General features: G+C 35.1%; 53 protein-coding genes and 1 tRNA gene (1 of these 54 running past the window's edge). 13 read left to right on the forward strand and 41 right to left on the reverse strand.

All coding sequences use genetic code 11. The annotated features are described in order from the left end of the window. Positions 1-212: uracil phosphoribosyltransferase (locus Q0992_RS05965; RefSeq protein WP_367277949.1), on the forward strand; the 212-nt coding region annotated here is incomplete at its 5' end. Between the two features lie 3 nt (positions 213-215). On the opposite strand, the gene purD is transcribed toward Q0992_RS05965, so the two are convergent. Next, positions 216-1,487, reverse strand: a complete 1,272-nt coding sequence (purD, locus tag Q0992_RS05970) for a phosphoribosylamine--glycine ligase (protein ID WP_299521430.1) — start codon at positions 1,485-1,487, stop codon at positions 216-218. Between the two features lie 85 nt (positions 1,488-1,572). Here purD and Q0992_RS05975 point away from each other — a divergent pair, with 85 nt between their 5' ends. Then, complete coding sequence (locus Q0992_RS05975) at positions 1,573-2,883, forward strand: phenylacetate--CoA ligase family protein (protein WP_299521431.1); 1,311 nt, start codon at positions 1,573-1,575, stop codon at positions 2,881-2,883. A 4-nt stretch (positions 2,884-2,887) separates the two neighbouring features. After that, entirely contained in the window at positions 2,888-4,048 is a 1,161-nt protein-coding gene (locus tag Q0992_RS05980; RefSeq protein ID WP_299521432.1) for a glycosyltransferase family 4 protein, read from the forward strand. Here the strand turns inward: Q0992_RS05980 and Q0992_RS05985 are convergent. The 3 genes from Q0992_RS05985 to Q0992_RS05995 form a co-directional block, all read right to left on the reverse strand. Further along, the gene (locus Q0992_RS05985) at positions 4,045-5,319 is read right to left on the reverse strand and encodes an undecaprenyl-phosphate glucose phosphotransferase (RefSeq protein ID WP_299521433.1); all 1,275 of its coding nucleotides are present in this window, start codon (positions 5,317-5,319) and stop codon (positions 4,045-4,047) included. The genes Q0992_RS05980 and Q0992_RS05985 overlap by 4 nt on opposite strands. A gap of 198 nt (positions 5,320-5,517) precedes the next feature. Beyond that, entirely contained in the window at positions 5,518-6,816 is a 1,299-nt protein-coding gene (locus tag Q0992_RS05990; RefSeq protein WP_299521434.1) for a UDP-glucose/GDP-mannose dehydrogenase family protein, read from the reverse strand. Between the two features lie 15 nt (positions 6,817-6,831). After that, the gene (locus Q0992_RS05995; protein WP_299521435.1) at positions 6,832-7,833 is read right to left on the reverse strand and encodes an NAD(P)-dependent oxidoreductase; all 1,002 of its coding nucleotides are present in this window, start codon (positions 7,831-7,833) and stop codon (positions 6,832-6,834) included. Positions 7,834-7,879: 46 nt separating this feature from the next. On the opposite strand from Q0992_RS05995, the gene Q0992_RS06000 reads away from it, so the two are divergent. Beyond that, complete coding sequence (locus tag Q0992_RS06000; protein WP_299521436.1) at positions 7,880-8,971, forward strand: glycosyltransferase; 1,092 nt, start codon at positions 7,880-7,882, stop codon at positions 8,969-8,971. Here Q0992_RS06000 and Q0992_RS06005 read toward each other — a convergent pair. The 19 genes from Q0992_RS06005 to Q0992_RS06095 all read right to left on the reverse strand — a co-directional run bounded on the left by Q0992_RS06005 (position 8,966) and on the right by Q0992_RS06095 (position 27,704). Next, the gene (locus Q0992_RS06005; RefSeq protein ID WP_299521437.1) at positions 8,966-10,021 is read right to left on the reverse strand and encodes an O-antigen ligase; all 1,056 of its coding nucleotides are present in this window, start codon (positions 10,019-10,021) and stop codon (positions 8,966-8,968) included. The genes Q0992_RS06000 and Q0992_RS06005 overlap by 6 nt on opposite strands. 149 nt (positions 10,022-10,170) lie before the next feature. Further along, entirely contained in the window at positions 10,171-10,977 is an 807-nt protein-coding gene (locus Q0992_RS06010) for a glycosyltransferase (protein ID WP_299521438.1), read from the reverse strand. After that, positions 10,964-12,346: an O-antigen ligase family protein gene (locus Q0992_RS06015; RefSeq protein WP_299521439.1), complete on the reverse strand. Its 1,383-nt coding sequence runs from the start codon at positions 12,344-12,346 to the stop codon at positions 10,964-10,966. The genes Q0992_RS06010 and Q0992_RS06015 overlap by 14 nt, the downstream gene beginning before the upstream one ends. Positions 12,347-12,351: 5 nt before the next feature. Then, positions 12,352-13,266, reverse strand: coding sequence for a sulfotransferase (locus Q0992_RS06020; RefSeq protein WP_299521440.1), 915 nt, complete (start codon positions 13,264-13,266; stop codon positions 12,352-12,354). A 6-nt stretch (positions 13,267-13,272) separates the two neighbouring features. Continuing rightward, complete coding sequence (locus tag Q0992_RS06025) at positions 13,273-14,568, reverse strand: polysaccharide biosynthesis C-terminal domain-containing protein (protein WP_299521441.1); 1,296 nt, start codon at positions 14,566-14,568, stop codon at positions 13,273-13,275. Positions 14,569-14,581: 13 nt separating this feature from the next. Then, positions 14,582-15,103 carry a hypothetical protein gene (locus Q0992_RS06030; protein ID WP_299521442.1) on the reverse strand — a complete coding sequence of 174 codons (522 nt, stop codon included), beginning with the start codon at positions 15,101-15,103 and terminating at the stop codon, positions 14,582-14,584. Positions 15,104-15,118: 15 nt separating this feature from the next. Continuing rightward, entirely contained in the window at positions 15,119-16,375 is a 1,257-nt protein-coding gene (locus tag Q0992_RS06035) for a GTP-binding protein (protein ID WP_299521443.1), read from the reverse strand. 15 nt (positions 16,376-16,390) lie between these two features. After that, positions 16,391-17,296: a sulfate adenylyltransferase subunit CysD gene (gene cysD, locus Q0992_RS06040; protein ID WP_299521444.1), complete on the reverse strand. Its 906-nt coding sequence runs from the start codon at positions 17,294-17,296 to the stop codon at positions 16,391-16,393. Next, entirely contained in the window at positions 17,289-17,891 is a 603-nt protein-coding gene (gene cysC, locus Q0992_RS06045) for an adenylyl-sulfate kinase (protein ID WP_299521445.1), read from the reverse strand. The genes cysD and cysC overlap by 8 nt, the downstream gene beginning before the upstream one ends. A gap of 1 nt (position 17,892) precedes the next feature. Continuing rightward, positions 17,893-18,381, reverse strand: a complete 489-nt coding sequence (locus Q0992_RS06050; RefSeq protein ID WP_299521446.1) for a DUF2061 domain-containing protein — start codon at positions 18,379-18,381, stop codon at positions 17,893-17,895. After that, a complete protein-coding gene (gene cysQ / locus Q0992_RS06055) occupies positions 18,363-19,166 on the reverse strand; it encodes a 3'(2'),5'-bisphosphate nucleotidase CysQ (protein WP_299521447.1) in 804 nt (267 codons plus the stop codon). Before cysQ ends, Q0992_RS06050 begins: the two co-directional genes overlap by 19 nt. 97 nt (positions 19,167-19,263) lie before the next feature. Further along, the gene (rfbD, locus tag Q0992_RS06060; RefSeq protein ID WP_299521448.1) at positions 19,264-20,133 is read right to left on the reverse strand and encodes a dTDP-4-dehydrorhamnose reductase; all 870 of its coding nucleotides are present in this window, start codon (positions 20,131-20,133) and stop codon (positions 19,264-19,266) included. Next, a complete protein-coding gene (rfbC, locus tag Q0992_RS06065; protein ID WP_299521449.1) occupies positions 20,133-20,678 on the reverse strand; it encodes a dTDP-4-dehydrorhamnose 3,5-epimerase in 546 nt (181 codons plus the stop codon). The genes rfbD and rfbC overlap by 1 nt, the downstream gene beginning before the upstream one ends. A 1-nt stretch (position 20,679) precedes the next feature. Beyond that, positions 20,680-21,543 (reverse strand): glucose-1-phosphate thymidylyltransferase RfbA, encoded by an 864-nt coding sequence (rfbA, locus tag Q0992_RS06070; RefSeq protein WP_299521450.1) that lies wholly within the window; start codon positions 21,541-21,543, stop codon positions 20,680-20,682. After that, a complete protein-coding gene (gene rfbB, locus Q0992_RS06075) occupies positions 21,540-22,562 on the reverse strand; it encodes a dTDP-glucose 4,6-dehydratase (RefSeq protein ID WP_299521451.1) in 1,023 nt (340 codons plus the stop codon). Before rfbB ends, rfbA begins: the two co-directional genes overlap by 4 nt. Then, positions 22,555-23,610, reverse strand: a complete 1,056-nt coding sequence (locus Q0992_RS06080) for a hypothetical protein (RefSeq protein ID WP_299521452.1) — start codon at positions 23,608-23,610, stop codon at positions 22,555-22,557. Before Q0992_RS06080 ends, rfbB begins: the two co-directional genes overlap by 8 nt. A 3-nt stretch (positions 23,611-23,613) precedes the next feature. Then, on the reverse strand, positions 23,614-25,305 hold the full coding sequence (locus tag Q0992_RS06085; protein WP_299521453.1) for a hypothetical protein: 1,692 nt from the start codon (positions 25,303-25,305) through the stop codon (positions 23,614-23,616). Positions 25,306-25,332: 27 nt separating this feature from the next. Next, positions 25,333-26,835 carry a GH3 auxin-responsive promoter family protein gene (locus tag Q0992_RS06090; RefSeq protein ID WP_299521454.1) on the reverse strand — a complete coding sequence of 501 codons (1,503 nt, stop codon included), beginning with the start codon at positions 26,833-26,835 and terminating at the stop codon, positions 25,333-25,335. Next, positions 26,835-27,704: a M23 family metallopeptidase gene (locus Q0992_RS06095; RefSeq protein WP_299521455.1), complete on the reverse strand. Its 870-nt coding sequence runs from the start codon at positions 27,702-27,704 to the stop codon at positions 26,835-26,837. The genes Q0992_RS06090 and Q0992_RS06095 overlap by 1 nt, the downstream gene beginning before the upstream one ends. A 114-nt stretch (positions 27,705-27,818) precedes the next feature. Between Q0992_RS06095 and Q0992_RS06100 the strand changes: the two genes are divergently transcribed. Continuing rightward, complete coding sequence (locus Q0992_RS06100) at positions 27,819-28,001, forward strand: twin-arginine translocase TatA/TatE family subunit (RefSeq protein ID WP_299521482.1); 183 nt, start codon at positions 27,819-27,821, stop codon at positions 27,999-28,001. 50 nt (positions 28,002-28,051) lie between these two features. On the opposite strand, the gene Q0992_RS06105 is transcribed toward Q0992_RS06100, so the two are convergent. The 3 genes from Q0992_RS06105 to pgk all read right to left on the reverse strand — a co-directional run bounded on the left by Q0992_RS06105 (position 28,052) and on the right by pgk (position 31,857). After that, a complete protein-coding gene (locus Q0992_RS06105) occupies positions 28,052-29,032 on the reverse strand; it encodes a DUF4837 family protein (RefSeq protein WP_299521456.1) in 981 nt (326 codons plus the stop codon). Between the two features lie 22 nt (positions 29,033-29,054). Next, entirely contained in the window at positions 29,055-30,602 is a 1,548-nt protein-coding gene (locus Q0992_RS06110) for a LysM peptidoglycan-binding domain-containing protein (protein WP_299521457.1), read from the reverse strand. A gap of 67 nt (positions 30,603-30,669) precedes the next feature. Further along, positions 30,670-31,857: a phosphoglycerate kinase gene (gene pgk, locus Q0992_RS06115; RefSeq protein ID WP_299521458.1), complete on the reverse strand. Its 1,188-nt coding sequence runs from the start codon at positions 31,855-31,857 to the stop codon at positions 30,670-30,672. 141 nt (positions 31,858-31,998) lie between these two features. Between pgk and Q0992_RS06120 the strand changes: the two genes are divergently transcribed. Next, positions 31,999-33,156, forward strand: a complete 1,158-nt coding sequence (locus Q0992_RS06120; RefSeq protein ID WP_299521459.1) for a DNA polymerase III subunit delta' — start codon at positions 31,999-32,001, stop codon at positions 33,154-33,156. Between the two features lie 31 nt (positions 33,157-33,187). Here the strand turns inward: Q0992_RS06120 and Q0992_RS06125 are convergent, their stop codons facing one another. The 5 genes from Q0992_RS06125 to Q0992_RS06145 form a co-directional block, all read right to left on the reverse strand. Then, a complete protein-coding gene (locus Q0992_RS06125; protein ID WP_299521460.1) occupies positions 33,188-33,763 on the reverse strand; it encodes an OmpH family outer membrane protein in 576 nt (191 codons plus the stop codon). 215 nt (positions 33,764-33,978) lie between these two features. Beyond that, on the reverse strand, positions 33,979-34,836 hold the full coding sequence (locus Q0992_RS06130) for a class I SAM-dependent methyltransferase (protein WP_299521461.1): 858 nt from the start codon (positions 34,834-34,836) through the stop codon (positions 33,979-33,981). Between the two features lie 89 nt (positions 34,837-34,925). Continuing rightward, positions 34,926-36,797, reverse strand: a complete 1,872-nt coding sequence (gene mnmG, locus Q0992_RS06135; protein ID WP_299521462.1) for a tRNA uridine-5-carboxymethylaminomethyl(34) synthesis enzyme MnmG — start codon at positions 36,795-36,797, stop codon at positions 34,926-34,928. A 151-nt stretch (positions 36,798-36,948) separates the two neighbouring features. Continuing rightward, complete coding sequence (ybeY, locus tag Q0992_RS06140; protein ID WP_299521463.1) at positions 36,949-37,356, reverse strand: rRNA maturation RNase YbeY; 408 nt, start codon at positions 37,354-37,356, stop codon at positions 36,949-36,951. After that, positions 37,349-40,927, reverse strand: a complete 3,579-nt coding sequence (locus Q0992_RS06145) for a DUF4175 family protein (RefSeq protein WP_299521464.1) — start codon at positions 40,925-40,927, stop codon at positions 37,349-37,351. Before Q0992_RS06145 ends, ybeY begins: the two co-directional genes overlap by 8 nt. 244 nt (positions 40,928-41,171) lie before the next feature. Between Q0992_RS06145 and Q0992_RS06150 the strand changes: the two genes are divergently transcribed. Together Q0992_RS06150 and gltX are read left to right on the forward strand one after the other, a co-directional pair. Continuing rightward, complete coding sequence (locus tag Q0992_RS06150) at positions 41,172-42,215, forward strand: alkane 1-monooxygenase (protein WP_299521465.1); 1,044 nt, start codon at positions 41,172-41,174, stop codon at positions 42,213-42,215. 163 nt (positions 42,216-42,378) lie between these two features. Further along, positions 42,379-43,956, forward strand: coding sequence for a glutamate--tRNA ligase (gene gltX / locus Q0992_RS06155; protein WP_299521466.1), 1,578 nt, complete (start codon positions 42,379-42,381; stop codon positions 43,954-43,956). A 47-nt stretch (positions 43,957-44,003) separates the two neighbouring features. Here gltX and Q0992_RS06160 read toward each other — a convergent pair whose 3' ends face one another. Continuing rightward, complete coding sequence (locus Q0992_RS06160; protein ID WP_299521467.1) at positions 44,004-44,681, reverse strand: hypothetical protein; 678 nt, start codon at positions 44,679-44,681, stop codon at positions 44,004-44,006. A gap of 96 nt (positions 44,682-44,777) precedes the next feature. Between Q0992_RS06160 and Q0992_RS06165 the strand changes: the two genes are divergently transcribed. Both Q0992_RS06165 and Q0992_RS06170 read left to right on the forward strand, forming a co-directional pair. Beyond that, positions 44,778-45,704, forward strand: coding sequence for an SPFH domain-containing protein (locus Q0992_RS06165; RefSeq protein ID WP_299521468.1), 927 nt, complete (start codon positions 44,778-44,780; stop codon positions 45,702-45,704). A 27-nt stretch (positions 45,705-45,731) separates the two neighbouring features. Then, entirely contained in the window at positions 45,732-46,244 is a 513-nt protein-coding gene (locus Q0992_RS06170; RefSeq protein WP_299521469.1) for a hypothetical protein, read from the forward strand. A 55-nt stretch (positions 46,245-46,299) separates the two neighbouring features. On the opposite strand, the gene Q0992_RS06175 is transcribed toward Q0992_RS06170, so the two are convergent. The 3 genes from Q0992_RS06175 to Q0992_RS06185 all read right to left on the reverse strand — a co-directional run bounded on the left by Q0992_RS06175 (position 46,300) and on the right by Q0992_RS06185 (position 49,458). Next, positions 46,300-46,776 (reverse strand): DUF1761 domain-containing protein, encoded by a 477-nt coding sequence (locus tag Q0992_RS06175; protein WP_299521470.1) that lies wholly within the window; start codon positions 46,774-46,776, stop codon positions 46,300-46,302. Between the two features lie 100 nt (positions 46,777-46,876). Beyond that, positions 46,877-47,383: a hypothetical protein gene (locus Q0992_RS06180; RefSeq protein WP_299521471.1), complete on the reverse strand. Its 507-nt coding sequence runs from the start codon at positions 47,381-47,383 to the stop codon at positions 46,877-46,879. Between the two features lie 62 nt (positions 47,384-47,445). Next, positions 47,446-49,458: a glutamine--tRNA ligase/YqeY domain fusion protein gene (locus tag Q0992_RS06185; RefSeq protein WP_299521472.1), complete on the reverse strand. Its 2,013-nt coding sequence runs from the start codon at positions 49,456-49,458 to the stop codon at positions 47,446-47,448. A gap of 91 nt (positions 49,459-49,549) precedes the next feature. On the opposite strand from Q0992_RS06185, the gene Q0992_RS06190 reads away from it, so the two are divergent. The 3 genes from Q0992_RS06190 to Q0992_RS06200 all read left to right on the forward strand — a co-directional run bounded on the left by Q0992_RS06190 (position 49,550) and on the right by Q0992_RS06200 (position 50,312). Beyond that, positions 49,550-49,750: a zinc ribbon domain-containing protein gene (locus Q0992_RS06190; protein WP_299521473.1), complete on the forward strand. Its 201-nt coding sequence runs from the start codon at positions 49,550-49,552 to the stop codon at positions 49,748-49,750. A gap of 75 nt (positions 49,751-49,825) precedes the next feature. Beyond that, the gene (gene folB, locus Q0992_RS06195) at positions 49,826-50,188 is read left to right on the forward strand and encodes a dihydroneopterin aldolase (protein ID WP_299521474.1); all 363 of its coding nucleotides are present in this window, start codon (positions 49,826-49,828) and stop codon (positions 50,186-50,188) included. Positions 50,189-50,238: 50 nt separating this feature from the next. Next, positions 50,239-50,312 (forward strand) — tRNA-Cys (locus tag Q0992_RS06200). A 35-nt stretch (positions 50,313-50,347) separates the two neighbouring features. On the opposite strand, the gene Q0992_RS06205 is transcribed toward Q0992_RS06200, so the two are convergent. From Q0992_RS06205 to Q0992_RS06230, 6 genes are all read right to left on the reverse strand, one after another. Then, positions 50,348-51,040, reverse strand: coding sequence for a LysE family transporter (locus tag Q0992_RS06205; protein ID WP_299521475.1), 693 nt, complete (start codon positions 51,038-51,040; stop codon positions 50,348-50,350). Between the two features lie 42 nt (positions 51,041-51,082). Then, positions 51,083-51,754, reverse strand: a complete 672-nt coding sequence (locus Q0992_RS06210; protein WP_299521476.1) for a head GIN domain-containing protein — start codon at positions 51,752-51,754, stop codon at positions 51,083-51,085. A 244-nt stretch (positions 51,755-51,998) separates the two neighbouring features. After that, positions 51,999-52,298, reverse strand: a complete 300-nt coding sequence (locus Q0992_RS06215) for a YbjQ family protein (RefSeq protein WP_299521477.1) — start codon at positions 52,296-52,298, stop codon at positions 51,999-52,001. 23 nt (positions 52,299-52,321) lie between these two features. Next, positions 52,322-54,586: an RNB domain-containing ribonuclease gene (locus Q0992_RS06220; RefSeq protein ID WP_299521478.1), complete on the reverse strand. Its 2,265-nt coding sequence runs from the start codon at positions 54,584-54,586 to the stop codon at positions 52,322-52,324. 257 nt (positions 54,587-54,843) lie between these two features. Beyond that, complete coding sequence (locus Q0992_RS06225; RefSeq protein WP_299521479.1) at positions 54,844-56,361, reverse strand: T9SS type A sorting domain-containing protein; 1,518 nt, start codon at positions 56,359-56,361, stop codon at positions 54,844-54,846. A gap of 127 nt (positions 56,362-56,488) precedes the next feature. After that, the coding region annotated (locus Q0992_RS06230; protein WP_299521480.1) for a T9SS type A sorting domain-containing protein crosses the window boundary (this coding region is incomplete at its 5' end): on the reverse strand, positions 56,489-57,671 show 1,183 of its 1,263 nt. 80 nt of the annotated region lie beyond the right edge of the window.

Here is a 57,671-nt window from a genome sequence, read left to right on the forward strand (position 1 = left end):
ACGGAATACAAGATTTATTTGTCGACTACCTATTTGCTCCGTTTGATGCTTTAAGGGCATTTGAATTGGAAAATTGGTTTGGCGCCAACATTATGTCATGGATTTTTATGCTTATTGGTTTTGTTGCTTTTATTTATTGGATGATGCAATTGGCCAAGTATAATGCTAACAATGAAGAGGATAAAAGTGTAACTGCACACTCTTATCTTTAGGATTTAAAGATCAAAACCGATATCCTTGCGATAATACATCTTATCGAAACATAGTAAATCTATGCTTTGATAAGATTTTTTTATGGCTTCTTCATAGTCTGTTCCATAAGATGTAACTGCCATTACACGTCCACCTGAGGTTACTACTTTTCCATCTCGGGATTTAGCACCAGCATGAAAAACAATAGATTCTTTAACGTCATCCAAACCAAAAATTTCCTTGTCCTTTTCATAAGCTTCAGGATAACCACCTGACACTAACATAATGGTTGTTGCTGCACGTTCTTCAATATCGAGCTCTATTTCGGATAATGTACCATTAGACATAGCATTAAAGATTTCAACCAAATCGTTTTTTAATCTAGGCAAAACGACTTCAGTCTCAGGATCTCCCATTCTTACGTTATACTCAATCACTTTTGGGTCATCCCCAACTTTTATTAAGCCAATAAAGATGAACCCAACATAGGGCAAATTATCTTTTTGTAAACCTTCAACTGTTGGTTTAACGATTTGGTTTTCTATCTTATCTAAAAATTCTTTTGAAGCAAAAGGAACAGGAGATACAGCTCCCATACCTCCTGTATTTAAACCAGTATCTCCTTCACCAATACGCTTGTAATCTTTGGCGGTTGGTAGTATCTTATAGTCTTTACCATCAGTTAAAACAAAACAGCTTAATTCTATACCATCTAAAAATTCCTCAATAACCACTTTGGTGCTCGCCTTACCAAATTTAGCATCAACCAACATGTCTTTTAATTCCACTTTTGCCTCTTCAATGTCCTTAATGATAAGTACCCCTTTGCCCGCAGCTAGTCCATCGGCTTTTAATACATATGGTGGTTCCAAGGTTTCTAAAAATTGATAACCTTCTTCAATATTAGCCTTGGTAAAACTCTGATAGGCTGCTGTTGGTATATGATGACGTTTCATGAATTCTTTTGCAAATTCTTTACTCCCTTCTAATTCTGCAGCTGCCTTTTGTGGTCCGATTACGGAAACACCCTTTAAGTGTTCGTCCTGTAGAAAATAATCATGTATGCCTTGTACCAAAGGATCTTCAGGACCAACAACAACAATTTCAATATTATTAGTAATGACTGTTTTTTTAATCCCTTCAAAATCTGTCACTGAGATGTTGAGATTAGTCGCAATTGATGCTGTTCCAGAATTTCCTGGGGCCACAAAAAGGGAATTACAAAGCTCGCTTTGTGCTATTTTCCATGCAAATGTGTGCTCCCTTCCTCCTGAGCCAAGTACTAAAATATTCATGATTTCATTTTGTTTGGGCAAAAATAATTGGTTTTGATTTGAAAAAACAATTAATTTACAGAAACCTTTTTAGGGCTTAAAAATCTTGCGACTCTTCGATTTATCTCTCAAAATAAATGGCTTTGCTATTGACAAGGCAAAAGAGGTCTTATCTGATATTCAAGCGCAAACTGATCTTGAATTCAACAACTACATTACTGCTAAAAAAAAGGATATTATTTCTTTCCATTTGAAGCATAATACATTTTATAAATCTTTTGCTAAAACTTCTAATGTAGAAGATTGGAATTCTATTCCTGTTATGACCAAACGCCATTTACAACAGCCCTTAGAAAAACGCCTAAGTGATGGATACCAACAAAAAAAGGTCTACATTAATAAGACATCTGGCAGTTCTGGAGATCCTTTTATCTTTGCTAAGGATAAGTGGTGTCATGCCTTAACTTGGGCGGAAATTATTAATCGGTTTTCGTGGTATGATATCGACTTTAACACCTCGAGCCAAGCCAGGTTTTACGGTATCCCTTTAGATAAAAAAGGCTATTATAAAGAACGCTTCAAAGATTGGTTAAGTAATCGTTATCGGTTCTCGGTTTTTGATCTAAGTGATGCAGCGTTTTCAAGAGCATTAAAGATATTTCGCTCTAGAAAATTTGAATATATAAATGGTTACACGAGTCCTATTGTTCAGTTTGCAAAATACCTTAAAAGGAATAATATTGTTTTGAATACGGTTTGCCCAAGCCTTAAAGTTGCCATTGTTACCTCTGAAATGTTATTTGATGATGACAAAACCTTATTGAAAAAACAATTTGGCCTCCCAATTGTAAATGAGTATGGGGCTTCTGAATTAGATTTGATAGCCTTTCAGAATACTGAGGGTGAATGGCAAATTAATAGTGAAACCCTATATGTTGAAATTTTAGATAATGAAGACCGCATTTTATCCCATGGTGAAGAAGGTAGAGTCGTTATAACATCACTTTACAATAAGGCACATCCATTTATAAGATATGATATTGGTGATATTGGTGTCTTGGATAAAAAAAGTTCCATGCGGAAGCCTATCTTAAAAAAATTGGTTGGTCGTACCAACGATATCGCAATTTTACCTAGCGGAAAGAAAGCTTCGGGATTAACGTTTTATTACATCACAAAAAGTGTTATTGAAAATGACGGTAACGTATCCGAATTTATTATCGAACAAGTTGCTATAGATACTTTTGTTATAAAATTTGTTAGTCAGCAACCTCTATCATTGGATAAAAAAAGTGTTATTGCCAAGGCGATAGAGCAGTATTTAGAGGCCGGGATTTCTATAACTTTTAAACGCGTTGACGTACTAGACCGTTCCACATCGGGTAAACTAAAACAATTTACATCTTACATTAATTAAGCCAATGGAAGATCTAATGATTATTACCAGTTATTTTCCGCCTGAGATTGGTGCGGCATCCAATCGCATATACCATTTGGCAGATGGTTTAAAGTCTAGCTATAATATTCATGTAGTAACTCCTCTACCCAATTACCCAACTGGAAAAATCTTTAAACCTTATAAAGGTAAGTTTAAATTAAAATCTGTGGAGAACGGTATCGCCGTTAGTCGGCTTTGGCTGTATGCTAGTAAATCTAAAAATAAGTTTCTACGGTTTTTTGCCATGCTATCATATAGTATTAGTTTGATTTTGTTCTTTATTTGGAACAAAATACCAAGTAAGGTAATTATTCAATCCCCACCGCTATTGGTTGCTTTCACGTGTATCTTCTTTTTGAAATCAAAAAAACGAAAAGTGATACTTAACGTTAGTGATTTATGGCCCAGTGCCGGCTTTGAACTTGGCGCTCTTAAAAAGAATTTTAGTTATAAACTTTTGAAAAGACTTGAGGCCTACAATTACAGAAATGCAAATCTCATTTTAGGGCAGAGTAATGAAATACTAGCACATATCGAAAATATCACAGGGAAACCAAAACTCTTCCTCTATCGTAATTATCCAAATATTGATTTTAAAGATTTAAAAGACAATTCTTCAGATTCTAAAATTCTTAAGGTTGTTTACGCAGGCCTATTGGGTGTGGCTCAAGGTATTTTGAGACTTTGTGAAAATCTAAATTACGATAACATTGAGTTACATATTTATGGCTCAGGTTCTGAAGAAATGGATTTAAAATTATTTATCGACGCTAATAAACAACTCCCTGTTTTTTTTTATGGAAAAGTTGATAGGGAGACATTACATAAAGAATTACTAAAGTATGACTTAGCTATTATTCCTCTACTCAATAGGATATATGGTTCTGTTCCCTCTAAAATTTTTGAATATGCCAAATTAGGGTTGCCCATGTTATATTTTGGTGGTGGTGAAGGCGAAACCATCATTAGTGAAAACGAACTAGGGTGGATAGCAAAAGTAGGAAATTATGACCATCTAAACGCTGTCATTACATCAATAGACAAAACGGATATAACTCTAGACATAAAGAAAGAGGTTCAAGAAATGGCTCATAAAAGTTTTGACTTTGATTTACAACTAAGTAAGCTAAAAAAAGAGCTTTAATAGGCTTTATCTTCGCCTTTCACAGCATTAATGAAGGTCTGAGATATAATTCTAAGGTCTAAGAGCAAAGACCAGTTTTCGATATAAAATATATCATATTTAACCCTCCCAATAATATCTTTGTCCGTTTCTACTTCACCTCTAAACCCGCTGATTTGCGCTAATCCCGTTATTCCTGGTTTCACAAAATGTCTTACCATAAATTTATCTATTTTCTTTGCATACATATCAGTATGGCTAACCATGTGAGGTCTAGGGCCTACAACAGACATATCGCCAAATAGCACATTAAAAAATTGTGGCAGTTCGTCGATACTTGTTTTTCTTATAAACTTACCCACTTTAGTAACTCGTTGGTCTCCTCTTGTGGCTTGGTAAAGATGCGCATCCTTGTTAGGCGTCATAGATCTAAATTTATAGCAATCGAACTCCCTATAATTAAATCCGTTTCTTGACTGTTTAAAAAAGACTGGACCTTTTGATTCTAATTTAATCAGTATCGCAATTAAGGGGGTTAACCATGACAATATAAACACTATTACAACACTGGAGAACAAAATATCAAAACTGCGTTTTATAATCATATTCGCAGAATCTTCTAGAGGAATATTTCTTAATGTTAATATAGGTATATAGTCATAATATTCGTATCGAAGTTTTTTAGAATAAATCTCTTTACTGTCTGGAATGAATTTTAAAATTTTCAGGTTATTATCAGCAAAATCGACTATATCGGCAATCTGTGAGTTTGTAAGTTCTGAAATGGAGCAATAAATCTCATCAACTCCTTCGTTTAGAATAAACTCAAAACAATCATTTAACGATTGTTCTTTATTTCTGAAGCTATATGTTTTCTTATGTAAATAACCATACTCTGGATTTTTATTGAAGAATTTCTCCAAAGCTGAAGTCTTTTTATTGAGGCCGAAAATCACTGTTGATCTGTAATTGCCGCCAAAAGAAACTCTATATTTCTGTAGTAGATAATAAATCGCAAATTTGAAAATTGCAATCAGTAAAAAACAAAGTAATGTATATTTTACAATCGCCCTTGGATATATATGCATCTCATGGTATAAACCAGAAAATGCAAATACGAAAAGTAGAAATAAAACTAGCTGCCTGACTATTAGAGATAGAATATTTACAGGTCTTGTATATCTGTAGACCTCGTAAAATCTTGAGTAAATAGATAAAAGAACCCAGCCAACCGATATAAATGCAGAGAAAATTAGAGGGTCTTTACCTTGTAGAAGGTATAAAAATCCCATACCATTTATTATACTTAAATCAATTAAGTATGATATTGGCCTTAAGTATCCTGAATATCTTCCGTGTTTAAATAAGCTCAAATCTTGAAACTAATTTGAATAGTGTTTATTATTAACCCAAAATAGTTACTAATAATTTAAAAACACATATGAAACATATTTTGTCAATTCTTCATAACTTTGATGAATAAATCAAGTTTATCTTCCGATGGAACTATATATAAAACCTTCTTTTTCCATATCTTCAAGATCATATAAATTTCTACCGTCAAAGATAACATGATTGCTCATTAGCTCCTTCGCCTTATTGAAGTTAGGAGTTCTAAAAATACCCCACTCCGTACAAATCACTAAGGCTTCTGCATTTTCTAGTGTTTCATACATGTTTTTAGAAAAACCTATTTTATCACCAAATTTGCGTTTTACGTTAGGCATAGCTTCAGGATCGAATGCTTTTACTTCTGCACCCTCTTTTAGCAACTCGTCAATGACATAGAGCGATGGTGCTTCTCTAATATCATCAGTTTCGGGCTTAAACGCTAACCCCCAAACTGCTATCTTTTTTTCTTTTAGGTTATGATTAAAATGGGCTTTAATTCTTGGTATTAAAATAGTCTTCTGTTTTTGATTGACTTTTATAACGGAGTCTAGGATTTTAAAATCATATCCAAAACCCTTCCCGGATTTATGAAGGGCTTTTACGTCTTTAGGAAAACATGAGCCGCCGTAACCAATTCCTGGAAATAAAAATCGTTTGCCTATTCTCGAGTCTGTACCCATACCTATCCTTACTTTGTCTACATCAGCACCTACTTTCTCACAAAAATTAGCGATTTCATTCATAAAAGTAATTTTGGTCGCTAGAAAAGAATTAGCTGCATACTTGGTGAGTTCTGCAGACCTTTCGTCCATTATTATTATTGGATTACCCGATCTAACAAAAGGTTTATAAAGCTTTTTCATTATTTCAGTGGCTTTTTCAGAGCTAGAACCAATTACAATACGTTCTGGCTTTAAGAAATCGTCTACTGCAAAACCTTCTCTTAAAAATTCTGGGTTCGAAACCACATCAAATTCAACATCTGTATTTTTAGCAATCGTCTCTTTTACTTTATCCGAAGTCCCTACAGGCACAGTACTTTTATCAATAATTACCTTGTAGCTTTTTATCATCTTGCCCATATCATCTGCAACGCCCAAAATATATTTTAAATCTGCAGAACCGTCTTCATCTTCTGGGGTTGGTAGCGCCAAAAAAATGACATCGGCAAATTCCAGACCCTCAGCTAAGGATGTAGAAAATGTTAATCTTTGTGCTTTTATATTTCTTTCAAATAATACGTCTAAATGTGGTTCGTAAATGGGAACAACACCCGATTTCATTTTCTTTACTTTTTGTTCATCAATGTCTACACACAGTACTTCATTGCCTGTTTCCGCTAAGCATGTGCCTGTTACCAAGCCTACATATCCAGTTCCTATAACTGCTATCTTCATTTTTTTAATTTTTTATTATTTAAAATCTGATGGGGAAACCTTTTGCCAATGGTCGAGTGATTTTTCAAAATCATATTTAAAATTGAAACTGCTATTTATTAAGTACTCGGGTCTAATATTTGTTGGAAATCCAGCTTTTTTTACCCTAACAGGATGAATATCAGATTTTTTTCCTAATAATTTGAAAATAAATTGTGCTAAAAACGCAATAATTATTAAAATTTTCAATGGAATAGAATAAGTTGGTTTCTTATAATTAAATTTCTTTTTAATAATTTTTGTCATTTCTTTTAAGTTGACAATAGGGTTTTCAGCGTAGTTGTACAAAATAAATTTATCCTCTTTATCCATAGTAAATAAAGCACTGTCAATTAAGCCGTAAATATAACCATATGCCTTCATAACATTGCCATTATTTGGTAAAATAAACATGCCTTTTTTTAATGCTCTAACCATTCTATAAATATTCCCTGGATCATTTGGCCCATAGATAACACTTGGTCTGACAATTATCAATCTTTTTCTATTATTAATGTCGTTAGATAGCCAATTTTTGTGTATCAGCTCTGCCATACTTTTTGATATTCCATAAGGAGTTTCAGGATATAATGGGGATATCTCCGATCTTTGTTCTAAAGATTTACCATATGGTGCTATGCTACTGGTAAAATATATATTATTAATACCAAGTCTTTGGGCAAAGTCATTTATATTATTTGCTCCATTTATATTTGTGTCAAAATATTCTTGAGGCTGGTGCCCAGGCTCTCTGTGTATAGCTGCTAAGTTGAATATCCAAGAGTTGTCACTATCTATATTTTCATTAGGTAAATCTATTGGCTTCCTAACATCCAATTCAATATAGACAATTTTTTCTTTGTTAATTTCACTATCAAAACCTAAAGGTTTTTTTATGTCGAGTATGTAATATTTATCATATCTGTTGAGTTCTAATAGTCTCTTAATTAAAAACCTAGCAATATATCCCGATCCCCCAAATAAATAAGCTACTTTCATTTACTATTTCATAATTTAATGCAAAAATAGTTTTAATTTTGTTCCTATGAAAAAATTAAAAGTGCTTCACATTTCTGAGACTTTTGCCGCAGGGGTTTATACATATATTAAGGACATTTGTGAGTTTTTTGATGAAATAGAAACGGTTGAATCTTACGTTATTTATAGTGGTATACGAAAAGGTACAAACAGAGATAAGTTTTCTAAAGATTTCTCGAAAAATGTTACTCTGATTGAAGTTAGAATGGAACGAGAAATATCCCCATTAAAGGACTTTAAAAGCACTTACAAACTTATTAAAACTATCAGAAAGATTAGCCCTGATGTTATACATTTACATTCTTCAAAAGCTGGTGTAATTGGGAGGGTTGCTTCGAAGTTTTACCCCATGGCAAAAGTGTATTATACTCCTAACGGTTATTCTTTCCTCAGGGAGGATGTTTCACCATCAAAGAAAAAATTTTTTAAAATTATTGAAGGTATTACAAACAAATTATTTGGAGGGGTTACAGTTGCGTGTGGGGATACAGAATATGAATACGCAAAAACAATAGGCCCTGCCTTATTGGTTAGAAATGGTGTTAATATAGACGAGGTTTATGCTCATAAACTAGAAAAGCAAATTAATAAAGGTGTCTTTGTTGTAGGAACAATGGGGCGCCTTAGCCCTCAAAAGAATCCTAGGCTATTCAATGAAATAGCCCTGCTAAATCCAAACATCAGATTTATTTGGATTGGTGATGGCGAATTAAGAAATGAGGTTTCCTCAAAAAATATAGAAGTTACAGGCTGGAGGCCAAGAGAAGAGGCTCTTAAAAGTGTAAATGAATTTGATATTTACTTACAAACTTCCTTGTGGGAAGGCCTACCTTTTACCATTATCGAAGCAATGGTCTTAGGTAAACCAATCATCGCCAACAATGTCATCGGTAATAAAGATGCCGTGGAGAACAATTATAACGGTTTTTTATGTAATTCCATTGAGGAATTTGTAACTGCAATAAATAAAATTCAAAGCAATTTCGATTTAAAACAAGAAATGTCTATTAATTCTAAGACTAGAGCAAACAAATTGTTTGACAGAGATGAGAATTTCAAAATTTTGCAGCAAATATATTTTGATAGTTCAAAATCATGAACTAGTTTTCATTTTAGGTTTACTGAATTCGTTATTTACTGTACCTACTATAATTAAGGAGAATAGATACACACCAACTTGTCGATGAAAAAAGTTTTCTACACATCCAAAGAGAACTATTATTAAAAGAATATTTAGAAGGTCTGTGTTCTTTTTAGTCAACCTGAACAGTTCGTACTGTAAAGCTAAAAAAATCAAGAGGCCAATAATACCTGTGCATAGCAAAAAATCCAAATATTGATTGTGGGTATTGAATCTTCTCTTCACAAACCATTGTTCTCTTTTCTCCTTTTGAATAAAGTCTATATAACAATTATTTAACTTCTCTTGTGTGTCGCTATAACCGGTTCCTGTAAGCAAATTGTCACTTTCGGTAAATATACTATATACGCAGTTCCAAATGACGTAACGAGGTTCCCATTCTCTTACTTTGTGAAAAAAGTCTTTCTTTTTGTCTGAATGAAAAAATCGTTTTGAAAGGTTATCATTTAAAAAAAACAGACTTAATACTCCTACAAAGGCTACACCCATCAATAATATAGTCTTTTTGATGGCCGCTTTTTTAAACAAATTTATTACAAATACGATTAGAATTGCCAGTATTGCAATTCTAGAAACCACAAGAAATACAACAAAAACGCTAAGGACAACTCCAAGAACTAGCCATCTCTTAATTTTGGGGCTTAACTTGTTGTTTATTAAGACTATAGAAAATCCTACACTTAATGAGTTTATCAATCCAAAGTATAGGCGTTCTACAACCAAAATTTCGTTAATCTTTTCACCACTTGCAATCTCAAAATTATTTTGAGTGTATATATGCTGGCCTATTTCATAAATAGATATGAGATTAACTATTCCTGTAGATAAAATAAAAGAGATTAAAACGCCCTTTTTATTTTCTATCGGAAGTGCTAAAAGTAATATGATCAGATAAATTGGAAGCTTTTTTAATATGTATAAATCGCTATCGAATGTAGAAAAGAATAACGATTTTAGAACAACAAATAAAACCATTAAAAAGGAGAGTACATAAAGTTTATTCTTCAACCTTTCTAGTTCGGATTTTTTGATCGTAAAAAAAAACAAAATAGACAGAACGGCAAGAAGAATATTAGGTATTGCCCTAACATTTTGCTCAAACGGAATTGTAAATATCAAAGCGTAAAACAGGTAGTGATATAAAGTCCTTAATGGTTTCAACTTTTTTTGGTTTTCTTCTTTAATTGTGTTGTAAATGTTCTAGACAGGAATAAAAGTAAAATGTTCCTAAATAAACCATAGATTGGATATATCCCAAAATAAAAATTATCTAAAATTACCCTTAACCTATTCAAAACCTGTAAACGCCGTTTCGTCGTTGAAATAGAGTTTGGATCTACAATGTAATACATAAGTCTTTCGGTTAGGTTTTCGGCTTTATAGTTATTAACAACCTTAAAAAAAAAAGCATAATCTTGGGATGCCCTCTTATATTTAAGCGGATAGTCACCTACTACTTCTAGGATTTCAGACCTAAAGATTACTGATGGATTTAAAAACATACTATTTATAAACATCCTTTTCTTTATAATCTCGTATTCAGATGGTAATTGAAGTTCGTGTAAAAAAACACCGTTATTATCCAAAACATCTGCGCATGTGCCTAATAGCTTTACGTCACTATGTGCATCTAAATAATCAATCTGTTTTGCGCATTTATTTTCTTTAAAAATGTCCCCACAATCCAAACGGCCTATTAATTCATAATTCATCTCTAGTGCTCTCTTTAAGCCGAGGTTTGCAGCAACCCCAACACCACTATTCTTTTCTAAATATTCAAAGAAAACTCTCCCAGAAATGTATATCTCTCTTACTCTATTCTCATTTGGCTTTTGTACACTGCCATCATCTATTACTAAAATATCTATGTCGAATGGTTCGTTAATTGATGCTAGGGAATCTTCCAAACCTTTTGGGTTGTTATAGTGAGCCATAACAATGACTAGGCGACTATTTGTATTCATTCTTTAATTGATTATCCATTACTATTAATAGTGCTAAACACAACCAAAACCCATATACTCTAAATGTATCCATTTTTAGCCAGTTTAAGAGAAAACCAGCCATTGATATCGTTATTATTAAACTCATTATTGTCTGATTTCCTTGCCTTATAAACGTCTTGTTATAACACCAAAAAATAATATTCATCAAAAGAAACAAAAAAATAATAAATCCTATTATTCCTGTTTCTGCTAATATTCGCAAATATAAATTGAATACAGGAGGAAAGTTTGGATGATCCTCGTTTAAGTATTTAAATTTAAACTCCCAATTATTTTTCGTTGCCCAATCAGGAAATTTATCTTTTGCCTCAAACGCCTGCATTCCATGTCCAACTCCAATAATTGGATTTTCTAAAAATACTTGGAATACTGCATATTGTATTCCAAACCTTGTCTTATTTGAATTAGAATGCTTGTCATCTTCTAAGTCAAACGAGGCTACTTCATTATAAATAATTTCAGAAGTTGTTCTTCCAAAAAAGACCAATAATACCGAGCCTGAAAAAAATAAAATCAAAAAAATATTCACAAATAGTTTTTTGAACTTTCTGTCTTTCATCAAGTACAGAATAAATATAATAATCTGGACAATTATGATAAAAAAACCTGCTCTTGATCCAGATAAAAATGCAAACAATATCACTAGTGCCGCCGGAATAAATCTTTTTAATCCTTTCTCTGTCAATATATAGCTAAACATCCAACCCGCAATACTTATTAGGTAAGTAGCTAACGCAGGAGATTCAAAAGTAACCGAGGATATTCTGTATGTCCATCTATCAAACTTTACTTTAGTAAAAGGAAAGTAATCAAAAAGCAGTAGTGTTTCTCTTAGTGAATCAACCTTGAGCTGAACTATTAAATATTCTATTGTGCCATATATCACTACTATGATTAATGAAAATAAAAACACCCTTCTAATTAAATAGACTATGGTCTTTAATTCCTGATTTTTTATAATATTAAAAAATAGTATAAATAAAACAACACACGAAATAATCAATGCCACATACTGTCTCAAAAAACGAGACAAGCCAGATGTCTTTTTAAAATAATAAAAACTAATATCGTAAACATTAAAAAAAGCCGTAAGCGCTATCCAAATAAGGAGTAAAACTACTAACTGAAATATCGAACTTTTGATAGGAATGCTTACTCTGCCCGAAAATAGTAGCAAAACAAATGAAATTAAAAAAAAAAGAACACAGGAATCCCTATCAAACTCTCCAAGGATTCCAAATCCAGAAAAAGAGTTAAATGGAATAAAAAAAACCCCTATTAAAAAAATAAAAGCCGCTAACTTCTTAATTGATAATGCTCTTCTCATAAAATTTAGTGTGTATATCTGCTATCCCATAGCGAAATATCTACACCCTGCTTTTCTAATTTTTTTACATCTTCCTTAAAAAAATTAATTAAGTACTCTTCGCTTTTCTCATCAATTTCTGGTGAAGGTACTTTATACTTTTTTAAAATTTTATGTTTTACGTGCTTTAATTTTACTCCGACGGGAATAATTTTTTTTATGGCACTTTTTAACGGTGTCTGTTTAAAAATCAATTTGGTTACAGGGTTAATATCATATACACCACCTGGGTTGTATCTTCTACTTAAATTATTGGGAATATAAGTGCTATCAACTCCTAGAAAATCAAATACTTTTCTTATAGTTTGTTCGGTGTTAGAATTGAGCTCTTCTTGTGTAAGAATCAATACGTCTTTAAATACTCTTTTAGCTTCTAGGACTTTGTGTGAATAACTTGAGTTAAATGTATAATACCAAAAATCGGAGTAGTTCTCAGATTTCCTTTGGTCTTCGCTCATCAAGGCCTCATAAAAACCCAATGTTTCCCTATGCTCCCTTAACAAATGTAAATAGTTTGAGAATGCTCTTTTAACTGGATCTCTTAATAAAATAATTACTTTGGGGCCGTTTAGTTGCTCCTTAATTCTCAGGAATAATTCAGGATAATTTATATAAGAAGGAGATGCATCACCTATGGCCTTTTCATCGCTTGCGTTCTTAAAGCAGTTCTTGTATGCCTTTAACGACTTAATCTGTGGTTTTTTTATCTCCTTATCTCCCGGGCCTTGATTTTGTTTGGCTAAAATATGACTAGTAAAAAAATGCAGTTCTTTTTGTTTAGGCATAAATATTTCGGGATGCTCTTTTAAATAGTAATGCAATGCAGTGGAACCACATTTTGGAAATCCCGAAATTATAAAATTTGGTAGTTTATTAGACATAAATAGTTACGATAAAAATGTTTTAATTCTGTCTTTTTTATAGGCATATAGTGAGGCTGTTATTCTCCATATTATCATACTTATTGCTGTTGCAAGCGCAGCCCCATTCATTCCATATTTTGGGATAAATATAATATTAAGAGTGATATTAATTGCTAGTCCCGTTAAAAGAATTTTATGTAGGATGTTTTGCTTTCCTGTCATATTCATGTATATTCCTGAAGACCCAAAAATAGAACCAACTAACTGACCGATTAAAAGTAAAAAAAGAGCTTCTTTGGCTTGAATATACATAGGCCCAAATAACTTTAGTACAAAATCGGATAATAACACCAGTGAACCCGTAGCAACTAGAGTTAGAACAAATATTAATCGAATACTATTCTTTATAAGAGACTTTAGTTTTTTTTTGTTTTGATCTGTGTAGATTTCAGCAATCTTCGGGGCAATAACGACGTTCACGGACAATAGTGCCAAGGTAGATGCGGTGGCTAGTTTCACTGCAACAGCGTAATATGCCACGTTTTCATAGCTGTCATATTTACTCAGTAAAATGATATCTATACTCTGCATCATAAAATATGATATGGCACTAATAGCCATAGGGTATGATTTTAGAAGAATGTTTTTATAAGATACTCGGTGCGAAATAGTGCAGGCTGTTAGCGATAATAGCTTTATACCAATATAAACCGTTGTGCACAGCCAAAGTATGGCAAAGCTTATTAAATATGATTCTATTAAGTACGCTTCGAGATTATTAAAAGCGAGAAATATAATTATCAAGAAAAAAGGGAGGTATCTAAAAACATTTCTAAAAACTTCTGATAATACCGTTTTTCCTAATGCGCGTACCATATCGATGTTCAACATTGACCATGTATAAACAAAAAGAACCAATATTACTTTATTTATAAGCTGGTAAGCATCTGGCTTTTCGAAAAAAGAATTTATAAAGTCTTCGCTCAAAAGTCTCGTTATAATAAAAAAGAGCAGGGAAATCGTAAAAATGATACTAATCATCTTAAAATAAACTCTTCTTAATTCAAAGATGGAGTTTTTAGCCTTCAAAAAGCCCGAATAATATATGATGGATTGATTTGTACCCAATAAAGAGATACCCCCTATTATTAGTAGAAATGACCTCACAAAGTCATACCTACCAATCAATTCTGCATCAAAATTATTGGTTAGAAATAGGGAAAGTCCAAAAAATATAAGGACTCCACACACTCTTAAGGAAAGAACTTTTAAACTACTTCCTAACAGTTTACCTTTTTGATTTACAAGGCCTTTGAGCATATAAGAATTTAAGTTATTCTTTTGTGAGTCTGTTAATAAGGCCTCGTTTTAGTTTTATAACAGGATATAACTGTCCGTCTATTGTTGAGATAACGAAATTGTTATTGATGGAATCATATTTTACGTATTTATTGATAGAGACATTTTTTCTAATTTCAGAAGAATTTATTTTCAAATCTTTATTCCCAAAATTGAGATTTAGTGCTTGTATCTCAATGACTTTATTCTTTTTATTCCCTGGAATAAAAAGAATGTCTTTTGATGGGTTATTAGTATCAAATACAACGGTTATATTATCGAAACTAGATGTCGGATATACATTTTCAGAAAACTGAATACTTTTTTTCTGAAACTCATCGACGACAATATTGTTCATGGCAATTTTAAAAAAATCAGGTTCAGTGGTCTTAAAGTCGATACTTAAGGTGAGCTCTTTCTTCGTTGTTGCCGCCTCTAGGTTTAAATTATTGGTTTTGTCTGAGTTTCCGCAAGAACAACAGAGCAAAACAAGAACGAAGAATTTTAAACTTTTCATAACTTAAGACATAATTTACACAATCATTCCGGCTGCAACAGTTTCATTTGTTGCATCATCTATAAGGATTATGCTACCAGTAGTTCTATTTTCCCTGTACTCATCAATCATTAATGGCCTAGTAGTTCTTATTTTTACTTTAGATATATCATTCATATGAAGTGTCTTATCCTCCTTATTTCTTGCTAAAGTTTCTATATCGATCTTGTAGACAATCTCCTTTATCATAGCCTTTTGGTCGTTGCTCGTGTGTCTTATACTATACTTGGTTCTTGGGCGCGATGGATCATTGTTTAACCAGCACAGCATCACTTCAATATCTTGTGTTGCTCTTGGTTTATTGTTAGATCTTACAATCATATCACCTCTACCAATATCTATGTCATCTTCAAGTGTAATTGACACGGACATAGGAGCAAAAGCTTCCTTTAGTTCTCCTGTATAATTATCGATAGTTTTTATTTTACTGGTAAAACCAGATGGCATTACTGTAATTTCGTCGCCCGGTCTAAATATTCCACCTTCAACACGACCTGCATAACCTCTATAATCTCTATTGTCATCATCGCTTTGAGGTCTAATTACAGTTTGCACAGGGAATCTTGCGTCTACTTTGTTAATATCGCTACTTATATGCATTGTCTCTAACGTATGTAGTAATGGCGCTCCCTGATACCAGTCCATCTTTTCTGACCTGTTAACTACATTATCTCCTAATAATGCACTTATAGGAATAAAACGAACATCCTTTACTAACATTTTAGACGAAAACTCTTCAAACTCATTAATAACTTTATTATAGGCTTCCTCCGAAAAATCGACCAAGTCCATTTTATTAATACAAACAATAACATGCGGTATTTGTAGTAAAGAAGCTATAAAAGAATGGCGTTTTGTTTGCTCAATAACGCCGTGTCTCGCATCGACAAGGATAATAGCTGCATTAGCTGTTGAAGCACCTGTTACCATATTTCTCGTATACTGAATATGGCCTGGTGTGTCTGCAATGATAAACTTACGTTTTGGAGTTGTAAAATATCTGTAAGCCACATCGATAGTAATTCCCTGCTCCCTTTCGTCTCTTAGCCCATCGGTAAAAAGTGCTAAATCAACACCTTCGTGTCCCTTTTTTTTACTCGTATTTTCTATGGCCTGAAGCTGATCTTCAAAAATGGATTTGGAGTCGTAAAGTAAACGCCCTATTAAGGTGCTTTTTCCGTCGTCTACGCTTCCTGCTGTTGTAAATCGTAATAATTGATTATTATCTATCATTATCTGTCAATTTCTTTAAAAATATCCTTGTCTTTTTCTGTCTTCCATCGCGGATTCTGATCGTTTATCATCACTTCTATTACCGCGCTCTGTCTGGCGCATACCAGAAACTTCATTGGCAATTTTCTCTAAAGTGTCTGCATCTGATTCTATCCCGCCTGTAATTGTAATATCTCCTAAAGTTCTAAAGCGCACTTTTTTAGTCACAATCTCTTCATGCTCTTCTAAAATCAAAAATTCGGAATTTGGTATCCAGCTATTTTGTCTCCAAACTACTTCTCTTTCGTGAGCAAAATACAATGATGGGATGGCAATATTTTCGCGCTGAATATAATTCCAAACGTCCATTTCTGTCCAGTTACTTATTGGAAAGGCTCTAAAATGTTCACCTTCAAAATGTTTGCCATTAAAGATATTCCAAAGTTCTGGTCTTTGGTTTTTTGGGTCCCATTGCCCAAAATCATCTCTATGCGAAAAGAAGCGCTCTTTAGCTCTGGCTTTTTCTTCATCGCGTCTTCCGCCTCCAATGGCACAGTCAATTTTATTGGCTTCAATAGCGTCGAGAAGCGTTGTAATTTGAAGCGCATTTCGGGTGGCATTCTTACCTTTTTCTTCTGCAACACGGCCTTGGTCTATAGACTCTTGAACTGATCCAACAATAAGCTGAACACCAAGTTCTTTAATAATATCATCTCTAAACTTGATCGTCTCTGGGAAATTATGCCCAGTATCTACATGCATTAAGGGAAATGGAATCTTAGCTGGAGCAAAAGCTTTTTTCGCTAGGTGTGTAACTAAAATTGAGTCTTTTCCCCCAGAAAACAATATTACTGGATTATCGAACTGCGCCCATACTTCGCGCAAAACAAAGATGGCCTCGCTTTCTAACTCATCTAAATAGTTTAAATAGTATTTACTCATCGTTGAGTTTAAGTTTTGGTGTTATGTAGTCAATTACTTTTACCACAGCATCTTCAATAGACTCTGTTTCTGTTTTTATTTCTATGTGAGGGGTCTTGGGTGCTTCATAAGGCGCAGATATCCCCGTCATGTTCTTTATTTCTCCGGCCCTCGCCTTTTTATATAAGCCTTTAACATCCCTGCGCTCGCATTCTTCTAAGCTCGTATTCACATAGATCTCGACAAAGTTAATATCTTTAACGATAGTTCTAATATTATCCCTGTCTTTTTTATAGGGTGACACAAACGCTGCTAATACTACTAAACCAGCATCGATCATAAGGTTAGAGACTTCCGCAATGCGTCTAATGTTCTCTGTTCTATCTTCTGGAGAAAAGGATAGGTCATTGTTAATTCCTTTTCTAATATTGTCACCGTCTAAAGTATAGGTTTTTATGCCCCGTTTATGCAGCTCTTGTTCTACCGCATTTGCTATTGTAGACTTCCCCGAACCTGATAAACCCGTAAACCACAAAAGAAATGAATTATGGTTATTGGCGGTTATTCTATCTTTTTTTGAAACTTGATAACTATGGGGTATAACATGCTTTGCCATATTAGTTTTTTTTACCTAGAAAGAATTGCCTCACTTTTCCGAGAGGAAGTTTCAGCCACAATCTCTCATGTAAATAATAGAGCACAAATTTCGTAAATAATTCTGTTAGAGCAATAAACATCGCTATCTCGTCAAAAGTTTCGAGGATCGTACCAGAAATGACGAAAGTCATGGTTGTTGCAATAATCCTCCAAGATATAGTTTTGTGGAGCGTCTGCTTTTTATCTACTGTTTTATTCTGCAGAATATTTTGCCATACACGTTCGTGTAAATAATAAACGAGAAACTTAATGACGAATTCTAGAGCTCCAATTTTTATGGCGTTTTCTAAACTGCAGCTTCCATTAAGACAAGTGACCAATAAAACTACCGCTATAGTATCTGTCGTGGCGACGATACGCCAAGAAACACCTTTAAGAATACTCCTTATATGTGATTCTTTTCTATAAGTAGGCATATTTTTAGTTCTTTCTAAGAGACTATGAACCAAGGATTCAGTAGATTCTCTTTGTTATACGCTAGCGGTTGTTCTGTTTCTTTTGAGATAACTTCAACTCCCACTGCATTGCAAATCGCTTGGCCTGCAGCAGTATCCCACTCCATTGTTGGAGCAAATCTTGGGTAAATATCGGCATTTCCTTCGGCTACCAGGCAAAATTTTAAGGAACTACCCTTAGAAACTATGGCAACCTGATTACCTTCTTTTTCTAATTGATGTACAAAAGCTAGGGTCTCGTCGTTCATGTGAGATCTACTTCCGACTACTTCTAAAACACTAGTCCTTGCCTTGGGCTGAAGAGGTTCTAGTTGGTTTAATATATCTTCGAAAGCCGTGTTGTGTTCTGATAATCTGACTTTAAAGGCCTTATTATTAGGGACATCACCAAAATATAGCACCTTAATTGCTGGTACATATATGACACCCAACCTTGGTTTTCCATTGTCAACTAGGGCTATGTTTACCGTAAACTCACCGTTTTGTTTTATAAATTCTTTAGTACCATCTACAGGATCTACAATCCAACAGGCACTCCATGATTTGCGTTTGCTGTAGTTGGTCTGTTTATTTTCTTCACTAATAATAGGAATATCCGTTGGTTTTAAGAATGAATTGATAATATCATTTGCGTTTTTATCGGCAATGGTTAATGGTGATTTATCATCTTTTAGTTCTACATCGAACTCTGTATTGTAAACTTGCATTATCGCATCACCAGCTTTTAATGAAGCCTCAATTGCAATTCTTAGTTCTTTATTTTGTTCTATACCAGTCATATACTTCTTTTATTCCGTTTTAAGGCTCATTTTCTAAAATTAGTACCCCTATCTATAATCATAATGTAGCTTTTTTTCATTTCTAGATTAGAAAAAATTAAACTATAGACTCTTGTGATTTAAATAGTTCTAAGGTTTCACTTAAACTCTTTTGCCATGTGTTTAAGGTTTTGTTATAAATATTTTCCGTATGACTTACGTCTAACACACTGTACTTTGGCCTTTTTGCTTTTGTTTTATATGTGTCAACAGAAGTGATATTATCTAATTTATCTACATCGTAAATCCTAGCTATCTCTCGAGCAAATCCATACCAGGTTGTCTTTCCTCTTGCTGAAAAGTTATAAACACCATAAGGTATATTTTCAGCCGTTAGTATGTGTAAAATAAACCTTCCAAGATCTAAACAGCTTGTTGGAGTTCCTGTTTCTTCGGTGGTAATATTTAAAACCTTGTCTTTTGCTATCCAATTGATAATAGTTATCATGAAGTTTTTACCATAGATAGAATACAGCCATGATGCTCTAATAATGTAGTATTCGGCCATTATATCCTTTATGTACCGCTCACCTCCTAACTTTGATCTACCATATTGGTTAATAGGATTGGTGGCGTCATTGGTGGTATAAGGTGAATTCTTTGTGCCATCAAAAACATAATCTGTTGACACATGAATTAATTTTACATGGTAAGCCTTACAAATTTCAGCAATGTTTTTTGTGCCTATAGCATTGACTAAAAATGCATTTTTAAAATCAGTTTCTGCCGCTTCTACGTTAGTATAGGCTGCACAGTTAATACAAAAATCAAAGCTGTTATTTTTGAAGGTATTATCAATAGCGTCCTTATTAGTGATATCTATCTCGCTTTTAGTATAAAACTTATAAGAGCTATTAGCATTTCCCGCCGAATGCTTTAGTGTTTTTCCTAATTGTCCGTCTGATCCTAAAACCGCTATTCTCTTCATTATAACTTAGCATTTTTTAAGGTGGGAAGTAATAAGTCCTTATCTGAGATTATGAGTTCATCAGTTGAAAAATTCCAGTCTATACCTAAATCTCTGTCGTTATAAATAATTCCTGCTTCGGCTTCTTTATTGTATGGGTTATCACATTTATAACTGAAAATTGTATTATCCTCCAATACCAGAAACCCGTGGGCAAAACCTCTTGGTACAAAAAATTGGATTTTGTTTTCACCAGATAAAACTAACGAGACGTGTTCTCCAAATGTTAAAGAATCTGATCTGAGGTCAACAACTACATCTAATACTTTTCCTCTCACTACCCTTATTAATTTGGCTTGGGCATTAGAACCTCTTTGGTAGTGGAGTCCCCTTAAAACCCCTTTAGATGACTTAGACTCATTATCTTGAACAAAATTTATCTTTAATCCTGTAGCCTTTTGAAAAGCTTCTTCATTATAACTCTCAATAAAATACCCTCTTTTATCCTCAAAAACCTGGGGTCGTATAATATAGCAATCTTTTAATTTTGTCTCTTTTACTATCATATTATTGGGAAATTAAACTTAGAAGGTGCTTACTATATCCGCTTTTAGTTAAAGCTTTGGCTATTTTTTTCAATTGTTCATCGTTTATATATCCCATTCTATACGCTACTTCTTCGATAGCACCAATTTTAAGACCTTGACGTTCCTCTATTACCTGTACAAATTGCGACGCTTGCATTAAAGATTTAAACGTCCCAGTATCTAGCCAAGCAGTTCCTTTGTCTAATACACTAACTTTTAATTTGCCATGTTCTAGATATATTTTATTGACATCGGTAATCTCTAATTCTCCTCGTTTGCTTGGTTTAATGCTTTTCGCTATCTCTACAACTGAATTGTCATAAAAGTAGATGCCTGGTACAGCGTAATTAGATTTAGGGCTTGAGGGTTTTTCTTCGATCGAAACTGCAACTCCATTTTTGTCAAACTCAACAACTCCATAGCGCTCAGGATCGTGAACGTGGTAAGCGTAAATTATTCCTCCTTCTGGATTATTATTTTGCTGTAGTAAATCTGCCAAGCCTGTTCCATAAAATATGTTGTCGCCAAGTATTAGGGCTACTTTATCCTTACCAATAAAATCCTCAGCTATTATAAATGCTTCTGCCAATCCATTTGGGAGCTCCTGCACTGCATACTGAAAATTACAACCGTACTTCTTTCCGTCTCCTAGTAGCTTTTTGAATAAAGGTAGGTCTTGAGAAGTAGATATAATGAGTATATCTTTTATACCCGACCACATCAGTGTGGTTATGGGATAATAAATCATCGGTTTGTCATAAATAGGCATTAATTGCTTGCTAACCGCCAATGTAATTGGGTGCAAACGTGTTCCAGAGCCTCCTGCTAAAACAATTCCCTTCATTGTTTTTTGTATTTATTTAAATACCATTTTATTGTTTTTAGAATACCTGTTTCAAAATTCTCCTTTGCTTTCCAACCAATTTCATTTTCAATTTTTGTTGCATCAATGGCATATCTAAAGTCGTGACCGGGTCTATCTCTTACAAAAGCTATTTGTTTAGCGTATTTATCTTTTTTAGGTCTTAGTTCGTCTAAAATATCGCAAATTTTATGGGCTATGTACAAATTGTCTCTTTCGTTCTTGCCCCCTATGTTATATGTCTCGCCTGATTTTCCCTTTCTATAGGCTAAATCAATACCCCTACAATGATCTTCCACATAAAGCCAATCCCTTATATTTTTACCATCACCATAGATAGGAATATTTTCATTATTTATTGCCTTTCTTATAATAGTAGGGATTAATTTTTCATCATGTTGCTTTGGTCCATAATTATTGCTGCAATTCGTGGTAACCACATTCATACCATATGTATGGTAATAACTCCTAACAATAAAATCCGATGATGCTTTAGAAGCACTGTATGGACTATTTGGAGCATATGGTGTCTCTTCAGAAAACAACCCTATTTTGCCAAGTGTGCCATAGACTTCATCGGTAGATATATGATGAAATCTATTACTTTCACGACCTTCCTTAAACGAAAAAGGGGCATTCATCCAATGATTCTTAGCGGTATTTAGTAAGTTAAATGTTCCATAAACGTTTGTGGTAATAAAGGAGTCTGGGCGTTCTATAGAGTTGTCTACATGAGATTCTGCAGCAAAGTGGATAACACCAGAAAAATTATGCTTTTGAAAAAGATTGTTTACGAGTTCAACATCACAAATATCACCCTTAACAAAACAATAATTTTCGTGTTTCTTTAACGATTCCAAATTAGAAAGCTTACCGGCATAGGTAAGCTTATCCAAATTTACAATTTTTACGTCTTGATAATTTTCTAAAAAATAAAAAATAAAGTTTGAACCTATAAAACCTGCACCACCAGTAATTAGTATGGATTGGTTATTATTCATATTCCTTGATGAATTTAAATGCTTTTAACAAGCAATAAACTAATGTCATAATCAACATAGACAATGCAGGAAAAACTAATGAATATCTCTCAAACACATTTTTTTCTATCGTTCCTACTTCTTCGAAACTAGATAGTATATCATAATATTCACTTTCTTCTAGTGCCTCTTCCTCAAGTATTCTCAACGAGTTTCTAATTTTTAACTCCTCTTGGAAGAGCTCAAACTCTTTGGTTTCAGTCTTTGCCTGTACTAATGGTATAATACCTCCCACACCTAATGTTGCTTCTTCTCTTTTTGATTCGCTTGTTTTAATATCCAAATACATCTTCTGTAGATTCTCTACTCTTTCTAATTCTTGAAGATAAATTCGCTTTTTAACATTCCTAATCGAATCTGTTCTATCTTTTAACTTTATAGAATATTCGTTCTGAAAGGTTTTTATAAACCCCTGTTCTAAACTTGGAAAAATATCGTTACTGATTGCCCTAGCCTTAACCGAGAAAATACTCCCAGCAAGTATATCTCTATTTTCAATAAAGTCTTCGTAGGTAACATCTACTGCCAACGTACTATCTAAAGATTTTATGTAATCGTCATACTCTTTAATTAAATCGTTCTGTGTTTCAGGTCCAATCTCAATTTCAAACCCAATCAATTGCTTTGCTGTAGTAGAACTGTCAATTTCAAAAATATTTGATAGCTCCCCATAATTTTCAGAACTAATTAGGGCGTTAAAGTAATCTACATTATTGGCTAGTTGGTATTTGGAATCGTAATAAGGTCTTACCAACATCTCAGATATGAAGGTGGGTTCATTTAATTTTTCTATTGAAAACCCAATTAAAGCTGAAATCATTAGCAAAATAGCGATAAGCTTAAAGTTGTTTACAAGAGGTTTTAAGGCAAAAATTAAAGCTGAAAAAAGACTTTTGAAAAGTCGCCTAATAAAAGCAAACAACTTTTCAAAAAGTCGCCCAATAGCGTTAAACAACTGTCCTAAATCGACTTCTTCATTTTGTGATTCTTGAGGTACTTTATCACTCATGTTTTAAGAATTAAATATTTGTTCTAGTATTTTTTTTGTAATTACGTATGTTGGCCTAACACCAGATGTTCCTAAACCTCCAGATGCTAGAGTACTGCCTGTTTCTAAAGGGTTATCACTAGCATAATATGCATATCTTACTTTTACATCTTCGTTTATACTTCCTCTAACTTTAGACGCAGCTTGTATTGCTTTTTGATAGTGCGCGCCCTCCATTTCCAAGCCAATGACATTCCAAGTAGACTTTTTAAAGAACTTTAAAATTTCCTTATTCTGTAAAGAGGTGCCTAAAACCGTTATCATAGTGCCCTCGTATACGTCTACGCCGCAATCTACTAAATCGTTTTTACTTAGCTCATTTTTAAACGGATAATTATCTGCTGTACCCTCAAAAATATGAGCAGACGGTATCATAACATCCCCTTTGCCTCCTTCAAGAATGCCAGCTTTGCCCATAATTGAAATCGATTTTACATCTAAATGTACTTTTTTACCACTGGCCTTTATGGGTTTTAAAAATTCGTCTAAAGTTTCATAGGCTTGTTCACCAAAGGCATAATCCATAACAAAGATAACCGCCTTCTCATTCCTATTGGATTGGGTATATTCAAAATCTGTATTAGAAAAATCTATCTTATCAGTATCAAAAATTTGTACGTCAATGTTGGTTCCTGAGGTATCTTTTACATAGATCATTCCGTTTTGCAACGCTGATTTTTCAACTTTGTTGCGAATTGTGCTATTATTTGGGTTACTTAATGTTTCGTAAATCTCAAAAATATCTTTCTTAGCATTAATACCTTTTAATATTCCTTTGGCAAAAATAGAATTCATAACACTATGCATGTTGGCACTGATAATATGAATAGGGCGTTCTAATAATCCATGCCTATGCATTACAGCCTTGATATTGTCTGCCCAAATTTCCCCATGAATATGATGTCCAATCCGTTCTCTTAAAACAGGGCTAAACGTAATGGTTCTTTTTGCATTGTTAACAACCTCTTCAATCGCCAATTTACCTAACCAGTATACAATATGTAATAAACGTTCGGGCTGATTAGAAATTGCAAATTTTGGATAAGCCTCTGTAAGTTCATTAAATGTTCTTCCTAAAATATTTGCTGTATGCGTAATGGCAATTTCACGTTCCTTTTGTGTTAATTTTTTGGTTGAATTAACAGCACTCTCTAACTTCTTCCAATCTCTTGTGGTAGAACCATCTTCGTCAATGAGAACACGCTTACTGATTTTATGGGACTCAACAAATAAAAAAGTAAGATGTGTAAGAATATCATAAATCTCAGAGCGGCCTCTAGTGATTTCAATATTCATTTGCTCACCATCAATACGATAGCAATTTCGTCTCCGTTTTGGTGGAATTATGGGTTTAAAATGTGAATTGGCATAGCCTTCATCACTGGTGAGATTTATAAAAGTGCACTCCTCTATACCTTGTGGTAATCGGTCGATGACATATAACAAGCCTTCTAATTCGGCTTTCTCTTCGGCAATAGAACCATATATTTCAGGGCGTAAAAGTAAAAGTGCTTCACGCAAGGTTTCACCCGAAACTCCCATTGGTTTGTAAAATCCACGATTAAATAGATGTCGCATGGTTATATACATCCGCTCTATTGCGCTAGAGCTTTCTTGAGCTCTTGTTCTTTCATGTCTTTTATTAGTTTTACCCATACGCTATTTTAACCTGCAAATATAGCCTTATTTCGTTAATTTAAGCTCATGCATCTTGTCAGCAATTTTTCGGTCATTAGCTAATCTTGGGATTTTATTTTGCCCTCCAAGTTTTCCGATGGACTTCATGTAAGCTTGAAAACCTTCTTTTTTAATCTTGGTGATTATTAAGGGTCTCAATACTTTTCCTTCAATTAAATCAAAATAATAAGTGTTTTGTTGCTGAAGGGATTGTTCCAAATCTTTAATAAACTTTAATTCATCCTTAGGCTCATTTTCAAACTCTATAAGCCATTCATGATAAGGTAAGCCTTCGTTTGGATTAATTTGAGGAGCAACCGTAAACTCATTGATAGATATTTCTGTGTTTTCAGTAGCTTCTTTCATGGCCTGCTCTACTTCTTTTCCTATAACATGTTCACCAAATGCAGAAATAAAATGCTTTATGCGTCCACTAACAATCACCCTATACGGTTTAAGTGATGTAAACTCTACGGTATCGCCGATATTATAGGCCCAGAGACCAGCCGAGGTAGAAATAATCATAACATAATTGACCCCAAGTTTTACATCCTTTATGGTAATGCGCTCTTGGTTTTCTTCAAAAAAATGCGCTGCTTCTACAAATTCATAAAAAATACCCAAATTTAGTTGAAGTAACATTCCTTTATGATTCTGTTTATCCTGAAAAGCAAAAAACCCTTCACTTGCTGGATACAATTCTATGCTATCTACTCGTCTCCCAATCAAATTTTCAAATTTTGCACGATAAGGCTCATAATTGACTCCGCCAAAAATGAAGAGGTTGAAGTTTTTAAAAATCTCACCTACTTTTTTTTGTTTCTTTTCAATAAGCTTTTCAAAGTACATCTGTACCCAAGAAGGAATCCCAGAGATAATCGTCATATTTTCCTCAATGGTTTCATCAACGATGGCATTTACTTTGGTCTCCCAATCGTCTATGCAATTGGTCTCTAGACTAGGCATTCTATTTTTCTGAAGATATTTCGGCACGTAGTGCGCTACTATCCCTGATAATCGTCCTAGCTTAATTCCATTTTTTTCCTCTAGAATTGGGCTGCCTTGAAGAAAAATCATCTTACCATCAACAAACTTTGAGTTTCCTGTTTCATTGATATAAAGTAAAATTGCATTTCTGGCTGCTTCAACATGTGTTGGCATACTCTCCTTGGTAATAGGAATATACTTTGCCCCAGAAGTAGTTCCAGAAGTTTTAGCAAAATAAATGGGTTTACCTTTCCAGAGTATATTTTCCTCGCCAGCTACAACACGCTCTACATAAGGTCTTAAGGCTTCATAATCTCTTATGGGAACCTGTAATCTAAAGTCTGAATAGCTTTTAATTTGGTTAAAATTATGGTCATGGCCAAAAACGGTATTTTTAGCTTCCTTTATAAGGTTCTTAAATACGCGTTCTTGTGTTTCAATAGGTCGCGACGACCATCTTTTTATGCGCTTAGCTATATAGCTAGAAAAAGGTTTTGAAAGTGCTGCTTTAATCGATGGCATTACTGAAAATCGATAAAATTAGTTGGATTTACAGGATAACCATTATTCCACAATTCAAAGTGAAGGTGTGGCCCTGTACTGAATTCACCTGTATTTCCGGACATAGCAATAACTTCTCCGGCTTTAACTAAATCTCCTTGAGACTTAGTAATCGCTGAGTTATGCTTATATACCGAAATTAATTCTTGGTTATGCTCAATAATAACTACATAACCTGTTTCTATAGTCCATTCTGCAAAGATTACAGTGCCATCTGCAGTGGCCTTAACCGGAGTATTTGTTGCCACAACTACATCTACGGCAAAGTGTTTGTCTTCAATATTATAACCCTCTGAAATAGAACCATTAACAGGGGGAAAAAGAACAAAATTATTCTTATCAATTGATTCTTCAAATAAATTGTATTTGTCTTCTTTTTCTACTTTTTCCCTCAACAAAGAATCCTCTTTGTTAGTGGTTACTTTTAAAATCTCCAAGTCGTTTTTAGCAGCCTCAATAACCGAATCCCGATTAAAATTTACAGTAGCAACATCACCTGTTAATACCTTTCGGATTGAAGCATAGTAACGCTTATTAAGTTCTAGCTCCTGAACGAGCGAATCTGTTTTATAGTTAAGCAGAGTGGCCTTTTTCTTCAGCTTAGCAGAAGAATACCCTGGGATATACTCTCGCAGTGGGGTGAATGCAATTAATAAAGTCGTTAAAAACACTAAAAGTATTGCTGAAAACGATGTTAATACAAAGACGTTAAGACGTGTCAACTTAATGGCAAAACGCTCTTCGAACGTATCTTCATTGAGTATGACCAGACGGTACTTATGAAGCAATCTTTTTGTGAATTTTTTTTCTTTTTTTTCCTTTTTTGCCATTGAAACAAAATTAGTTAAAATAGTGTAATACCGCTATTAATAGCTACTAAAGTTAAACTTACAACGCTAATAATTAAACTTAAATTATTAACTTTGTACTCTAAATTTGAACGTATGATTTCGAGTAGTATATTTTTAGCATTGGGGCCATGGCAAATCGTTTTAATAGTTGTTGCCATTTTGCTACTGTTTGGCGGTAAAAAAATCCCTGAATTAATGAGAGGCTTAGGTAGTGGTATCAAAGAGTTTAAAGACGCAAGCAAAGAAGATACCACTGATAATAAGGATAAAGAATAAGAAATTACTGTAAGCATAAAAAAGCCAACTTAAAGTAGTTGGCTTTTTTATTATTTAATGGTTATTGATTTAATAATTGATTCAAGCTCAAAAACATATTCGCTTTTTCTAAGCGACGGCGCATACACATAACCGTCTGCTATAAGATAGCGTTTGTTGACTTTATCCTCAATGGCATACATAACAAAAGGACCTCCCATTTTAAACCCAACAGTTTCCCAAAGCCCTCTCACTTCATAAGTTGGTTTGTTATCAATAATCGTATTGAACATTGAAGGCGCATAAGCATCTTCAATCATCATATATATACCATCTTCACCAGGAACTTTTGTTTTAGTAATCCTATTTCTCATTCTAATAACATCTACAATTGTACTATCGCCTTTAGAGATTGTTTCCATAGGAACTTCGTAAAACATTACATCTATCGTCTTAGAGCGGTCTAAAGCCTTCCTTAACCAATAAAACCCATCTTCTGCTTTTCCAAATTCGTAGGCTGAAGGAATATTGACAGTAAAACCTAACTGGTTTTCCATTTGTTCGTCTTTAAGTAAGGAAAGTTTAATACGTCTCTGTTTTTCTTTTACCTCTTCCTTATTGAAGGCTGCAACAATCTTGTCCTTACCCTCTTTTAATTGATTAATAATGTCTTTGTTTGTTTTTCCACCAACTACGGCTACTGTTTGTGGTTTAGCAAAAGCATTATTGGCAATTTTCACCGTTGGCTCTAAATTTCCCTTTTCGATTTTTAGAATTATTCTACTTCTTGTAGCAAAACCGTCAAAAACTTGTGGAGGGATTTGACGTAACTTAAACATAGGTTCATCGACAGGAAGTCCGTTAAGTGGTGCCGCAAAAATATTTCTAATACTTTCACCTACACTACCTTCCCATAGTTCGTTATCAATCACTACCGAAATACTATTTAAATTACCATTTGAAGCTGGAAGGTAAGTCGTTTTATCTCCATCTTTTTTATTATCACATGCCATCACAAGCAGACAGAACAATAGTGTATATAACGTTCTCATAAGTTTAAATTTTGTTGGTTTATTACTCAGACACAACAAGTGTCATTCCTATTTTGAGTTTGTTACCACTAATATCGTTCCAATCTTTAAGATTTTGAACAGAAACTCCAGAAAATTTTTCCGCAATACTCCAAAGTGAGTCACCAGATTTTACTTTGTAGGTCTTTTTGCCCTTTGTGCTTACTGGTTTTTTTGCGCTTTTGGGTTTATTGACTGATGAAGGATTTCTTGGGTAAATGGTTAAGCGCTGCCCAATCCTTAGATTGTTACTTCTTAAACCGTTCCAACGCTTTATCTGACTTACCCTAACACCATAGCGTCGCGCAATTTTCCCTAGGTAATCTCCACTTTTAACACGATACCTAATTTTTGAGTCAATCTTCACCAGCTCAGGTAGTGGTTTTTCACGCTTATCAAATTCTGCTTGGGCAAAGGCATAGATTTTATCCTCATTGGCAGTAAATATTCCAACAGCATGCTTTGGGAGCCTTAAGGCATAAGTTTTACCCTCAATTTTCGGGATGATATCTAGCTTGTAAGATGGGTTTAAAAATTGTAGTTCTTCTATATTAACACCTGTAGTTTCAGAAATCTGGTCTAAGGTAATCATTTGCTTTACATGTATTGTGTCTGTTTGAACATGCTGAAAAGGCGGTCGTTCTGGTTTAAAGCCGTGTGCTTCAGCATATTCAAAAATATACATCGTCGCTAAAAATGCAGGGACATATCCTGCGGTTTCCCTTGGGAGGAAAGGCCTAATATTCCAGTAATTCTGATAGCCTCCAGATCGCCTAATGGCTTTATTAACATTTCCTGGTCCCGAATTATACGCCGCTAAAGCAAGGTCCCAATCACCAAAGATCTCATAAAGCTTAGATAGGTATTGTGCTGCAGCTGTAGTTGATCTTATTGGATCACTACGCTCATCAACATAACTGCTAACATCTAAATCGTATATCCTGCCCGTGGTAAACATGAACTGCCAAAGTCCTGTGGCACCCACCCTTGACCTCGCCCTGGGTTTCAACGCAGACTCTACAATGGCCAGATATTTCATTTCCAAAGGAATGTTATAATTATCAAATTCCTGTTCAAACATCGGAAAGTAAAAATGGCTCAGTCCCATTAAACGCTCTAAAGATTTGCGTCTGTGTTTTAAGTAACGTTTTATTACACTTTCTAGCGAAGGATTATACTCAACATTAAAAGGCGTTTTTGCATTTAGACGTTCTAACCTTGCCTTTAACGTATCTGTTGACAGCTCAGGATAATCAACCGGTTCATACGTCAATTCGGTAACAGACTTGTAAATAGTGTCAAATAATGAATTGCTATATAATTCCTCTAACCATTTTCGGTCTAATTCGGCAGCCTTTGGGAAATCTTCCAGGTTTTTAATGCCAAGTGAATCCATTTCTGCAGGGATGGTTTTGCCATTACTTATCGATTTGCCATCAATTAAGGAATCTGCAACCTTTTTTGACGCAATGACAGAGTCTGTTTTAATTTGCGAAAAACTATTGCTAGTCATCACAATAAAGCAAATCGATATAATAACTTTAATACGCATGAATGCTTGATTAGGTCCGCTTATGCCTAACGCTTCAAATTTAAAAAATAGTATGTATTATCAAAGCCTACTCCAAAATAGCGGCAATACCAGGTAAGGTTTTACCCTCTAAACTTTCGAGCATGGCACCACCTCCCGTGCTTACGTAGCTTACTTTATCCTGGAAACCAAACTGCTTCACAGCGGCAACAGAATCCCCACCGCCAACTAGCGAAAATGCGCCATTTTTTGTTGAATTAGCTATGGAATGACCTAAGGCTATGGTTCCTTCTGCAAAACTTTCCATTTCAAAAACACCGAGGGGTCCATTCCAAAGTATAGTTTTTGATTCATTGACAACAGCGTCAAAGTGTTCTAATGATTTTGGTCCGGCATCCAAACCTTGCCACCCATCAGGAATATGCTTAACATCTATAACTTGTTTGTTCGCATCATTACTAAAAGCGTCTGCGGCAACGACATCAACTGGTAAGTGAATTTTTACACCTTTAGCCTCGGCTTGTTTCAAAATATCTAAAGCTAAATCCATTTTATCATCTTCACAGATAGAATCTCCAATACTTCCGCCTTGCGCTTTAATAAAGGTAAACGTCATTCCGCCACCAATGATGAGATGGTCAACTTTGTCTAAAATGTTTTCGATGACTGTAATTTTTGAGGACACCTTTGCCCCGCCAAGCACTGCCAAAACTGGTTTTTTGCTATTATTCAATACCTTATCAATGCTATCAATTTCTTTAGCTAACAAGTTACCAAAACATTTTGCTTCAGGAAAAAACTGTGCCACTATCGTTGTAGAGGCATGTGCTCTATGTGCTGTGCCAAAGGCATCATTGACATAGATATCTCCTAACTTTGATAACTGCTCAGCAAAATCTTTGTCTCCCTTTTTTTCTTCTTCATGAAAGCGTAAATTCTCTAACAATAAGATTTCTCCTGGTTGTAATGCATTGGCTTTCTCTTCAGCTTCTTCACCAACACAGTCAGTGGCAAATTTCACTTCAACACCCAATACATCCTCAATTTTTGAAATAATATGTCTTAATGAAAATTCATCCTGAACTCCTTTTGGTCGTCCTAAATGCGACATTAAGACACAACTACCTCCATCTTCCAGTACTTTAATAATCGTTGGCTTTGCTGATATGATTCTTGTGGCATCCGTAACTTCGAAATTGTCATTTAATGGTACGTTGAAATCTACGCGGATTAATGCTTTTTTATCTTTAAAATTAAAATCGTTGAGTGTTTTCATTTTATAAAATTTGAATCACAAATATAAGTTCATAATAGTCATTTGGCAAGTAGAAACATTATGTCATCATTAAATCTTGACTTTATTTTAATCTGAGATGATAAAATTTTGTAACGGTAAAATATTGCATAGTTTTGCGATATGCTTTTTTCAGAGATTTTAGGTCAAAAACATATTAAAAACCACCTTACTAGGAGTGTTGATTCTGGACGTATTGCTCATGCACAACTGTTTGTTGGCCCTGAAGGATCTGGAACCTTGCCTATGGCTTTGGCCTATGCGCAATATATTCTTTGTAGTAATAGTAACGGTGAAAATACTGGTGGTAATGAGTCTTGTAACATAAAATTTAAGAACTTCTCTCATCCAGACCTACACTTTGCGTTTCCCGTAACAACAAGCGACAAGGTAAAAAGCAAACCGGTTTCCAATTTCTATTTAGACGAGTGGCGTCAACTTTTAGAACAGCAGCCTTATGGCAATCTATTTGATTGGTATAAACTTCTTGGAGTTGATAACAAGCAAGGCCAGATTGGTGTGGATGAAGCATTAGAAATTGTAAAATCCTTATCACTTAAATCCTACGAAGGTGGTTATAAGGTGATGTTAATTTGGATGGTCGAAAAAATGAATACTGCTGCTGCCAATAAGCTCTTAAAACTGATTGAAGAACCACCCGAAAAGACAATTTTCATTTTAATTGCTGAGGACGAAGAGCAGATTATTAACACCATTCTGTCGCGTTGCCAGATTTTGCATTTTCCTCCATTGGCCGAAGAGGTCATTACTGAAGCGCTAGTGGCTAAATACCATATTGAAACTGCTGTTGCGATGAAGATTGCGCATCAAGCCAATGGTAATTTTAACAAGGCCTGTGATTTAATTTATCAGGATAGTGAAGATATTCAATTTGAAAAATGGTTTGTGCTTTGGGTTCGATCCGCATTTAAAGCTAAAGGCAATAAAAGTGCTATACACGATTTAATTTCGTGGTCAGAGGAAATTGCAAAAACAGGTCGTGAAACCCAAAAAAAGTTTTTAGCGTTTTGCTTAAATTGCTTTAGACAAGCTTTATTGCTCAATTACAAAGCTAATGACTTGGTCTATATAGAACCAAAGTCAGAGAACTTTAAACTAAAAAAGTTTGCGCCTTTTGTACACGATTCTAATATTATAGAAATTTCTGATGAGCTACAAGACGCCATTTATCATATAGAACGTAACGGAAATTCTAAGATTATTCTTACAGATTTATCTATTAAATTAACACGCTTACTGCATAAAAAAAGCCAAGCGTAAGCTCGGCTTTAGTTGGTATTTTAATTGACGCTTACTCTGAGGATTCTTCTTTTTCAGTACTTTTCTCTTCTTCTTTTGAGCTTTCTTCATCTCCTTTTTTACTATAGGCTTCATTAATAGCCTCAGTTACAGCTTCGGTTATATCGGTTTTTTCTTCACCATATATAACACTGCCTGCCTGATTCTTACCTAAAATAAAGGTATAACCGTTCTTTTTCCCATAATCCTCAACAAAAGCATTCACTTTTGAAATTACAGAATCCATTTCTTTATTAAATTCCTGCTGCATTATTTGCTGCTCATACTGAAACTGCTGTTGCAACACTTGCTGCTTTTGTCCTAACTCTTGGTATTTTTCCTGTTGCTTCTTTTGGGATAAATTTTGAGCTGCCAATTGAAAGGCTTGAGCTTCTATTTGAAAGGCTTTACCAATACTATCTATTCTTTTCTTAAAAATATCATCCTTGATTTTAAACTGTTCTTCAATATCAATTTTCATTTGATAGGCATTGATTACTTTTCCGTTATCGATGAACGCAATTTTTTGCTGTTCTTTACAGGATGCTAATGAGATTAAAACTATTGATACTATGATTAATTTCTTCATGATTGTTTTCAAATTAAATTTTTGCAAATGTATAAAAGTTCGAGTGCGAAATACCTAAATTTCTAACTATTTAAAAAATCTATGGTTTGTGTTAATTTCTATAGTGAAATATTATACAAAATAGATTCAAATAAAGCCTTTTAAGCGCTTTTCTTTTTTTAGGCTTGCAATCGTATATCTTAAAGTCAAATCATCAGGCTAATGATTTTATACTGCTAATCCTTCTGTTTTAGGATGTAAATATGGGATGAATACTCTTTAGATTGATTTGCTTTGAGGTTTGAGCACATTCCAATCCAAAATGCTTTGAAAGGATTCATAAAACCAGACTTATATTTTTCTGAAAGTAAACTCACATAATAGGCATCGAAATGCATTGGTAAGATTTTAGTTAGTTCAAAGCCTTCCTTAGCAAAAAGTTTCTTTATAGACGACTTTGAAAAATGCCAAAGGTGTCTGGGCACATCATATGCTGCCCAAAATTTTTTATAATGCTCAGCATCGTAGCTTTTGAAATTTGGCACTGCAACTACCAATCTTCCTTTGGGTTTTAATAAGTGTTTAAATAATGCAATATGCATGTCTAGTTTTGGCAAATGCTCCAGAACATGCCAAAGTGTAATAACGTCGAAACTACTTTCTTTTAAACTATTTAAATGCTCTATTTCAAAAACTGTATTATTGGTTTTGGAATTTGCAATTTGCCTAGCCTTTTCGTCAGGTTCAATTCCTGCAATTTGCCAATTGTCCTTTTGGGCAGTTTCTAAAAAATCCCCTGTGCCACATCCAACATCCAATAATTTTTTCTCCTCAGTGTAAAAAGAATTTATAAGCTTCAATTTTCGTTTTAAAGAAATCTTTCTAACGATATGATAAATCTTTTCTAAAAGATTCCTTCTATTGTCAGTGTGAGAAATGTAATCATCACTCTTGTAATAGTCTGGTAGATTTTCTGCATTTGGTTGCGGAAATGTTTCCAACATATCCAATTCATTATTGTACAATAACTGGAAGTCTTCACCTGAAACCGAATGGTCCTTTACAGTTAGATATGTTGGTTTTTTGTCTTTCATTAAATGGTCATTTCGAGAGCCTCGATGACCAATTCTTGGTGGCTGAGGCTCTCGAAGCCACCCAATGTTCCACGTGGAACATGTTTTTATCATCTTCCTAAATACACCAATAAAACAGAAATGTCATTAGGGGATACTCCACTGATTCTAGAAGCTTGTGATATGGTTACAGGTTGAATTTCGGCTAATTTTTGCCTAGCTTCCATACTCATGGATTTCAATCTTGAGTAATCAAAATTAGAAGGAATCTTTACGTTTTCGAGGCGGTTTAATTTATCGGCATTGTTCTTTTCCTTTTCAATATAACCTGCATATTTCACCTGTATCTCGGTTTGCTCTATAACCTCAACATCTAAATTGTTCTCTAAAACATAGTTCTCTACAGACGCCACTTTACGCATATCTTCTATAGTGATATTTGGTCTTGCATAAAGCTTAAACATTTTGTCCTGTTGCCTCACCTTTGCAGAATTCTTAGATTCTAGAATCGGATTTATTTCATCTGGCTTTACACTGGTGTCTTTAAAAAATTGAACAAAGGCATCCGACTTTGATTGTTTTTCCTCCATGCGTCTTAAGCGTTTCTCAGAAGCCAAGCCTAGTTCGTAACCCTTTGGTGTTAATCTAAAATCTGCATTGTCTTGGCGCAATAATGTTCTGTATTCAGCTCTCGAGGTGAACATACGATAAGGTTCTTCGGTTCCCTTGGTAATAAGATCGTCAATTAAAACGCCTATGTAAGCTTCGTCTCTTTTTAAAGTAAAAGGGCCTCGTTCTTGTACCTTAAGACTCGCATTAATTCCCGCCATTAGTCCCTGTGATGCCGCTTCCTCGTATCCTGTTGTGCCATTGATTTGTCCTGCAAAGAATAAACCATCTACCAATTTTGTTTCTAGTGTATGCTTTAATTGGGTTGGTGGAAAATAATCATATTCTATAGCGTAACCGGGTCTAAAGAATTTTACATTCTCAAACCCTTTAACAGATCGCAGCGCTTTGTATTGAACATCCTCTGGAAGTGATGTGGAAAATCCATTAACATAAACCTCAACAGTATTCCAACCTTCTGGCTCTACAAATAATTGATGCCTATGCTTATCTGCAAAACGGTTAATCTTGTCTTCAATAGATGGACAGTATCTTGGCCCAACACTTTTAATCCTTCCATTAAACATTGGGGAACGATCAAAGCCTTCACGAAGTAAATCGTGAACCTCTGGACTTGTATAGGTCATATGGCAAGATCGTTGTTCTTTTAACGGCTGTGTTATATCTAGGTATGAAAACTTCTCAGGATTCTCGTCACCTGGCTGTTCAATCATTACAGAATAGTCTAACGATCTCCCATCAACCCTTGGCGGTGTTCCCGTTTTCATTCTGCCAGAATCAAATCCTATCGCTATAAGTTCTTCTGTTATTCCAGTAGCGGCTCGTTCTCCTGCTCTTCCGCCACCAAAATTTTTATCACCAATATGAATAAGGCCATTCAAAAAAGTACCATTGGTCAGCACTACAGTTTTTGCCTTTACCTCAATGCCGAGTGATGTCTTTACCCCAACGACTTTATCATTTTCAATCAATAAGCCTGAAACCATTTCTTGATAAAAATCTAAATTGGGAGTGTTCTCCAAAAGCAATCTCCAATCTTCTGCAAACCGCATTCTGTCAGATTGCACTCTTGGGCTCCACATTGCTGGTCCTTTAGACTTGTTGAGCATTTTGAATTGAATCGAAGATGTGTCAGAAACAACCCCACTATAACCTCCCAGCGCATCAATTTCTCTAACGATTTGTCCCTTCGCAATTCCGCCCATAGCAGGATTGCATGACATTTGGGCTATATTCTGAAGGTTCATTGTAATCAACAATGTCTTACTACCCATATTGGCAGCGGCAGCTGCAGCCTCGCTTCCTGCATGGCCAGCTCCAACAACTATAACATCATAAACATCGTTAAACATATCTTTCTTTAAGTCATTTCTAGAACCTCAATAACCAATTTAAATTCTGGAGGCAGAGGCTCTCGAAGCCACCATACAATGTTCCACGTGGAACGTTTTGGTCTTTTTAATTTTTTCAGTCTGCAAATATACGTCGAAATAGCATCATTAACTAACGCCTACTCAAGTAGTAATCTTCTTTGCTGCGCATCTGCCTAGCTTCGTCAAGGGACTTATCTTTATAGCCGCAGTAGTGTAAAATGCCATGAATAATAACTCTGGCTATTTCTTCTTGAAAGGGCCTCTTAAACTCTGAAGCATTTTCCCTGACTCTATCAATAGAAATATATATATCTCCATGTAGCTCTTTTCCTACCGAATAATCAAAACTAATAATGTCAGTTAAGGTGTCGTGATTTAAAAATTCAAGATTAATTTTGTGAAGGTATTCATCTGAACAAAAGATATAATTAATCTCACCTTCTTTACAATTTTCTTCGACTATGGTGTCAGAAATCCACGATGATATTTCCTTAGCCCCTTCTAATTCAAAATTGGTTTCGTAATTAAAACTAATCATTAGTCTTTTTAAAATACTCTTGTATCTTCTTCTTAAAATGATTCTGTAAAGGTAAGGCCTGTCGATTTAATATTTCGGTAGTATTAAAGTATTGTTTTGCTGTAGGAATTTGATTGGGGTTAGTTGTGTCAAATTCCTTTTCATTAGTTTCTGACTCACGTTTAGTATCTTGGCCTTGCATAAATGTCGCGTTCTCAAGCTTCAATAATTGGTGTTGCAAATCCATCATTTTTTGTAAGGTTTGATTGGTGAAACCATAGTTCAACAAATCAAGCTCTACGTCTTCCATTTGTTTAATCAGTTCACCAGCAGATTCAATCTTGCCCTCTTTTGCTAAACGGTCTTCAAGAGCTTGGCGTAACTGTTGTTGTTTTTGATAAATCTTAAACAGCTCGGCATTTTGTTCCTCATTTCCTCCTTCACCATAACCATCGTTCTCTTCTCCATCTCTTCCGTCGCTGCCATTATTACCATTCTTGCCCTGCTTTCCGTCTTTACCCTCTCCGTTTTGGTTACCCTCAGCATTCTGATTACCATCATTTCCGTTTTGACCACCCTCGCCTTCTTGTTCTCCAGAGTTTCCTCTTTCGCCATTTTGACCACTTTCGCCTTCTTTACCTTGTTCTCCAGGTTCTTTGCCTTCACCTTCTTTGCTTTGCTCTCCTGGTTTTTCCCCTTCACCTTCTTTGCCTTCTTTGCCTTCTTCCCCTTTTTTTCCTTCCTCATTCTTCTTAACACCCTCTTCCATTTGGTTATTCAACTCCTCTTGGCTCATAATAATATCAGGTAATTGAGGTCCACCCTCCCCACTTCCTGACGCTGAAGCTGCACTCATAGACATTTCCATATTGTCTAATACATCACTTAAAAAGCTTGCAAGTTCATTACTAGCGGTAATGGCATATTGCTGAGAAGACACACCTTGATATAAACGATTTTCTGTCAGTTGACCTAGTGCCTTATCAATACTAAAATACACTTCAGTTATTTGAGAGTTAACCTTCTCAGATATTTTTGGTTGACGTAAAGACAATGCAAATAGACTGTCGTCAATATGCTCAAAATGCTCTCTGAGATTACTTTGTTCAATAATATATTTACCATATTTATTATTGTTAATATCAATAGCATCAAATGTATTCATGAGTTCTTCTTGGTCAAATGAAAAGAGCAATAAATTCTCTAAAATCTGTCGTAACATGTCTATATCTTCTGCCATTTGATTACCACCACCGCTACCACCGGACATCATTTGCATGAGCTTTTCGCTCATCTGCTTCATCTTTTTTGCGGCCTTATTTTGTCTTTCTTGGGCCTTTTGTAATTGTTCTTGGGCTTCTTGTTGCGATTTTTGTTCCTGTTCGCTTTGCTCTTTCTTTTCTAAAGCTTCTGTAGCCTCTTTTTGGTCATACTTTACCCCATCCTCTAAAAACTCATCAACTGGAACATTCATAGGTTTTTGAAGACGTCTATCTTCTTGCTTTAAGTCCTCAATATCTTTTTGAATCTTTTCGAACTCCTTATTAAATTCTTCCTGTTTTGCTTTGGTATTCTCTTTTTCTTTATTTGAAAGCGTTTCTTGTTTCTTAGAAAGATCGTCTAACTGATTGGCTATCTTCTCTGCTTTTTTCATTACATAGAAACGCTTGGTCAACTCCAAAAGTTGCTTCATACTGCGTTTCTTATTTTTATTTTGCTTCGCCAACTCTTCGAGCTTTTGGGTGAACTCTTCCTTGTTAATCTTGTCTTTTAATTCTTCTAACTCCTCCAAAAGTTTTTCATCTTGCTTCAACTGCTCTTCATTTTCCTTGAGGCGCTCTTTCAAATCTTCCTTAAACTGATCCTCTTTTTTTTCTTCTTGAAATTCTTCCAAGTTGTCTTGAAGTTTCTTGTTGAAATTCTTCATCAACTGCTCCTGTTGCTTCTGGCGTTTTAAAAAGTCTTCAAACTTCTTCTTATCATTAAAATTGAGCTGCTGCTTTTCTTTTTGGGTTTTAGAGAATTCTTCTAGCTTTTTATCTTGCTCCTGAAGCTTCTCAAAGGTCTTCCCGATATCCTTTATGGTTTCATTTTGCTCTTGCAGTTGCTTTTGCTCCTCTTCTTCTTTCGTTAACTTTCTGTAACTAAAAACACTACTCTTGGTACGTTTGTAATTATGTATAGCATCATTATCAAATACCTCAAAATACAACTGATAACTTACGCCTTCCTCAAGCTCAAATTGATTCGGGAATGCACTCACAAACTCACTAAAATTAGATTTTGAAATGGTTATTGGTGACACAATCTTGTTGACTTCATCATCCACGGGATAATAGACCAGATTAAGTTTTGTCAATCCAAAATCATCACTCGCTTGGCCATAGAAATACAAACTCTGTAGGTCAATAGAATCTTTTTGAACCTTAATATCCAATTCAGGATTTAAATCCTTAACGACGCTGATGCTGTACGCAAGGTTTTCATAATCCTTAAGGTTGTCATTACTGGTAGAGATGCTATAATTATAATTTCTAAACAGTTGCTTGGCAGCTTCAAATTCACCTTCTTCTTTTTGCGCTAAGCTTAATGTGTCATCAGCATATATATTGACTTCACTTGTAGATTTTGTTAATGCTCTCCATGTTACTTTAGTCCCCTCAGGAATTACAGCAGAACCTGTGCTCTTTAATACCTCGTCTTGCTTTTTAGTGTAAGATGGATAATCTAAAAGCATCTCAAAATTTACCAAGTTAGGTGTATTAACTACTTGCAATTCATAGGGTTTGGAGTTGATATCATTGGCTGAAAGTGAAAACTCTATATTTTCCTTCGGCAGGTTGAAAGTGTACTGAAACTCACCAGACCCTATTTGTTGTAGATAATACGATTGTCCATTAAATTGAATTTGGGCATTCTCAGGAATTACATCGCCAACTGTGGAAACTTTCAGCTTAAAATCCTTGCCTTCAATCGCTTCAAGGGACTCGTTAAGCACATAAAATTGAAAAGGAGCTGGTGGCTCATAAGCGGTTTGGTAATTCACGACGCGCTCATAACTATCACTAAACCAGTTGATCTTTCCTGTAAGATAAGATAATAGCACAATTAAAATCGGAATTGCGGCGTACTTTAAATACTTGGTGTTAGATTTAAAATTAATGGCAGATTTAAACGGTATAGGCTGGAGTGCTTTTGATTTCTGTTCAATACTTGCAATCAATAAGTCCGATTGTGACGGACTTTGATTAAGTTGCAATATATTTAATAGCTTGTCATTGACTTCTGGAAAATGCGATCCGATTAATTTTGAAGCTGTTTCATAGTTGATGCCCTTTCTTAGATTGAATAGCTGTGCTAATGGAATGGCAATAAATTTAATGAATAGCCCTAACTCAACAGCTATGAAGGTCCAAAATAAAATGGTTCTTGCCGTGGGGTTAAGCCAGAGCATGTATTCCACAAACAAGGTTACCATAAAATACAACAAGCCAATAGCGAAAAATAAAATCGCGCCTTTTAGTAGCTCATTAGTGTAGTACTTCTTAATGAACTCCTGTAACTTGTTTTTTATGGCTTCAAAATTGCTCATGTCCTATTCTAACTGACTAATCTACAATTTTATTTTAATTGTCATTTCCTTAAATTTGGTAAGATTCTGTTAATTTAGATGTTTTAACAGTTAAAACCTGTCATTTCAAGAAAGTGAAGTATGAACGATGAGAAATATTATTAAAAATAATAGAGATTCATAAATCACTCTTCGTTCGGAATGATATATTAGCTCAATGTTTAACTTGTAATAGATTCTTGCGCAGGCAGGAATGACAAATTTTATGAAAGACCTTAAGTATTTGGCGGCTTTTTCAATTCCAGTAGTGGCATTTTTTGGATTATACTTTAAAAGCTATTGGGTTTGGGCAACACCAATATTTGCTTTTGTGTGTATTCCCCTTTTAGAGCTTATTTTTCCTGTAGATACTAAAAATCTTGAAGCTGAAGAAGTAGGCAGCAAACTAAAACGAAAACTTTTTGATTGGCTATTATATCTTAATCTGCCTATTGTTTTTGGTTTGGTTTTTTATGCTTTAGTTTTAGTTGCAAATCATCCATTGGAAACCTATGAATTCATTGGCTTGATTTTCTCAGTTGGTATTGTACTAGGTGTTAATGGTATTAATGTCGGACACGAATTGGGTCATCGCCAAACCACAAATGAGCGTTTTATTGGTAAAGCCTTGCTTTTGCCCTCATTCTACATGCATTTCTATATAGAGCATAATTACGGTCACCATTTACATGCTGCAACGCCTGAAGACCCTGCTACAGCAAGATACAACCAATCGGTTTATTCGTTTTGGTTCACCTCAACGATTCGCCAATACTTTAGTGCTTGGCGCATCCAAAAGAAATTGCTGAAAAACAACAGGCTGTCCTTTTTCTCAATTAAAAATGACATGCTATGGTATACCGTTTTTCAAACTGTGTATTTAGTGTCGATTGGGCTTTTGTTCGGAACAACTGCGCTAGTATTTGCTTTTTTTGCTGGTGTGGTAGGCTTTATTCTTTTAGAAACTGTCAATTATATTGAGCATTACGGATTGTTGCGGCTAAAAACTAAATCTGGTCGTTATGAGCGTGTTAAAGAAATGCATTCCTGGAATTCTAATCATGTCATAGGGCGAATTGTTTTATATGAACTCACAAGGCATAGTGACCACCACTATAAATCCTCTAAAAAATATCAGATTTTGGATTGCCATGACGAAAGTCCACAAATGCCTTTTGGGTATCCGACGTCCATGGTATTATCTATGATTCCTCCGCTGTGGTTTAAGATTATGAATAAGCGAGTACCTAAGGCAATGATTATTTCTTAGTCCTCAGTCTCAGTTTTTAGTCCAGCAAAATCTTCTTGCTTGGCACTTCGTACTTCTATGCTATAATTCTATCTTTGCACTAGATTCTGAAACAATACTTCGACCACTTCGAGAGCTTCAGTGACCGAATATCAGTGTGACAGTTCAGTTATAAAATTTTATTATGTCTAAAAACGTACGTGTGCGCTTTGCACCAAGCCCTACAGGGCCTTTACATATTGGTGGTGTAAGAACTGCCTTGTTCAACTATTTATTTGCTAAAAAACATGGTGGTGATTTTGTGTTACGCATTGAAGACACCGACCAAAATCGTTATGTTGAAGGTGCTGAAGACTATATTGTTGAGGCCTTGAATTGGTGCGGTATTCCTTTTGATGAAGGGCCACATTTGGTTACTGAGGCTCACAAGGTGAACAATGAAAATGTGGCTTCGAGTAACCTCAGCCACCAAAATAATTATGGTCCCTACAGACAAAGTGAGCGCAAACACTTATACAAACAGTATGCCGACCAATTAATAGTCGAAGGTAAAGCCTATTTTGCTTTTGATACACCTGAGCAACTCGATGCACATAGAAAAGATCATGAAGCTAAAGGCAAAACCTTTATCTACAATTGGCATAATCGTGAAAAAGGCCGCTTGGTAAATTCACTGGTGCTTTCCGAAGAAGACACCAAAGCTAAAATTGAGGCTGGAGAACACTATGTGGTTCGTTTTAAATCACCGCAAGATGAAACCCTGCGCCTAAAAGATATTATTCGTGGCGACATATCAATAGACACTAGTGTACTAGATGATAAAATCCTATTCAAAAGCGATGGGATGCCCACCTATCACTTGGCTAATATTGTAGATGACCATTTGATGCAGATTTCACACGTAATCCGTGGTGAAGAGTGGTTGCCATCCTTAGCTCTGCATCAGTTATTATACGATGCTTTCGGTTGGAAAGCACCACAATTTGCACATTTACCTTTAATTCTTAAGCCTGTCGGTAAAGGAAAACTAAGCAAACGAGATGGGGATAAACTAGGCTTTCCCGTATTTCCATTAGAGTGGGCTGATCCAAAAACCAATGAAACTTCAAGAGGCTATAAAGAAGACGGTTATTTCCCAGAAGCCGTAGTTAATTTCTTGGCTTTTTTAGGCTGGAATCCTGGGACTGAACAAGAAATATTTAGTCTAGAACAACTGGTTAATGATTTTGAATTAGAACGTGTTAACAAAGCTGGTGCTCGTTTTGATCCTGATAAAACCAAATGGTTTAACCACCATTACATGCAACAGCAACTGGATTTTGAATTAGCTGAACAATTTAAATCTACCCAATTAGAGTTGTCAGATATTGATGTTAACTACGTAGCACTGGTCGTCGGCTTAATAAAAGAACGCGCCACCTTTGTTAATGAGTTTTGGGACTTAAGTCATTTCTTCTTTGTTGCACCAAAAACTTATGATGAAAAAGCGTTGAAAAAAGCTATAAAAGAAGGTACTGTTGACTTGATGCAAAAAGTAATAGAAATTGTCTCCGTAACCAGAGAATTCACGGTTCAAAACCTTCAATCAAAAATTAAAGGTTGGATTACCGGTAATGAAATAGGGTTTGGAAAAGTGATGATGCCTTTGCGCTTGGCATTGGTTGGTGCTTTACAAGGACCCGATGTTTTTGAAATTATGTTTCTCATCGGTAAAAATGAAACCGTAAAACGTATTGATACCTTGGTAAGCAGTATAGAATAATGTGGAAGGAATCCTGAAACAAGTTCAGGAAGACAGTTTTGGTGTCATCAAAAAGTGATTAAAGCCGCGAAAGTTAACATGCTCTGATTGCCTTTAAACTTTTCACTAGTAAGGTTTTTGTCGTTAAGCTTGTTCAACATATTGGTAAATCCATAAATATATTGCGCGCGCAATTTTATAAATTGAAAGCCCAATGTGGCTCCAACGGCCCCATTTACATTAAATTGAGAAATATCTTCTAGTTCAATGGCCTCAAAAGTGTCATCATTCACCCTTACAAAAAGATTATCTGGATTATCATTCTGTAATTCCATTTTACCATTATACTGTAGCATTGGTCCAACATCAATAGTTAAGAGATTTTTAATCAACTTGGCATGTAATAGCATCGCCAGTTGCGCTGCAAACAGTTTGTACTCGAGCTGTTGGTCTATAAATACATCTTCATCAAATAGTAAACCTGCAATTTCAATATTGTTTTCAGAGAGTTGCATTCCAAAACTAATATTGTACCATTTATGAGGTATGTCCGCTGTCGTAGATGCGTTAATTAACCAGCCGCTGCCAGAAGTGGTGTTGAGATTGTCAGTTAAAATATCGTATTGGGTTAATCCACCACCAAGCGCAAATCCATTTTTTATGGTATAGCGCTTATGCTGTGCGTAGCTAAATGTAACAAAGACCATACAGAGCGCTACTAATAATTGGCAGTTGGTTTTTTTCATAAGATTTAAGAGCTAATTGCAACAAACCTAAATAAAATAATTTAATATTACTTAAATTTAATATCACATATACATTAACCATTTAAAAAACTTGTCATGGGTCAATTTGTTTTAATTCCGATTATATTTTTTAGTTTAATCGTGTTCATTTCTTTATTTTTTATAGTAAAACAGCAGACCGCAGCGGTCATAGAACGTTTCGGTAGATATCAAAGTGTTCGACATTCTGGTTTACAGATGAAAATCCCTTTGGTCGATAGAATTGCTGGTCGTTTAAGTTTGAAAATTCAACAGCTAGATGTATTGATAGAAACTAAAACCTTAGACGATGTATTCGTAAAACTGAAAGTTTCTGTACAGTATAAAGTTATTCGCGATAAGGTCTATGATGCCTTTTATAAGTTGGAATATCCGCATGACCAGATTACATCATTTGTGTTTGACGTAGTGCGTGCCGAAGTTCCAAAAATGAAACTAGATGATGTGTTTGTTAAAAAAGATGACATTGCGATTGCAGTAAAACGTGAATTGCAGGAATACATGCTTGAATATGGTTACGATATCATTAAAACCTTGGTTACTGATATTGATCCTGACCCACAGGTGAAAGCTGCTATGAACCGTATTAATGCCTCTGAACGTGAAAAAATCGCTGCGCAATTTGAAGGTGATGCGGCTCGTATCCTTATTGTAGAAAAGGCAAAAGCAGAAGCCGAAAGTAAGCGTTTACAAGGTCAAGGTATTGCCGATCAGCGTCGTGAAATTGCGCGGGGTTTAGAAGAGTCTGTCGAGGTCTTAAACAAAGTGGGCATCAACTCTCAAGAAGCGTCAGCGCTCATAGTAGTGACCCAACACTATGATACCCTACAATCTATAGGGCAAGAGACCAACAGTAACTTAATATTGTTGCCTAACTCTCCGCAAGCAGGAAGCAATATGCTCAATGATATGGTAGCCAGTTTTACGGCTAGCAACCAAATTGGTGAGGCTATGAAAAAAGCTAAAAACCCTGATTCAAAATAAGAAAATTGATTAATTAAAGCTATTAAAATGAAAAGGCTATGTATTGGTCTGCTACTTATATCATGTTTAATTGGGTTTTCACAATCCAAAGAAGATGCTAAAAGAGATGCTGAAATTACAGCTAAAGCGACTTTAGAAATGGATTTTAAAACGGTACTAAAGCATACTTTACCTTCAGTTGTCGAAATGATGGGTGGTGAAGAAACTGCGCTTGGCTATATTAAAAGTATGTTCGATAGTATGAAGGCACAAGGTTTTGTTTTCGAAAAAGCTGATGTTGTTAGTGTTTCTGATATTGTAGAGGAGCAAGGACAACACCGCTGTGTTATCGAGAACATGAATCAAATGAAAATGTCTAATCAAAGAATTAAGTCGAAAAGTTACCTCTTGGGAATTTATAATAATAAAGCAGATTTTTGGTGGTTCATTGAAGCCAAGCAACTTAAAAATAAAGCGTTAGTCAATCAAATAATTCCTGATTTTAAAACCAGTTTAGATATACCTGAAGATGAGATACAATCAGAGCCGATAGAGGATTAATAAGAAAAGCCTTGAACTAGAAAGTTCAAGGCTTTTCTCTTAATTCTAAATAGATTTATACCCATCCACATAGAATGGACCCCATAATGGCTAAGGTCACCACCCAATAGCCAACATTAATAAGAATATATTTCCAGCCTTTTCTTTCAAAGAGTGCATTAATTCCTAAAACCGGTAATACAAAGAAAAGAGCGCCTATTGCTCCATGAAGTGCGCCGTGGCGAAAATTGCGATGGGCATTTCCAAATTCGGCCATAAACGCTTTATACGTTTCGGCTTCCAGATCTGGAAAGGCAACCTGTGAAGCCGCAATCTGATGAATTACCATGCCATTTACAGTCATAGCTAATAGTACCGATAATATTAGTGTTATCCCAAATATAACGGCTATGTTTCCGCTTTTCATTTTTTCTTCAGTCATTCCAGATGCTTTCATCCAAGCGGTTCCTAATACTTTTGGATTGTACCAAATGGCACCAATAATCAGAGGCACAATTGCAGCCACCGCAATGGCTAAAAAATTCATTTCCATAATATATTGTGATTTATAGTTAGTATGGTTAAAAGTACAAAAAAACCTCTAAGTCTTTACTTTAGAGGTTTTTGAGTGAATTTTTATGTGGTTAAAAGTTCTAAATCTTCTTCTTTTTTAAACTCGAATTCTTCTCTTTTTTAGCTTTCTCTTCAGAATGTTGACTAAATGGAAAAGACAGACCGGTACTTGCAAAAGTGGTTCCGAAATTAATATTGGCATTATAGACCTGACTGACCGCTTCTTTAACTTGATGCTCAGATAATTCTTTTAAGGGATGGATAAAAACCGACCACAAAACACCATCAGTCACCGCATATTTTACATCCAAAGCAGTATGGAAATTGGCAATCATTGCCGCCTTAATTAAATCGTCCGTTAACGCATTAGAGTCCATAATTGGCGATATAATACGCATTCTATTGTGAATACTATCCGTAATAGATATCATTTGTACCTCTTTAACATAAAATTGCCATGCGTTTGATCTTCCTTGTATAGAATCACTGATGGAAGTGTAAATATCATCAAGCTTTTCGTTGGTCATGTTTTGTGAAAACATGGATAAAGAGCATAAGGAAATTAGTATGGCAAGGAATGGCTTCATATGCGTTTTGTCGTAAAACTTTTCAAAACACAACAAATAAATATCACGATTATACCTTTGTGTTAAATAGATTGAGCCTCAGCTACCAATAATTGGTTCTTATCCTCTAGGGCTTTTGCTACGAATGCATCTATGGCTTCATTACGCTCCAAACCATTTTTTAGCAATTCTTTTAATGAAATCATTACTGCTATGCGTGTCCCTGATTTCTTAATTGCAGTTCCAAATAAAGGTTCTAACTCTTCATAAGTCACGTCTTGTGCAAGTTGTTGTATCTCAGTTTTTGCCTTAGCCTGTTTTTCTTCAGGTAAATTGGTGTACTTTTTGCCTAATTGCTGGATAATACTAATTGCTTTTCTTTGCTGTTGTGGTTTATTATGAGACTTCTCGACTGCGCTCGAAGTGACATTCTGTTTTGGTTTTTGTTTTGTCCAACTGTCCCGTAGCCCAACCGTTTTATTAAACACCAATTTGTTTGACGTTGTATCTTCATCAACCACAAAGTAACCTAAACGTTGAAATTGAAACCGCTCTCCTACTTTTGCATCAGCTAAACTTGGTTCTAAATAGCCTATTTTAATAGTCAACGAATTCGGATTCAAAAACTCTATAAAGTCTTTATCCTTATCGCTATCTGGTGCTTCGTGCATAAACAAGCGGTCGTACTCTCTTATTTCAGCAGTGATAGCATGTTTTATAGAAACCCAGTGCAGCGTACCTTTTACTTTTTTAGAGGTGTCTGTATCATATGTGCAATGAATTTCAGTAATTTCACCATTATCATCTTTTAAAACACTATTCGCTTTAATGATATACGCATTCTTTAGTCGTACTTCTCCACCTAGCTTAAGTCTAAAAAACTTGTTTCCTGCTGCTTCCTTAAAATCCTCTTTTTCGATATAAATCTCCCTCGAAAATGGTACTTTTCTATAGCCTGATGACGCATCTTCCTGGTTGTTTTCAGCTTCAAGCCATTCTTCTTTATCTTCATGATAATTAGTAATGACGACTTTTATAGGGTCTAAAACGGCCATCACTCTATTGGTGGTTTTATTCAAATCCTCGCGAATACAGAACTCAAGCAATGATACATCTATAACATTTTCGCGCTTGGCCACACCTACTTTTTCAATAAACTGACGGATTGAATTTGGTGTATAGCCGCGACGACGCAATCCTGAAATGGTTGGCATACGCGGATCATCCCAGCCAGATACAACACCATCTTCAACCAAACGTAATAATTTACGCTTGCTCATAATGGTGTAACTTAAATTAAGGCGCGCAAATTCTCGCTGTTTTGGTGGTAATGGAAGTTGATCTTTATTGTACTCATATACATGGTCTCTAAACCAATTATAGAGCTTTCTGTGTGGTTTAAATTCCAATGAACATAGTGAGTGCGAAATCTGTTCGATATAGTCGCTCTCGCCGTGTGTCCAATCGTACATAGGGTAAATACACCATTGGTCTCCTGTTCTATGGTGGTGCGCATAAAGAATTCTATACATAATGGGATCGCGCATCAGCATGTTTGGATCTGCCATGTCTATTTTGGCGCGCAACACATGTGTACCTGCAGAAAATTCTCCAGCTTTCATAAGTTGGAATAAATCCAAATTCTCTTCTACACTTCTATTCCTAAAAGGGCTATTAGAACCTGGTTGTGTTGGAGTCCCTTTTTGTTCTGCCATAGCTTCCGATGACTGACTGTCAACATAGGCTTTACCGTCTTTGATTAGCTGTACAGCCCAAGCATACAATTCATCAAAATAATCAGATGAGTATAACTCATTGGCCCACTTATAGCCTAACCATGAGATGTCGCGTTTTATGGCGTCAACGTACTCTTGTTCTTCTTTTGCGGGATTGGTATCATCGAACCTTAAATTTACGGGAGCATTGTATTTTTCTCCTAAGCCAAAGCTTATTCCAATGGCTTTGGTGTGCCCAATATGCAAGTAACCATTAGGCTCTGGAGGGAAGCGAAAACGAAGTTTTTCCTTAGACAATCCGTTGGCCAAATCTTCTTCTATAATTTGCTCTATAAAATTAAGAGGTGTATACGCTGACATTTAAAAAGAATTAAGGCGTAAAATTACACAAATTGTAACATTAATGCACTATGCAACACCTATAGAATATAGATAATCTAAACCGAGAATTATGAATTACAAATGTCCGAAATGCGATAATACAACTTACGAAATCAGCGAAATGAGAGCAACCGGAGGAACACTGTCTAAAATATTTGACGTGCAAAACAAAAAGTTTACATCTGTAACTTGTAAACAGTGCACGTATACCGAATTCTTTAAGGCCAAAACAAGTGCTATCAGTAATATTTTTGACTTTTTTACGAATTAACTCTTTGATACTTCTCGATACAAATTTCTTGTAGAAATTCACTCGAAGTGACAACTCTAGTGTTATTTTTGCTTTATGGGAATTATAAAAGTTGAAAACATTCGGGTTTATGCACATCATGGCTGCTTAAAGGAGGAAACCATTATTGGTAGTGACTACCGTGTTGATATCACAGTTAGAGCTGACTTGTCAAGGTCTTCAAAAAGCGATGCGTTAAGTGATACTGTTGATTATGTGTTTTTAAATCGTGTTGTGCGTGAAGAAATGGCAATACCTTCAAAACTATTGGAAGCTGTGGCCCAGCGTATTCTGGATAGAATATTTGAAGAAGACCCCTTGGTTAATGAAGCGACTGTTTCCGTAAGTAAAATTAATCCTCCGATTGGTGGTGACGTAGAAATGGTAACTATCGAACTTTCAGAACAACGAAAAAAATAAGACTATATAGGGTAAAACACATATAATTTATATATTTGCCCTCTCAATAAGGTGTCGTGGCCGAGTGGCTAGGCAGTGGTCTGCAACACCATCTACAGCGGTTCGAATCCGCTCGACACCTCCAAAACCCTTCAATTTGTATTGAAAGGTTTTTGTTTTTTAATGATTATCTTTTATCGGGTTTACCTTATCAATCTGTTCCTTCCCTTTTTCATACAATTCAGGGAACAACCCTTGGGATAAAAGCAATATACCAAAGCCTAAGATAACTAAGGCCACAATTTTTTTGGTTTTAAAAATGCGCCTTGGAGTTAATTTGCTTTTTAAGCGTTTTGCTGCTGCTATTTTAATTAAATCGCATACAAAGTAAGCTGCTAACATTGAGATTATAAAAACTGTCACTCCGTTCTTAGATGTGGTTATCGAAGTGCCTATAACAATAAAGCCCAACCAGCCCAAAAGCACACCTATATTGATAAAATTAAGCAGGAATCCCTTTGCAAATAGTCTTCCATAGTCCTTTTTTGGTAGTTCGATTCTGTGATGTTCCTTTACAATAGATCGAAACGATTTAGAGATTTTAATAAATGAAATTATACCATAGACTACAAGCAAAACACCGCCAAACACTAATAGCTTAGGATCATCTTTTATTTTATCCAATAAGGTATCAGTACTCATAAAAATGAGAAGAATGAATACGATATCAGCAAGAATAACACCCAAATCAAATACCAAAGCGCTAGTAAAGCCCTTTGTTGCACTGGTTTCCAGCAATACGAAGAAGACTGGACCAATGGTAAAGGCTAAAATAATTCCGAATGGAATTGCTGTTAAGATATCATCTAACATGTAAACTTGCGGTTTACACAAAAGTAACAAACAGAAAGGAATTTACATACGTTTAATTCGACCTCCTAATACGCGGTTTTCATCTACAACTTTTGGGTTTCCGTAGATAAATAAATCGCCACCTGCTTTTATTCTGACTTCTACTTTTTCTGATGCGTTTACATAAGCCTCACCTCCTGCATTTATACTTACTTCGGTTTCTTCTGTTTTAAGGTCTTCCCCATTAACTATACCGCCAGTATAGATTGAGATGTCTTGGTTTTTAGAGCTTCCGGAAACATTAATTATACCTCCGGTTACAGCTCTAAAGTTAGCATACTTAGTGTTTAATGCTGCTGTGATTTCTCCGCCTTCTTGTGTTTTTAAATCAATTTCGAATTGCTCAATAGGTTCTTCAACCTTTATATTAGCTCCTTCATTAGCATCAATGACTTCAACTGAAGTATAATAAAGCAACACAACAGTGTCATTACCGTCATAACTCTCTTCGAGTTTCATTCTAATTTTAAGCTTTCCGTTTTTATTAATTACCTGAACATCTTTTCTGTTTTTCCCAGAGATAATCACCTTGTTTTCGTCTGATTTTTTCATTTTAACGTTGATTAAATCAAAAACTTTAAGTGTCTTAAATTCTCCTACGGTTTTTTCAATAGTGTCTTGAGCACTTACTGAAATACTCAAAACTAAAATTAAACTACTCAAAAACTTTTTCATTTTTTCTATTTTATATGAATGACTCTTTTACTAAACAACCATTTTAATTGAACTTTTTCTCCTGATTGTGTTTTGATAACCTGCCTTTGGGGCGCGAGCAATACTGTGATCATTGCAGTGATTGCTCCAAGAATTGGTGAACTCAAATCTTGAAAAAGATTATGAATAACCAACCAAATAATTAGAAAAATAACAAAAAATATACCATAAGCATACAATGTGGCTTTTATTTTTGAACTCATAGCTAAACCATTACTTTTACTGCAGTTCCTGTGACGGAAACCATAGGATAATTATGGGTTGTTAATTCTACCTCAACTTTTATACCAACGATAGCGTTAGCATTTAATTGTCTTGCATTATCCTGAAGTCTCTGAAATGCTGTTTCTTTTACACTATCTACACTACCCTGAATTTTTTTCATGTATTTAGACAGGCTAAAACCACCTGTTATGACCTCTTCATTAAGCGCCACACCTGTAACAATACCCAAATAATCTATTATTTTATACCCTTCTATTGAATTTGTTGTTGTTAATATCATAAAACGTTATTTTAACATCAAATTTAATCTTCAGTAGTTGGTTTTCCAACTAAGTAAAAATCTAAATGTTTTTTCACCAAATCTGTAGCTTTTACTTTTACAACAACTTCATCTCCTAGTTGGTACATATTATGTGTATTACGACCTATCATCGCATAGTGTGTTTGGTCAAAATCATAGGTATCATCCTTCATATCCCTTAGGCTTACCATACCTTCACATTTGTTAGAAATAATTTCGACATAAATTCCCCAATCCGTTACTCCTGAAATCACTCCTAAGAACTCTTCATCTTGATGGTCTTGCATGAAACGGATTTGCATATATTTTATGGAATCGCGTTCAGCTTTCGTAGCTAAATATTCCATATTACTGGAGTGTTTACACTTTTCTTCATAAATCGCTTCATTTATCGATTTCCCACCATCTAAATAGTGTTGTAATAAGCGGTGCGCCATAACGTCTGGATAACGTCGAATGGGAGAAGTAAAATGGCTATAATAGTCGAAAGCCAAACCATAATGCCCAATATTTTGTGTGGTGTACTCTGCTTTAGCCATAGTACGAATTGTTAAAGTATCTACCAGGTTCTGTTCTTTTTTACCAACTACATCGTTCAGTAACTTATTCAAAGATGATGATATACTATTTCGGTCTTTAAAAGTAAGCTTATGCCCAAAGCGTCCAACAACAGTTTGTAGCTGCGCCAATTTAGCTTCATCTGGTTCATCATGCACACGATATACAAACGTCTTTTTGGGAGTTTGCTTTCCAATGAACTCCGATACTTTTCTGTTGGCCAACAGCATAAACTCTTCTATAAGTTTATTGGCATCCTTGCTGGTTTTAAAGAACACTCCTGTTGGATTAGCATCCTTATCTAAACTGAATTTTACTTCAACTTTATCAAAAGAAATAGCACCTGAGCGCATACGCTTTACTCGCATTTTCTTGGCTAATCTGTCTAAGACCAAAACAGCTTCAGCGATTTCTGGCTTGGTTTGATAGGCTTCTCCTGTTAGAGAAACTTCTGCAGGTATCTTGGCTTCGAGAGCCTCAGCCACCGAACTATTGGTCACTGATGCACTCGGAGTAACCATAAAATTGGGATTATTCTCAATAATTGCCTGTGCTTCTTCGTAGGCAAAACGCGCGTCAGAATAGGTTACTGTTCTTCCAAACCATTGGTGCTTTATCTCACATTTATCATTCATTTGAAACACGGCAGAAAAGGTATATTTTTCTTCATGGGGTCGTAATGAACAAGCTCCATTAGATAAAATTTCTGGTAACATTGGAACCACGCGGTCCACTAAATAAATAGACGTAGCGCGCTCATAAGCTTCGTCATCTAAAACCGTTCCTGGTTTTAAATAATGCGATACATCTGCTATATGGATTCCTATTTCATACAAACCATTATCGAGTACTTTAAAGGATAAAGCATCATCAAAATCTTTAGCATCTTTTGGATCTATAGTAAAGGTTAAATCCTTACGCATATCGCGACGTTTAGCAATTTCTTCATCAGTAATAGACGTATCGAGTTGGTTAGCAAATTGCTCTACTTCATAAGGAAATTCGTGTGGTAAACCATATTCTGCTAATATAGAATGAATCTCTGTGCTATGTTCCCCTGGTTTACCAAGAACTTCAACCACTTTACCATAGGGTGAATCTGCCTTTTCAGGCCAATCGGTAAGTGTGACTAAAACTTTATCCCCATCTTCTGCTTTTTTGGTTTTGTTTATAGGTACAAAGATGTCTTTATACATCTTACTGCTATCAGGAATAACAAAGGCATAATTCTTTTTATCCTGAATTTCAATGGTACCGACATACTCACTTTTAGCGCGTTTAATGATATTGGTGATTTCACCTTCTATTTTGCCTCGCTTTCTGCGTTTGTAAGCATAAAATTCTACTTCATCACCATCTAAGGCTTTATTGATATTGTTTGAAGCTATAAACACGTCTTCTTCAAAATCTTCACTAATTATATAACCACTACCTCTAGATGACAAATCTAAAATACCTGTGTAGTAGTCTGCAATTACGATTGCCTTAAACTTACCACGATCTATTTGTTCTATCTCTTGTTTGGCGGCTAGCTTAGCTAAAGTTTTAATAATCTGATTACGACTACTGGCATCATTAACACCGAGTATAGCAGCAATTTGTTTATAGTTAAAGGATTTATTTCGTTCTTTTTTTAAAATACTAAGAATGGTATTTGTAAGGTTAGAAATCTTGTTCTTTTTAGGTTTCTTTTTTCTTTTTCTTGTCATTTAATTTTTAATCATATTCATTTCCTAAAAGTGATAGGAATTCTTCATTTTAAACTTAATTTAGGTGGAAGAGAAGGCATTAAGTTTAACACAAAACTAAGCTATTAAAATTTAATAATGTTTAGATAAAGTTAAATAATAAAAAAAGCACGGTATTTCTACCGTGCTTAAACTTTGTTAGACTTACTGCTAGATACAATTTCGATAGTTATCGGGATCACCTACCTTGTGGCAGACAGGCATGAAGTGATATTTTGTTATTCTATAATCAGCTTCTTAATGCTTTTTCCTCTTGCTGTTTCTACCTCAACTAAATAAAGGCCTAAAGCTAATTTTGAGGTATCAACAGTTGTTTCTTTTGAAGTTAATACCAACTGACCAAGGTTATTGTAGATATGGATATCCCGTAAATCTGATGAATTGTTTAATTGAATGGTGAATTGGTCTTTGGTTGGGTTGGGGTAGAGTTTTAATCCTGTTGATTTATGATCTTGAGTGGCTAGAGACAGAAATACAGCAAGATCAAACACTCTTGCATGGCCTCTCATCCAAATAGGCGGCAATTCAGCATCGGTAGCTCCGGCAATTAAAGTATCACCGTCTGCAGATAAAGCCACGCTAGAACCAAATTTATCTCGATATGCCTCAGAATTAATATCAATCCATTGTTTTACCCATTCACCTTCTGTCAATCTATAAACCCTGACTTGACCAGCAGGTCCACCATATTGAGCTTGTAGTGGTCCAATCTCAGGGTGAATATTATCAGGTGATCCGATAGCTAAAGTATTACCATCTCTAGATATTGAAACACTAAAACCAGATTTATCCAATGGATCTTCGCCGTCTATATCATCTCCCATCTGTAACCAATTACCATTTGCATTTTCATAAATCCTTACATGACCCGATCCTCCCCCGTTGCCATCATTTTTCCAAGCCCCAATAACCAACCTAGAACCATCTCCTGAAAGTGAAATACTCCTTCCTGATTCGTCGCCTTGAGCTTCACCATGAATACTCTGACCAATCTGAACCCAATTACCACCCTGGTTTTCATAAACACTTACTTGACCTGAATTTTCTCCATTCTCATCATTATTGGGTGCTCCTGCGGCCAATACCATTCCATTAGACGATAGACTTACAGACCAACCAAATCTATCGAACAAATTATCACCGACCAGTTCGTTTCCTATCTGAACCCAAGAATTATTTACATACTCGAATACCCTAACACGTCCTCTACGATCCGAAAGAACGCTACCGGAATTTTGCTCTGGTCCTCCAATAGCAACAATTGTTCCATCAGATGATAAACTAACACTTCTTCCAGACTGCTCCGATACTCTTTGACCGAGTATTGGTTCACCTAACAACACCCATGAGCCATTTTGATTTTCAAAAACCTTAACTTGACCAATGGAATTATAATCTATTCCATCATAGTCCATAGCTCCAATTGCTACAATTGTTCCATCAGCTGATATAGCGACATCTATTCCTGCTTTATCACCTACATTTTCTCCTTGTATATTAGCCCCGATTTGGTACCAAGATCCTGCTATATTTTCGTATACCTTAACACATCCGGCCCTAGTGCCATTGCCATAATCTTGCCAGTCGCCTATTGCCACTATTTGCCCATCATCAGATATAGCTACAGCATTCCCAAAATCATAAGACACAACTGCCGATTTAATAGCATCACCTATCTGTACTTGGCTAAGGCCTAATAAAGGTAATAATAATGCAATCAAGTATAGTTTCTTCATTTGGTTTGATTTTATTTTTTACTAAAGCTAAGTATTGTAAAGATGTTTTCCTAAATTTTTAAATTAAGTTAGAATTAATTTTTTAATAATTAAAATATAATGTTGTTTTTTCTAAAATCGATAAGATCTATTCAATAATCAACTTCTCAACCCTTTTTCCTCTTGAAGTTTCTACTTCAACCATGTACAGTCCTGAAGTTAATTTTGAGGTATCAACAGTTGTTTCTTTTGAAGTTAATACCAACTGACCAAGGTTATTGTAGATATGAATATTCAGTAAATCTGATGAATTATCTAATTGAATGGTGAATTGATCTTTGGTTGGGTTGGGAAAAATTCCGAAAACTAATTCATTTTGTTCTTCTAGTGATAATAATGCAGATAAATCAAACACTCTTACATGGCCTGATCTATTACCATTACCATCATTAAAAGGAGCTCCAACTGCCAGAATACTTCCATCTGAAGATAGTTTAATGCTTATTCCAAACAGATTTGGGCTTGATTCTCCATTAATATCCGATCCTATTTGCATCCAAGTATTATTGATATTCATATAAACTTTTACTTGACCCGATGAACTTCCGTTATCATTATTAAAAGGAGCTCCTATTGCCAGAATGCTCCCATCTGAAGATAAATCTAGATTTCTTCCAAAACTATCACCTGCTGCTTCCCCATCTATATCTTGCCCTATTTGTGTCCATACTCCCGACTGATTTTCATATACTCTTACATGACCTGAATCATTTCCATTGCCATCATTAGAAGGAGCTCCAACCGCTAAAATACTTCCATCTGAGGATAAACTTATTCTTGTTCCTGATTGATCAAATGCTGCTTCCCCATCTATATCTTGCCCTATTTGTGTCCATACTCCCGACTGATTTTCATATACTCGTACATGACCCGATGAATCTCCGTTACCATCATTAAAAGGTGCTCCTATTGCTAGAATACTTCCATCTGAAGATAAACTTAGACTAAAACCTGACTGATCACTAGAAGATTCACCATTAATATCTTGTCCTATTTGCATCCAAACATTATTTATGTTCTCATAAATTTTAACTTGACCAGAATTTAATCCATTATCGCCATTATTTGTAGCCCCAACTGCCAAAATAGTTCCATCTGAGGATAAACTTAGACTAGAACCTGATGTATCTCCTAATTCCCCATCTATATCTTGCCCTATTTGTGTCCATACTCCCGACTGATTTTCATATACTCGTACATGACCTGATGACAGTACGTTACCATCATTAAAAGGTGCTCCTATTGCTAGAATACTTCCATCTGAGGATAAA

Origin of the sequence: Winogradskyella sp. (genome assembly GCF_028289625.1) — a bacterium.
Lineage (GTDB): Bacteria > Bacteroidota > Bacteroidia > Flavobacteriales > Flavobacteriaceae > Winogradskyella.

Excerpts from the sequence above, each read along its gene's own strand:
- purD (WP_299521430.1), bottom strand. The coding sequence starts at position 1,487 with ATGAATATTTTAGTACTTGGCTCAGGAGGAAGGGAGCACACATTTGCA.
- Q0992_RS05980 (WP_299521432.1), top strand. The coding sequence starts at position 2,888 with ATGGAAGATCTAATGATTATTACCAGTTATTTTCCGCCTGAGATTGGT.
- Q0992_RS05985 (WP_299521433.1), bottom strand. The coding sequence starts at position 5,319 with ATGGGATTTTTATACCTTCTACAAGGTAAAGACCCTCTAATTTTCTCT.
- Q0992_RS05990 (WP_299521434.1), bottom strand. The coding sequence starts at position 6,816 with ATGAAGATAGCAGTTATAGGAACTGGATATGTAGGCTTGGTAACAGGC.
- Q0992_RS05995 (WP_299521435.1), bottom strand. The coding sequence starts at position 7,833 with ATGAAAGTAGCTTATTTATTTGGGGGATCGGGATATATTGCTAGGTTT.
- Q0992_RS06000 (WP_299521436.1), top strand. The coding sequence starts at position 7,880 with ATGAAAAAATTAAAAGTGCTTCACATTTCTGAGACTTTTGCCGCAGGG.
- Q0992_RS06010 (WP_299521438.1), bottom strand. The coding sequence starts at position 10,977 with ATGAATACAAATAGTCGCCTAGTCATTGTTATGGCTCACTATAACAAC.
- Q0992_RS06015 (WP_299521439.1), bottom strand. The coding sequence starts at position 12,346 with ATGAGAAGAGCATTATCAATTAAGAAGTTAGCGGCTTTTATTTTTTTA.
- Q0992_RS06020 (WP_299521440.1), bottom strand. The coding sequence starts at position 13,266 with ATGTCTAATAAACTACCAAATTTTATAATTTCGGGATTTCCAAAATGT.
- Q0992_RS06025 (WP_299521441.1), bottom strand. The coding sequence starts at position 14,568 with ATGCTCAAAGGCCTTGTAAATCAAAAAGGTAAACTGTTAGGAAGTAGT.
- Q0992_RS06030 (WP_299521442.1), bottom strand. The coding sequence starts at position 15,103 with ATGAAAAGTTTAAAATTCTTCGTTCTTGTTTTGCTCTGTTGTTCTTGC.
- Q0992_RS06035 (WP_299521443.1), bottom strand. The coding sequence starts at position 16,375 with ATGATAGATAATAATCAATTATTACGATTTACAACAGCAGGAAGCGTA.
- cysD (WP_299521444.1), bottom strand. The coding sequence starts at position 17,296 with ATGAGTAAATACTATTTAAACTATTTAGATGAGTTAGAAAGCGAGGCC.
- cysC (WP_299521445.1), bottom strand. The coding sequence starts at position 17,891 with ATGGCAAAGCATGTTATACCCCATAGTTATCAAGTTTCAAAAAAAGAT.
- cysQ (WP_299521447.1), bottom strand. The coding sequence starts at position 19,166 with ATGACTGGTATAGAACAAAATAAAGAACTAAGAATTGCAATTGAGGCT.
- rfbD (WP_299521448.1), bottom strand. The coding sequence starts at position 20,133 with ATGAAGAGAATAGCGGTTTTAGGATCAGACGGACAATTAGGAAAAACA.
- rfbC (WP_299521449.1), bottom strand. The coding sequence starts at position 20,678 with ATGATAGTAAAAGAGACAAAATTAAAAGATTGCTATATTATACGACCC.
- rfbA (WP_299521450.1), bottom strand. The coding sequence starts at position 21,543 with ATGAAGGGAATTGTTTTAGCAGGAGGCTCTGGAACACGTTTGCACCCA.
- rfbB (WP_299521451.1), bottom strand. The coding sequence starts at position 22,562 with ATGAATAATAACCAATCCATACTAATTACTGGTGGTGCAGGTTTTATA.
- Q0992_RS06080 (WP_299521452.1), bottom strand. The coding sequence starts at position 23,610 with ATGAGTGATAAAGTACCTCAAGAATCACAAAATGAAGAAGTCGATTTA.
- Q0992_RS06085 (WP_299521453.1), bottom strand. The coding sequence starts at position 25,305 with ATGGGTAAAACTAATAAAAGACATGAAAGAACAAGAGCTCAAGAAAGC.
- Q0992_RS06090 (WP_299521454.1), bottom strand. The coding sequence starts at position 26,835 with ATGCCATCGATTAAAGCAGCACTTTCAAAACCTTTTTCTAGCTATATA.
- Q0992_RS06095 (WP_299521455.1), bottom strand. The coding sequence starts at position 27,704 with ATGGCAAAAAAGGAAAAAAAAGAAAAAAAATTCACAAAAAGATTGCTT.
- Q0992_RS06100 (WP_299521482.1), top strand. The coding sequence starts at position 27,819 with ATGATTTCGAGTAGTATATTTTTAGCATTGGGGCCATGGCAAATCGTT.
- Q0992_RS06105 (WP_299521456.1), bottom strand. The coding sequence starts at position 29,032 with ATGAGAACGTTATATACACTATTGTTCTGTCTGCTTGTGATGGCATGT.
- Q0992_RS06110 (WP_299521457.1), bottom strand. The coding sequence starts at position 30,602 with ATGCGTATTAAAGTTATTATATCGATTTGCTTTATTGTGATGACTAGC.
- pgk (WP_299521458.1), bottom strand. The coding sequence starts at position 31,857 with ATGAAAACACTCAACGATTTTAATTTTAAAGATAAAAAAGCATTAATC.
- Q0992_RS06120 (WP_299521459.1), top strand. The coding sequence starts at position 31,999 with ATGCTTTTTTCAGAGATTTTAGGTCAAAAACATATTAAAAACCACCTT.
- Q0992_RS06125 (WP_299521460.1), bottom strand. The coding sequence starts at position 33,763 with ATGAAGAAATTAATCATAGTATCAATAGTTTTAATCTCATTAGCATCC.
- Q0992_RS06130 (WP_299521461.1), bottom strand. The coding sequence starts at position 34,836 with ATGAAAGACAAAAAACCAACATATCTAACTGTAAAGGACCATTCGGTT.
- mnmG (WP_299521462.1), bottom strand. The coding sequence starts at position 36,797 with ATGTTTAACGATGTTTATGATGTTATAGTTGTTGGAGCTGGCCATGCA.
- ybeY (WP_299521463.1), bottom strand. The coding sequence starts at position 37,356 with ATGATTAGTTTTAATTACGAAACCAATTTTGAATTAGAAGGGGCTAAG.
- Q0992_RS06145 (WP_299521464.1), bottom strand. The coding sequence starts at position 40,927 with ATGAGCAATTTTGAAGCCATAAAAAACAAGTTACAGGAGTTCATTAAG.
- Q0992_RS06150 (WP_299521465.1), top strand. The coding sequence starts at position 41,172 with ATGAAAGACCTTAAGTATTTGGCGGCTTTTTCAATTCCAGTAGTGGCA.
- gltX (WP_299521466.1), top strand. The coding sequence starts at position 42,379 with ATGTCTAAAAACGTACGTGTGCGCTTTGCACCAAGCCCTACAGGGCCT.
- Q0992_RS06160 (WP_299521467.1), bottom strand. The coding sequence starts at position 44,681 with ATGAAAAAAACCAACTGCCAATTATTAGTAGCGCTCTGTATGGTCTTT.
- Q0992_RS06165 (WP_299521468.1), top strand. The coding sequence starts at position 44,778 with ATGGGTCAATTTGTTTTAATTCCGATTATATTTTTTAGTTTAATCGTG.
- Q0992_RS06170 (WP_299521469.1), top strand. The coding sequence starts at position 45,732 with ATGAAAAGGCTATGTATTGGTCTGCTACTTATATCATGTTTAATTGGG.
- Q0992_RS06175 (WP_299521470.1), bottom strand. The coding sequence starts at position 46,776 with ATGGAAATGAATTTTTTAGCCATTGCGGTGGCTGCAATTGTGCCTCTG.
- Q0992_RS06180 (WP_299521471.1), bottom strand. The coding sequence starts at position 47,383 with ATGAAGCCATTCCTTGCCATACTAATTTCCTTATGCTCTTTATCCATG.
- Q0992_RS06185 (WP_299521472.1), bottom strand. The coding sequence starts at position 49,458 with ATGTCAGCGTATACACCTCTTAATTTTATAGAGCAAATTATAGAAGAA.
- Q0992_RS06190 (WP_299521473.1), top strand. The coding sequence starts at position 49,550 with ATGAATTACAAATGTCCGAAATGCGATAATACAACTTACGAAATCAGC.
- folB (WP_299521474.1), top strand. The coding sequence starts at position 49,826 with ATGGGAATTATAAAAGTTGAAAACATTCGGGTTTATGCACATCATGGC.
- Q0992_RS06205 (WP_299521475.1), bottom strand. The coding sequence starts at position 51,040 with ATGTTAGATGATATCTTAACAGCAATTCCATTCGGAATTATTTTAGCC.
- Q0992_RS06210 (WP_299521476.1), bottom strand. The coding sequence starts at position 51,754 with ATGAAAAAGTTTTTGAGTAGTTTAATTTTAGTTTTGAGTATTTCAGTA.
- Q0992_RS06215 (WP_299521477.1), bottom strand. The coding sequence starts at position 52,298 with ATGATATTAACAACAACAAATTCAATAGAAGGGTATAAAATAATAGAT.
- Q0992_RS06220 (WP_299521478.1), bottom strand. The coding sequence starts at position 54,586 with ATGACAAGAAAAAGAAAAAAGAAACCTAAAAAGAACAAGATTTCTAAC.
- Q0992_RS06225 (WP_299521479.1), bottom strand. The coding sequence starts at position 56,361 with ATGAAGAAACTATACTTGATTGCATTATTATTACCTTTATTAGGCCTT.